The following is a 57,020-nucleotide window of genomic DNA, read 5'->3' on the forward strand; positions in this document are numbered from 1 at the left end:
CGTGCCGGGGTCCGGAACCGGCGAGTTGAAGGGCATCGCAGGCACTCTCGAGCTGGAGGTCGTCGACGGTCTGCACCGCTACGACCTCGAATACTCGCTCCACGATTGACAGAGAGCGGCTGTTGACAGGCACCCTCCTACCACCGAAACTCACATAAACGACAACAGAGGCGCCGTACCCGGGTGGGTGCGGCGCCTCTGTTCGAGTGCGGGTGAAACTAGTGCTTCTCGGGTCCGGTGTAGTACTCGAACACCAGGCCTGCGGCTGCGGCGAGCACACAGACAACTGCGACTGCGATGAGCCACGGCTGGAAGTACGCCAGCGACACTGCCGCGAGTGCAGCAGCAGCGGCAAGCAGGATCGGCCAGAAGCTACCCGGGCTGAAGAAGCCCAGTTCTCCTGCACCATCCGAGATTTCAGCGTCGTCGTAGTCCTCGGGACGGGTGTCCAGACGACGGGCGACGAAGCGGAAGTAGGTACCCACGATGAGCGTCAGACCTGCAGACAGGACGATGGCCGTCAGTCCGGCCCACTCGATACCTGTGCGTGACAGAGCGGTGAACACTCCGTAGATGATCGCGACGAGAATGAAGAACATCGTCAGGATCTCGAAGAGCTTGGCTTCGATCTTCATATCAGCACTTGTCCTTGTTCAGTGAAGAGGCTGGCCGGCTCAGTTGCCTGCAGTGGCGACGGTTGCCTGACGGTACTCGCGGTCGGTGTTGAACGGCGTGGTCGACGTAGCCACCGGCGACTGACCGATTGCCTGCAGAGCCTCAGCGGTCGTCAGACCACCCTTGCCCTCCGCGTCACCCTTGCGCAGTTCGATGTACTTGGCGAAGTCCTCGGGCGAAACCGCACGAACCTCGAAGTTCATCATCGCGTGGAACGTGCCACACATTTCTGCACAACGCCCGACGAACGCGCCTTCCTTCTCGATCTCACTGATCTGGAAGATGTTGTCCGAGTGGTTCTCCTTGGGGTTCGGGAGAACGTCGCGCTTGAACAGGAACTCAGGCACCCAGAAAGCGTGGATGACGTCCGAGGAAGCAAGTTCAAACTGGATCCGCTTGCCGGTGGGCAGAACGAGAATCGGGATCTCCTGGCTGGAGCCGACGGTCTCGATCTTGTCGTAGTGCAGGTAGCTCAGGTCCTCGGTGCTGTTGCCGTGGATCGGGCCGGGGACTTCTTCCCCGTGTTCGTTCACGGTGGAACCCTCGGTCTTTGCAGCCTCTTCGGCCTCGACGTCGATTCCGTTGTACTTGGCGGAGCCGTCACCGAACTCGATGGAGCGGTAGCCGAACTTCCAGTTCCACTGGAAGGCCGTGACGTCTACGACGACGTCAGGATTGTCCGTCTTGTCCAGAACGTGGTTCTGAACGATGACGGTGAAGTAGAAGAGAACCGCGATGATGACGAAGGGAACTGCCGTGTAACCGAGTTCGAGCGGCACGTTGTATGCCGTCTGACGCGGGAATTCCGGCGAGTCCTTCTTCTTGCGGTGGAAGATGACGGCCCAGAAGACCAGCCCCCACACCAGCACACCCATGACGAGGGCGGCTACAACCGACCACGTCCACAGCTCACGCATGCGCGTCGCCTCCGGGGTGATGCCCGAAGGCCACCCGAAACGAAGCACTTCGTTGTCGATGGAGCAACCCGACAGCAGCAAGGCAGCAATGCCCAGAGATACTGCCAGCCCCGCTCGCCGAAGGATCCGACCTTGCGCCACGTTCACGCCTTCCTGATCGCCACAAAATTCAACTAGGGCATGCCCGGAGGGAAGGCCCAATTACTACGCAGCGTAGACCAAAGCCGGGCGCTATCCATCCTCGGGTCCTCGCCCGTGTCGCGGCGGACGTCACACAGCTCTCTCAGGTGCTGCTCAGGAACGGCTCAGGTCGTTTCGGCGACGCACATCACGTCGATTCGTTCCGCCGCGATCGGCAGGGACGTCGATCTGCGGCATACTTTCGTCAAGAGTTCGTTGACCTCTCCCCGACACTCGTGTCCGGGAGCCTTCTGTACAAAAATTCTGAATCGAGGAACCGGACGCTGTGTGTGGACTGCTCGGGCTACTGACATCTGGCGGAACCAGCGAGGACGCCGTCTCGCGGGTCGACCAGGCGATGCATTGCCTTCGTCACCGCGGGCCGGACGAACACGGGACGTGGAACGACGATCACCTCGTCTTCGGGTTCAACCGCCTGGCGATCATCGACATCGCTCATTCCCACCAGCCGCTGCGTTGGGGCCCACCGGAGAACCCGGAGCGTTATGCGCTCACGTTCAACGGCGAGATCTACAACTACTTGGAGATCCGCGCCGAACTGGTCAAGGACCACGACGCCAAGTTCTTCACCGAGGGCGACTCCGAGGCCATCGTCGCTGCATTCCACTACTGGGGTGAGGACGCGGTCCGGCGCCTGCGCGGAATGTTCGCGTTCGCGATCTGGGACACCGACACACGCGAGCTGTTCATCGCGCGCGATCCATTCGGGATCAAGCCGCTGTTCATCGCGACCGGCGCCGGCGGCACCGCGTTCGGCAGCGAGAAGAAGAGCCTGCTCGAACTCACCGATCTGATCGGCATCGGTACCGAGCTGGATCCGCGTGCCATCGAGCACTACACCGTTCTGCAGTACGTACCGGAGCCGGAAACACTGCACAAGCAGATCCGACGCCTGGAGTCGGGCAGCTTCGCCCGGGTGCGTCCGGGCGAGGAGCCCACGTTCACGCGGTATTTCACGCCGAAGTTCCCGGCCAAGCCTTTTGCACCTGGCACCGAGAAGGCGCGCTACCAGGAAATCGCCGAGGCACTCGAGGATTCGGTCGCCAAGCACATGCGCGCCGACGTCACCGTCGGTTCGTTCCTGTCCGGTGGTATCGACTCCACGGCGATCGCGGCGCTGGCGATGCGCCACAACCCCAACCTGATCACCTTCACGACCGGTTTCGAACGTGAGGGCTATTCCGAGGTCGACGTCGCTGCAGAATCTGCCGCAGCGATCGGCGCGAAGCACGTCGTCAAGGTGGTCTCCCCCGCCGAGTTCGCCGCTGCCATTCCCGAGATCGTCTGGTACCTCGACGACCCGGTGGCCGATCCGGCATTGATTCCGCTGTGGTTCATCGCGAAGGAAGCTCGCAAGCACGTCAAGGTGGTGCTGTCCGGCGAGGGCGCCGACGAGCTGTTCGGCGGCTACACGATCTACCGTGAACCGTTGTCGCTCAAGCCTTTCGAGTACCTCCCCAAGGGACTGCGTCGGGCTGCGGGCAAGTTGTCCGAACGCATCCCGGACGGCACTCGCGGCAAGAGTCTGCTCAACCGCGGTTCCTTGACGCTCGAGGAGCGCTACTACGGAAATGCTCGTAGCTTCAACGACGCTCAGCTCCGCGCTGTCCTGCGCGACTTCCGCCCCGAGTGGACTCACCAGGACGTCACTGCGCCGATCTACGCGCAGTCACGGGACTGGGATCCGGTTGCGCGGATGCAGCATCTCGACCTGTTCACCTGGCTGCGCGGCGACATCCTCGTCAAGGCAGACAAGATGACGATGGCCAACTCGCTGGAACTGCGTGTGCCGTTCCTCGATCCCGAGGTCTTCGACGTCGCGTCACGCGTACCGCTCGATCAGAAGATCACGAAGGACACGACCAAATACGCACTGCGCCAGGCCCTGGAAGGCATTGTGCCGCACCATGTTCTGCACCGCGCGAAGCTCGGATTCCCGGTTCCCCTGCGCCATTGGCTGCGCGGCACCGAACTCTTCGACTGGGCTCATCTGCAGATCGAGGAGTCGGGTACCGACCACATCTTCGACAAGCAGGCCGTCGTGAAGATGCTCAACGATCACCGCGAGGGCGTGTCCGACCACAGCCGACGCCTGTGGACCGTCCTGACCTTCATGGTCTGGCACGGAATCTTCGTGGAGACGCGCATCGTGCCGCAGATCCAGGAGCCGGTGTACCCGGTCAATATCTAGGCCTTCGGCCCCGTGAGCGGTTAGGGAGTCTCCGGACTCCTCAACCACTCACGGGGCGGAGCCCTACTTCGGCAGGATCGTCGCGATCTCGTCCGCTGCCGCGCTGCCGTATGCGTCGGTAAGGCGCTTGAGTGCCTCGTCGCGATTGAACACCCACTCCTGCGTTCCCACGGTCTCGAGAATCAACACAGCGACCAAAGATCCCAACTGTGCAGCACGCTCGAAGCTCAGACCGGCGCCGTGTGCGAGCAGGAACCCGGCGCGGAAGCCGTCACCAACGCCCGTCGGATCCACCTTGCCGGTCTCGGGCACTACGTCGACGCGCACCCAATTACCTTCGGCGTCAACAATTTCCACACCCTTGGAGCCGAGGGTGGTGACACGGATGCCGACCTGCGCGCGGATCTCTTCCTCGCTCAGACCAGTCTTCTGCTGAAGCAGACCCCACTCGTACTCGTTGGTGAACAAGTACTTCGCGCCGTGAATGAGCGCCTTGGCCTCGTCACCGGACAGGCGGGCGAGCTGCTGCGACGGATCCGCTGCGAACGGAATCCCGAGCAGACGGCATTCGTCGGTATGGCGAACCATGGCCTCGGGGTCGTTGGCGCCGATCAGTACCAACTCGACTGCGCCCGCAGTCTTGGCCACTGCCGCGAGTTCGATCTCGCGAGCCTCGCTCATCGCACCGGGGTAGAACGACGCGATCTGCGCCATGTCCTCGTCGGTGGTGCACACGAAACGCGCCGTATGTGCCTTGTCCGAGATACGGACCGCGCTGCAGTCGACGCCGTTGTCCTCGAGCCACGTGCGGTACTCGGCGAAGTCGGCACCGACTGCGCCGACGAGTAGCGGGGACCCACCGAGCACGCCCATGGCGTAAGCGATGTTGCCGCCGACACCACCGCGGCGAATCACGAGATCGTCGACCAGGAAACTCAGCGAAACGTGGGCGAGCTGATCGGCGAGGAGCTGATCGGCGAAGCGGCCGGGGAAGCGCATCAAGTGGTCGGTGGCGATGGAACCGGTTACCGCAATAGTCACGGATCGTGGCCTTTCAGCGAAGTGAGTACAAGAATGAAAGAGGAGCAAAAGTTCACGTTACCGCCCGTAGCGCCGTCATCGGCGCCCGAGCTGTCGGATCGGAACGGTCTACGTACGAGTCACCACAAACAACTGACGCGAAACCGAATGTCGGTTCCGCGTCAGTTGTTCGTGAATTGAGTTGTGATCGACAGACTCAGTTGAACGAGTCACCGCAGGCGCAGGAGCCTGTTGCATTGGGGTTGTCGATCGAGAAGCCCTGCTGCTCGATGGTGTCTAGGAAGTCGATGGACGCACCTTCGACGTACGGCGCGCTCATCCGGTCGACAACCAGGTTGACGCCGTTGAAGTCGACAGTGAGGTCACCGTCGAGCGTGCGGTCGTCGAAGAACAGCTGGTACTTCAGTCCGGCACAGCCGCCGGGCTGCACTGCAATACGCAGCGCGAGGTCGTCGCGACCCTCCTGATCGAAGAGTGCCTTCGCCTTGGCGGACGCGGCCTCGGTCATCTTGACGCCGTGGGTGGCGGTCTCGTTCTGCACAGTCATGGGCTCTCCCTAATGTTCGTACCAACCCGTGAACGCTTCAACGGTACGCCGCTGCCGACTTATTCCCGCCAGTCCTTTACCGGGTGCGATTCGTCTTCATCCTATCCGGTCTTCCCGACACGGCAACGGCGCGTCGACGCTTGTGGATCCTCAGCTCCGGACGCCGCGCCAGAAGTTCCACTCGCGTGCCGTGTGTTCGGCGAGTCCCTCGAGACACGCCGACGCTTCCTCCATCGCACGTTCCACCGACCCGGCGAAATCCGTCACCGACTTCGCCGCGACTATCGAGGTCGACGCATAGTCCGCCTCGTCGAGCGTCACCTGGCCGGCAAAGACGAGCGTCGGAACGCCGTGCGCTGCCCCCGCCGAAGCGAGCGTTGTGACGAGTTTGCCGCGCAGAGATTGGTGGTCGAACTTGCCTTCGCCTGTGATCACCAGGTCAGCGGAAGCCAGTAGCGCGGCCTGTCCGGTGCGATCCGCGACGACGTCGGCCCCGGATCGCCGCTGTGCACCGAGCGCAAAGAGCGCGGCACCGATACCACCCGCGGCGCCGGCACCCGGAAAATTCGACACTCGTTTTCCGGTGACGGACTCCAACTGTTCGGCCCATCTCGCGTTGCTCGCTTCGAGGACTGCGACGGCTTCGGCGTCGGCGCCCTTTTGCGGGCCGAACACCGCTGCCGCACCGTGCTCGCCGAGAAGTACGTGTTCGACGTCGGTGGCGGCGACCAACTGAATGCCTGCCGTAGCCGCCGTTGCAGCCTCCAGGCCGCCCAGCGCCTCCACCAGTCCACGTCCCCCGTCGGTGCAGCAACTCCCACCGAGTCCGACGACAACCGTCTTCACGCCTGCCTCGAGCGCGACAGCGATCAGCTCTCCCACACCGAGACTGTGCGCGGCGAGTGCAGTGTCCCGCGTCGGCGGACCTCCGAGCAGGCCGAGCCCGACGGCCTCGGCGGACTCGATGTACGCCGTGTCCGAATCGAACAGCCACGTGGCGTCGACGGCGGCGGCCAAAGGCCCGGACACCCGTGCAGTCCGGATGTCGCCCCCGGCCGTGGCCAAGACGTCGACGAATCCCGGACCACCGTCGGATTGTGGCGCGGTGACGACGTCGTCGCCGGGTCGACCGCGCCGCCAGCCGGCAGAAATGGATTCGGCCGCCGCGACGGCAGTCAGGGTTTCGCCGAATGAATCCGGAGCAACTATTACCCGCATAGCCGAAGTCTAAGAGTCGCGAATGACCCCGATGTTTCACGATCTCGCGCGTTTCAGTGCCTCGGGCGATCGGGTTTTTCAGAAAGACCGAGGTCGGTTTCCCAGACCGTGCACTTATCCAATAGCCTGGAGGTGTGAAATTGCTACGCCGCGGTGACTCAGACAACTCCGACAAACGTGACGTCGAGGGCACTGAGGCATCCTCGGCCTCCGAAGAGGCGCCCATCGAGCAGGTGGGCAAGGGCCGCCCCACACCCAAGCGTCGTGACGCCGAGGCGAAGAGGCGTGGCCCCGTTGCCCCTGCCCCGCTGACCGCGAAGGAAGCCCGCGCCCGCCGCAAGGCGACCCGCGGCTCCAAGGAGGACCGCAAGGCCGAAGCCGCCGAGCGTCGCGCATCGTCGGCAGACCGCCGCGCCCGCATGCTCGCCGGCGAGGACAAGTACCTGCTCCCCCGCGACAAGGGACCGGTTCGCGCCTACGTCCGTGACTTCATCGACGCTCGCCGCAACCTCGTCGGGCTGTTCATGCCGCTCGCGTTGATCCTCATCATGACTATGTTCGTCACGCCCGCGCTCCAGCAGATCGTCACACTGGCAATGCTCGTGATGATGCTCTTCATGGTCGGTGAAGGCATCTGGCTCGGTCGCATGATCAACAACCGCGTCGCCGAGCGCTTCCCCGACAGCACCGACGGCGGATTCAAGCTCGGCTGGTACGCGTTCGTTCGCGCGTCGCAGATCCGCAAGCTGCGCGCACCGAAGCCTCGTGTGGGGCCGGGCGACGCAATCTGAGCGTGACGAACACGTATAGAACTTTGGTCCTCGGCGGCGCGCGGTCTGGTAAGTCCGCGCACGCCGAGGATTTGGTTTGTGCAGGCCACTTACCCGAAAGTTCGGCACCGATCCGGTACCTGGCGACAGCCAGACGTGATGTCTCCGACGCAGACTGGGAGAGCCGGATCGACCAGCACCGCAACAGACGGCCTTCTCATTGGTCGACTGTCGAAACCGCAGCTGCCGGTGACCTCGCGGCGCAGCTCGAAAGCGATTCACACACAGCGACGTTGGTCGACGATCTGGGAACGTGGCTGACCGCGGAACTCGATCGGCAAGGCGCCTGGGACGCACCGCGCGGCACCGTCACGCCAGCGGCGGACAGCCTGGTCGCCAGTGTCGAGAACTACCGCGGACACCTGGTGCTGGTCAGCCCCGAAGTGGGTTTGGCCGTCATCCCCGAGACGCGGTCCGGACGATTGTTCCGCGACGAGATCGGCACTCTCAACGCTCGTATCGCCGCGGTGTGCGATCGTGTCGTACTAGTGGTTGCAGGGTTACCGCTCATCTTGAAAGATACTGCTGCACAACCGGAAGGCACGATGTGAGTACCGAGGCCAATCCAGGGGCCATTTCAGGGGCGAATCCAGATGCCAACCCTGACGTCGCGCCAGTCAGTAGCGCCGACTTCGAACCCGTCACCCCGCCCGACCGCGAGGTGCGAGCGCAGGCCGATGCGCGTCAGCGTGATCTGACCAAGCCGGCCGGTTCGCTGGGCCGACTGGAGGCTCTCGCCGGCTGGGCATCAGCCTGCCAAGGAGTTTGTCCCCCACACGCTTTCGCTCGGCCTCGCGTCGTCGTGTTCGCGGGTGATCACGGAATCGCCCGCAACGGCGTCTCCGCCTATCCGCCGGAAGTGACCGCACAGATGGTCGCCAACTTCCTCGGGGGCGGCGCGGCGGTCAACGTCCTCGCCGAGGTTGCCGGCGCCACGGTACGCGTCGTCGACATCGCAGTGGACGGCGATACCGATCCGTCCGTCTCGAACCACAAGGTACGCAGGTCTTCCGGGTCCATCGACCGCGAAGACGCCATGTCGAACGAGGAAACCCTTCAGGCCATCGCCGCCGGCCGAGCGATCGCGGACGAGGAAATCGACGGGGGCGCAGATCTTCTCATCGCCGGCGACATGGGCATCGGCAATACGACGCCCGCAACCGTACTCATCGCCGCACTCACGGACAGTGAACCCGTCGCGGTCGTGGGTCGAGGTACCGGTATCGACGACGCCGGATGGATCCGCAAGACCGCAGCGATTCGCGACGCTCTCCGGCGTGCCCGTCCGCACGTTCGCGACACAGTCGCGCTGCTGCGCACGTCTTCGGGTGCCGACCTCGCCGCGATGGCCGGCTTTCTGGCCCAGGCAGCTTCGCGTCGTACGCCGGTGATCCTCGACGGCGTTGTGGTCACCGCAGCCGCCATGGTTGCCGACGAACTGGCTTTCGGCGCACGTGAATGGTGGGTCGCCGGACACCGCTCCACCGAACCCGCCCACACCATCGCATTGACCCGAATGGGTCTCGACCCGATCGTCGAGTTCGACATGCGTCTCGGTGAAGGTTCAGGTGCAGTCACAGCGCTCCCGATTCTTCAGGGCGCAGTGGCAATCCTGAGCAAGATGGCGACATTCTCCGAAGCCGGTGTCAGCACTCAGGGCAGCGCACCTGCCGACGAACCGGAGTCGATCGACCTGACCAAGACCGATACGGCGGAGTGAGCGTGGCGGGCCCGCTGTCCGGAGTGCCGCTGGCCTTCTCGTGGCTGACGGTCCTTCCGGTTCGTGGTCCCTCCGACATCGATCGAACTGCCGGCCGTCGCGCCATCGCCGCAGCTCCGCTCACCGGGATCGCTCTCGGCATTGCCGCGACGTTTCTGCTCTGGGGCACAACCAGTATCGGCCTGAATCCCTATCTCGCAGGCTTGCTGACGGTAGGTGCGCTCGCTCTCGGGACACGCGGGATGCACGTGGACGGACTGGCAGACTCCGTCGACGGACTGGGTTGTTACGGTCCACCGGAGCGCGCCCGCGAGGTCATGCACAGCGGCGGTGCCGGACCGTTCGGGGTCGCGGCACTGTTCATCTTCCTTGGGCTGCAATCGGTCTCCTTCGGCGTCCTCGCTGTTGCCGACTCCCCCACGCAGTGGATCGCCGTTCTCGTATCTGTCGCTGCGGGTCGTGTGGCCGTCGTTTTTGCCTGCCGCCGAGGTATTCTCGCGTCGAGCCCGAGCGGATTCGGTGCGCTCGTCGCCGATTCACAACCGCTGTGGGCCGCAATCGTGTGGTCGGTTCCGCTGATCGCCGCTTCCGGCTTTGCCACCGACCGGTGGTGGCTCGGCCCTCTCGTGACCGCGTCGGCGCTGGTGATCAGTGTGCTGTGCGTGCGTCACTGCGTCCGTAGATTCGGCGGACTCAACGGAGACGTTCTCGGATTCGCACTCGAACTCACTGTGACGCTGACGGCCGTCGGCCTCACTCTCGGACTGTGATCCGACGTCGTGCGAGTAGGTGTCCTTGCGTACGAAGGTTGCCTCGCGGCCGAGATCTTCGTTTTCACCGACCTTCTCCTGATCGCCAATCGCGTCGCTGATGGAGCGCCCGCCGACCCCTTCGAGGTATCGGTCATCGCAGCGTCCGGCACGCCCGTCGTTGCGGCAGGTGGATTTTCGCTCGGCGTGCAGGAGGGGCATCACGACATCGATCACCTGGTTGTGCCGGGGTTCGAACTCGTGCCGTCCGAAGACCCTGCGACGCGTTTGTCGCTGTGGGACAGAGAAATCGAGTTCATCCGTGCGTGCGAGGCGCGCGGCGTTCGGGTGTCGTCGGTCTGCGTCGGCGCGTATCTGCTGGGCGAGGCGGGACTGCTCGACGGACGCCGATGTACGACGTCGTGGCTGTACGGTGCGGACCTCGCAAGTCGTTACCCCGGTGCGACGGTTCGAACCGACTCGTTGATCGTCCAGGACGACGGCGTCACCACCACTGCTGCGTTCACCGCCGCGCTCGACCTCGCAACAGCACTCGTGCGCGAGCATCTCGGCGACAAGATTGCGCGTACAACCGCAAGAATTACGCTGGCGCCCGAAAACCGAACCAGTCAAGCTCCGTACATCCTCGACTCGATGCTGCCCGCCAAACACACACAGTTTGCCGACGACGTCGGAAGGTGCTGGTCGAACGGATGGCGGAACCTTACGACTTGGATCTGCTGTCGAGTGCTTTTCACCTCAGCACCCGAACCATGCTTCGGAAGTTCAAGGACGAGACCGGGGAATCGCCGCGCAGTTATCTGCAGCGTGCACGGATCCGAAAAGCGAAACGGTTGTTGGAATCGACCGACTGGTCTCTCGGAAAGATCCTGGGGCACATCGGCTATCAGGATCCTGGAACCTTCCGTCGCCTGTTCACCGACCGCGTCGGCATCAGCCCGGCCGACTACCGAAAGCGATTCCGCAACGGCGGCGCGGGATAGGTGCGTGGCGAGCCCGCCCGAAAACATGGCGAACCGCCCTCTTCTGTAGTCGATCCCGCGCCGAAAGACTGTGCAGAGGAATTGTTTCGACTACTTGGGAGGGCTCACCGTGCCGAACCGGAGCATGACCGAAGACGATCCGCTCGAAGACTTCGACCGTCGAACGATCACCATCGACGCAGTGGCGAAGTCCGTGTACGTGGCCGGCACCGGTCCCGCAGTAATCGTCATGCCGGAGATGCCGGGCATCAGCCCGCATGTAGCGCGATTCGCCCGCTGGGTGCGCGACGCCGGTTTCACGGTCTTCGTTCCGTCACTGTTCGGCCGCGACGGAGCGGTCCCCACAGTGAACGAGGGGCTGACGGTATTCAAGAGAGCCTGCGTCAGTGCAGAATTCCGCGCCCTCGCTGCCGACGAACCGAGTCCGGCGGTCCGTTGGCTGCGTTCACTCGCCGCTTCGGCGCATGAGGAGAGCGGCGGTCCTGGCGTCGGCGTGATCGGAATGTGCTTCACCGGTAACTTCGCGTTGTCGATGATGCTCGAACCCTCGGTCATCGCGCCGGTTCTCGCCCAACCGTCGTTACCGCTCGATCGACCGGACGAAACCGACAGCGGGCCCGAAGAACTCGAAGCCGTGCGCTCGAGACTCGAGGCCGAAGACCTCACGGTGCTTGCATACCGCTTTCGAGGTGACTCGTTCTGCCGCGCACAACGATTCGCCGCCTATTCGAAGGCCTTGGGCGAGCGCTTCGTCGGGAAGGTACTACCCGACGAAGCGGCCAACGCGACAACGTCGCCGTTCTTCGAACACGTCATTGCCAATCCACACAGCGTGGTGACGGCTCATCTCGTCGACGAGGCGGGATCGCCCACCACCGTCGCACGAGACGAGATTCTGCAGTTCTTCCGGGAGCGATTGCTCGCGGAACGAACCAGCGATCAGTGAAGTTTCGTCATCCAGCCGTGGGTGTCGGCGAAGGTTCCGCGCTGGATACCCGTGAGGGTGTCGCGCAGTGCCATCGTCACCTCACCCGGCTCGCCGTCGGCGATGGTGAACTCGCCCTCGGCGGACTTGACGCGTCCGACGGGGGTGATGACTGCTGCTGTGCCGCAAGCGAAGACCTCGGTGATTTCACCGCTCTTGCACTTGGTGCGCCATTCGTCGGTGCTGATCTTGCGCTCCTCGACGGCGAAACCGGAATCGGCGGCAAGGGCGAGCAACGAGTTGCGCGTGATGCCGGGCAGCAACGAACCGGACAGCGACGGCGTCACGAGGCGAGCGTCGGGGCCCGAGCCGAAGACGAAGAACAGGTTCATTCCACCCATTTCCTCGACGTACGTGCGCTCGATGGCGTCGAGCCAGACCACCTGGTCGCACCCCTCGTCGGCGGCTTGCGCCTGGGCGAGGAGTGAAGCGGCGTAGTTGCCGGCGAACTTGGCCGCGCCGGTACCGCCGGGGGCCGCGCGAACGTATTCGGTGGACAGCCACACACTGACCGGCTTGACGCCGCGCGGGAAGTACGCACCGGCGGGCGAGGCAATCAGCAGGTAGCGGTACTCGTCGGCGGGACGGACACCGAGTCCGGCTTCGGTGGAGAACATGAACGGACGGAGGTAGAGCGCGTCCTCGCCACCGGCTGCGGGAACCCAGTCGAGATCGACGTCGATCAGTTCGGTGATGGAATCGATGAACATCTGCGACGGGAGCTCCGGCATGGCCAGACGGCGCGCAGATGCCGCGAAACGCTCGGCGTTGGCCTCGACGCGGAACGAGCTGATCTCGCCACCCGGCTGACGGTATGCCTTGAGGCCCTCGAAGATGGCCTGTCCGTAGTGCAAAACCATTGCGGCCGGATCGAGCTCGATGTTTCCGTACGGCAACACCTGGGCGTCGTGCCAGCCCTTGCCCGCGGTGTAGTCGATCGAGACCATGTGGTCGGTGAAGTGCCGCCCGAAGCCGGGCGCCGCCAAAATGTCACGGCGCTCGGCGTCGGACTTCGGGGACGAGCTCTGAACACGAACGAAATCGGCGGCACCTGTCATGGGCGCAATCCTATCGAACGTGAAAAAGCTCTCTACTTGGTGTTGGTCTCCACGAACGGAGGAGACACCACGACGCACCGAAGAGCACGACCACGGACGTCGACTTCGATCTCGTCGCCGGCCGAGACATTGGCACCGGAATCGAGGAGCGCCAACGCAATTCCCACTTTGAGCGAGGGCGAAAACGTCCCCGAGGTGGTCTCGCCGATTGCCTCGCCGTCACGCAGAACACCGAGGCCCGCACGAAGCACGCCGCGATCGAGAGCCTTGATCCCCCAGAGTTTGCGAGCCGGGCCGGCAGCCTTCTCGTCGGTCAAGGTCTCTTTGCCCCAGAATGTCGGCTTCTTCCAACCGATCGCCCATCCGCAGCGCGCTTCGAGCGGAGAAATCTCGAGCGAAAGCTCATGCCCGTGCAGCGGATACCCCATCTCGGTACGAAGAGTGTCACGGGCGCCGAGTCCGGCGGCCTGCCCACCCTCGGCGCGCACTGCCTCGAGAAGCGCGCGGAACAACGGCTCGCTGTCCTCCCACCGCGGCAGGAGTTCGTAGCCGACCTCACCGGTGTAACCGCTGCGGCACACACGAACAGGCACGCCGTTCCATTCCGCATCTTCGTACGCCATGTACTCGATCTCGGTGGGAAGTCCCAGAGCGGTCAGAACCGCCACCGATTTCGGACCCTGCACAGCCAGCACACCGTAGGCACGATGCTGATCCTCGACGGTGATTCCGTCCGGTGCGAGGGCGACCAGAGCCGCAACGACGTCCGCGGTATTGGCTGCGTTCGGGACGAGGAAGATTTCGTCGTCGCTGACGTAGTACGCAATGAGGTCGTCGATGACACCACCGGACTCGTTGCAGCACAACGTGTACTGAGCCTTACCCGGCCCGATCTTGTTCAAATCGTTGGTCAGTGCGGAGTTCACGAATTCCGCGGCGCCCGCGCCACGCACGACGGCCTTGCCGAGGTGACTGACGTCGAAGAGTCCGACATTCTCACGCACAGAGGTGTGTTCGGCCACGACGCCGGCGTACGAAACCGGCATCTGCCACCCCCCGAACGGCGCGAACGTCGCGCCGAGTTCGACGTGGACGGGGTGGATCGGGCCCTGCAACAGTTGTTCGTCGGTCATGGCCCACAACCTATCGGACTTCGCCGATCGAAACATGTCCGCAGCGAGAGCTCACCCGGCCGTGACGATCGCCCGTCCGCAAACTGCAAAGGGCCTAACATCGACTCAGGCATCCGCCAGAACCGGACGCATCGCACACTCACCTCACAGGAGACACCTTGAGCACTCGCACAGCCCGATCGTTGGGACCCGACCTCGTTCTCGCCGGCACAGTCGCCAAGCGCGCAGAGATACTGGTCGTCGGTCTGACGTCGGGTCCGGACGGCCCCGAAATCGCACTCAGCGAAGGCATCGTCGCCGAAGACGTACTCGCCGAGATCCTCGACAGCCTCATCGCCGTCGGCGCCACGGGCAAGCCCGAGCAGCTCACTCGTGTCCCGGCACCGAGCGAACTGTCGGTCACCAGCGTTCTCGCCGTCGGACTCGGCTCTGCCGACAAGCTCGGCAGCGAGCAGATCCGTAAGTCCGCCGGCGCCGCAGCTCGCTCGTTGTCCGGCATCGACACCGTCGCAACCACGCTCTCGATCCTCGACCTCGGTGCAGCCGCCGAGGGATTTGCGTTGGGCGCGTACAGCTTCACCGAATTCAAGTCGTCCATGACGGCTCCCGGTCCCGATTCGCAGCCACTGGCCCGCGTCGAACTTCTGGTGCCGTCGCCGCGCACGAAGGAGACCAAAGCGACGCTGGCACGGTCGGCCGCCATCGCCGAGGCCGTCGCCACCGCACGCGAGTTCGTCAACACTCCCCCGAGCCACCTCTACCCAGCCGAGTTCGCCGCGCGCGCGAAGGCACTGGGCGTCGAGGCCGGGCTCACCGTCCAGGTTCTCGACGAGAAGGCACTCGAGAAGGGTGGCTACGGCGGAATCATCGGCGTCGGCAAGGGCTCGTCACGCCAGCCGCGTCTCGTCCGCCTCGAATACGCGTCGAAGAAGCGTGGCGCCCGCAAGGTCGCACTGGTGGGTAAGGGCATCACCTTCGACACCGGCGGAATCTCCATCAAGCCCGCCGCCGGCATGGAGAACATGACCTCGGACATGGGCGGCGCCGCAGCCGTCATCTCCACCGTCGTGCTTGCCGCCAAGCTCGGCCTGCCCGTCAACGTCGTCGCATACGTACCGATGGCCGAGAACATGCCGTCCGCGACCGCCCAGCGTCCCGGCGACGTGCTGACCCAGTACGGCGGAATCACCATCGAGGTCGTCAACACCGACGCCGAGGGCCGTTTGATTCTTGCCGACGCGATGGTTCGCGCGGGTGAGGACAACCCCGACTACATGATCGACACCGCCACCCTCACCGGTGCGCAGATGGTCGCGCTCGGCAACCGCACCCCCGGAGTCATGGGCACCGATGAGTTCCGTGACCGCGTCGCCTCCATCTCGCAGAGCGTCGGCGAGAACGGCTGGGCCATGCCGCTGCCGGAGGAATTGCGCGGAGATCTCGACTCCAAGGTCGCCGACATGGCCAATGTCACCCCGCACCGCTGGGGCGGCATGCTGGTCGCAGCTCACTACCTCAAGGAATTCGTTCCCGAGGGTGTCCAGTGGGCGCACATCGACGTCGCGGGTCCGGCCTACAACACGTCAGGGCCGTGGGGTTACACCGGCAAGGGCGGTACCGGCGTTCCCGTTCGCACGATGATCTCGGTCCTGGAGGACATCGCGGTCAACGGCTGACCCCTTGCTGTGCGCCTTTATTAACCCCCCGCGGTTAATAAAGGCGCACAGCAGTTCAGGCGCCGTCGCGCAATTCCTGCTCTCGGGCCCGCTTGCGTTCGATTCGCTTACGTTCGTCGTGATCGCGCATACGCTGCGGATATCCCGTTTTTCGGACGTCGTAGACCGGGATCTTCAGGTCTTGTCCCAATTTGCGGGCACCACGTTCGCCGCCGACACGACGACGAGTCCACTCCCCGTCCTTCGCAACCAGGACGACGGTCACCTCGGTCACCGTCGTCTGCGGTTCCACATAGGCCTCGACGCCTTCGTGCGAGTGCGCCCAATTCGCCAGATGATCCGCATCACTTTGCGCTGCGGCCTGAGCCGCACTTGGCGGACGCTTGAAACGATCGAACAGTCCCACGGTCGTACCCTCCTCGGTACCGACGCCGCGGATGCACCCCGGCGATATGTCAAGTTTGCCAGGCGATGTCCGTTGTGCCTGCGCACGACATACCGTTTGGTCCGCTTACGACGTTACAGCCGGACCCCCGACGCATACCTACTCGCCAGTAGCCGACACACCCGAAACGGACGGCATCCCCCTCATCGGACACGCCCGGCGTATCAATGGAAAGATGAACGACGGTGACGCCGCGCCCGCGCGTCGACATCGGCAAAATAGCTACAAGTAGCCGCACGTCGCGCGCCACTCGAGCACAATGCATTACGACCACAAGTCGACAAAATTCAACAACCCGAACACAACTGTCGAGGAGTCAAAAGACATGGCCTTCTCCGTCCAGATGCCAGCCCTAGGTGAGAGCGTCACCGAGGGAACTGTCACACGGTGGCTCAAGCAGGAAGGAGACACGGTCGAAGTCGACGAACCCTTGCTCGAAGTCTCCACGGACAAGGTCGACACCGAGATTCCGTCTCCCGTCGCCGGCGTCCTGACCAAGATCGTCGCGCAGGAAGACGACACCGTGGAAATCGGTGGCGAGCTCGCCCAGATCGGTGAAGCCGGCGAAGCCGCAGCACCCGCGGCAGAGGCACCCGCCCCCGCCGCCGAGGAAGCTCCCGCCGAGGAAGCGCCGGCTGCCGAAGCTCCCGCTGAAGAAGCTCCCGCTGCCGAGGCACCCGCCGCTTCGAGCGGTTCCGCTGAAGGTACCGCCGTGACGATGCCCGCCCTCGGCGAGTCCGTCACCGAAGGCACCGTCACCCGTTGGCTCAAGGCTGTCGGCGACGAGGTTGCCGTCGACGAGGCGCTGCTCGAAGTCTCGACCGACAAGGTCGACACAGAGATCCCGTCCCCCGTCGCCGGAATCCTGCTCGAGATCAATGCGCAGGAAGACGACACCGTCGAGATCGGTGGCCAGCTGGCCGTCGTCGGATCCGGCGCACCCGCCGCGGCTCCGGCACCCAAGGCCGCTCCTGCAGCACCGGCAGCACCCCCTGCCCCCAAGGCCGAAGCCCCGAAGGCCGAAGCACCCAAGGCTGAAGCACCCAAGCCTGCCGCCGCACCGGCCGCACCCGCTCCGAAGCCTGCTGCGGCTCCCGCACCGGCGGCTGCCCCCGCAGCGTCCGGTGACAGCAGCCCGTACGTCACCCCGCTCGTGCGCAAGCTCGCCACGGACAACGGCGTCGACCTCGCGACCGTCACCGGCACCGGCGTCGGCGGCCGCATCCGCAAGCAGGATGTGCTCGCCGCTGCGGAGGCCAAGAAGGCTCCCGCCGCCGCTGCTCCTGCTGCAGCACCCGCGGCCGCACCGGCCGCCACCGCAGCCGCAGGCGTCCGACCCGAACTGGCACACCTGCGTGGAACCACGCAGAAGGCCAACCGTATTCGGCAGATCACGGCCACCAAGACACGTGAGTCGCTGCAGAACACCGCTCAGCTCACGCAGACCTTCGAGGTGGACGTCACCAAGATCGTCGCCCTGCGGGCCCGTGCCAAGGCCGGCTTCATCGAGCGCGAAGGCGTCAACCTGACGTTCCTTCCGTTCTTCGCCAAGGCAGTCGTCGAGGCGCTGAAGTCGCACCCGAACATCAACGCAAGCTACGACGAGGCTGCCAAGCAGATCACCTACTACGACGCTGAGCACCTCGGCATCGCAGTGGACACCGATCAGGGCTTGCTCTCCCCCGTCATCCACAACGCCGGCGATCTCGGCCTGGCCGGCTTGGCCCGCGCCATCGCCGACATCGCCAAGCGTGCACGCTCGGGTGGCCTGAAGCCGGACGAGCTCTCGGGTGGCACCTTCACCATCACCAACATCGGCAGCCAGGGCGCGCTGTTCGACACCCCGATCCTGGTACCGCCGCAGGCGGCCATGCTCGGAACCGGCGCGATCGTCAAGCGCCCGATGGTGGTCACCGACGAGAACGGCAACGAGTCCATCGGCGTTCGCTCGATGATCTACTTGCCGCTGACCTACGATCACCGTCTGGTCGACGGCGCCGACGCCGGCCGATTCCTCACCACTGTGAAGCAGCGGTTGGAAGAAGCCTCGTTCGAAGCTGATCTGGGCCTGTAAGCAACTGCTCGGCCGGCCGGGGCGTCATCTCCATCAGGAGGTGGCGCCCCGGCTTTTTCAGTACGGTCGGAGATATACGTTCGGATATCGAAGCACGCTGAATCGAAGGAGGCTTTCCGAATGCGAGTAGTCATCGCCGGCTCGTCCGGTTTGATCGGAACGGCCTTGGTGTCATCGTTGCGCTCCGACAACCACGACGTGGTGCGTCTGGTGCGACGCTCGACCGCCGGCCCCGACGAATCGCGTTGGGACCCGGACCACGACCGTCTGGACCTCTCCGTCCTGCAGGGCGCCGACGCCGTCGTGAACCTCTGCGGCGTCGGCATCGGCGACAAACGGTGGTCGGGTTCCTACAAGCAAGCGATCCGTGACAGCCGCATCGTCGCGACCGACGTCTTGGCCGAAGCGGTCGCGAGTCAGAAGGTTCCCGTCCTCGCCAACGCGAGCGCCGTCGGCTATTACGGCGACACCGGCGACAAGATCGTCGACGAGGATTCGCCGGCAGGCACAGACTTTCTCGCCACGACGTGTCGCGATTGGGAACTTGCCACCGAACCGGCGCGCGCGGCGGGTGCCCGCGTCGTCAATCTGCGGTCCGGCGTCGTGATTTCACCTCATGGGGGCATGCTCGGTCGGCTTCGGCGCCTTTATTCGTTCGGCCTCGGCGGGCGACTGGGCAACGGTCGCCAGTACTTTCCGTGGATCTCACTCGAGGACGAGTGCGACGCGATCAAGTTCGCGCTCACGAATTCCGAACTCTCCGGTCCCGTCAACCTGACCGGTCCGGCCCCTGTCACCAATGCCCAGTTCAATGACGCCATGTCCCGTGCGGTCCACCGACCGGCTCCCTGGATCGTTCCCGGGTTCGCACTCGAAGCGTTGATCGGAGAATTCGCCAAGAGCGGCATCCTCGGTGGCCAGCGCGCCATTCCCGCAGCTTTGGAAAGGGCGGGATTCTCTTTCCGCCACAACACGATCGGCGAAGCGCTGGCGGCCGCACTCGGTTGATTCCGAAGTCGGGCGTAATCTCTACGTCCATGAGCAGCGCTGCCGTTTCCGCCCGGTTCTCGAAACTGCCGATCGCCGTCGAGCAACTCGGTTCGATCGACTACAACGCCGCGTGGGACCGCCAGCGTGAGCTCGCGGCTGCGCGGGCGGACGACATCGGACCGGACACGCTACTGCTCCTCGAACACCCGCCGGTGTACACGGCAGGACGACGCACGGAACCCGAAGATCGTCCCGTCGACGGCACGCCTGTCATCGACGTCGACCGCGGCGGGAAGATCACCTGGCACGGCCCCGGCCAGCTGGTGGGATATCCGATCGTGAAACTGGCCGAGCCCATCGACGTGGTGCGGTATGTCCGACGCATCGAGGAAGCACTGATCACGGTGTGCACGGACCTCGGCCTGAACTGCGGGCGCATCGACGGCCGCTCCGGCGTCTGGCTGCCTGCCGAACTCGCAAACGGGCAATGGAAGCCCGAGCGCAAGGTTTCTGCCATCGGCGTGCGCGTCCAACGGGGCGTGGCACTGCACGGCTTCTCCCTGAACTGCAATTCGGTCCTGACCGGATTCGACAACATCATTCCCTGCGGCATCCGTGACGCCGGGGTCACGACGCTGTCGCATGAACTCGGTCGCGACGTCACCGTAGACGAAGTCACTCCCGCTGTGACCGAGGCAGTAATCGCTGCTCTCGACGGAACCATGCCCGTCACCGAACGGAACGTCGAGCGCGTCACCTTCGAAAGCGCCTCGCCTACTCCGACTTTTACTACCGTTCAGTACAGCTGACGGGCTCGCCCGAACCCCGTTGCAGTAATCACCGGGCGTAGGATCACTGTCGTGACTATCGCCCCAGAAGGACGTAAGCTGCTCCGTCTCGAGATCCGAAACGCGGAGACGCCCATCGAACGCAAACCCAACTGGATCAAGACCCGAGCAAAGATGGGCCCCGAGTACACGGAGCTCAAGGGCCTGGTCAAGCGTGAAGGTTTGCACACCGTCTGCGAGGAAGCGGGCTGCCCCAACATCTACGAGTGCTGGGAAGACCGCGAAGCCACGTTCCTGATCGGCGGTGAGCAGTGCACACGCCGCTGCGACTTCTGCCAGATCGACACCGGCAAGCCCGAAGCCCTCGACCGCGACGAGCCCCGTCGCGTCGCGGAAAGCGTTCAGGCCATGGGCCTTCGGTACTCCACGATCACCGGCGTCGCCCGCGACGACCTCCCCGACGGCGGCGCCTGGCTCTACGCCGAGACCGTCCGCAAGATCCACGAACTCAACCCGGGCACCGGCGTCGAGAACCTGGTTCCGGACTTCAACGGCAAGCCCGAACTGCTCGACGAGGTCTTCGCCTCACGCCCCGAGGTCCTCGCACACAACCTCGAGACCGTCCCCCGCATCTTCAAGCGGATCCGTCCGGCATTCCGGTACCAGCGCAGCCTCGACGTCATCACCGCAGCACGCGACTACGGACTGGTCACCAAGTCCAACCTGATCCTCGGCATGGGCGAAACCCCTGAAGAGGTCACCGAGGCGATGGCAGATCTCCACGCCGCCGGTTGCGACATCCTCACCATCACCCAGTACCTGCGACCCTCGCCCCGGCACCACCCCGTCGAGCGGTGGGTCAAGCCCGAGGAGTTCGTCGCACACTCGAAGGCTGCAGAAGAGATGGGCTTCGCCGGCGTCATGGCCGGTCCGTTGGTTCGCTCGTCGTACCGCGCCGGCCGCCTGTATGCGCAGGCCATGGCACATCACGGCCGTGAACTTCCCGAGGCGCAGCGTCATCTGACCGAGGGCGGCGACGCTTCCCAGGAAGCCAGCTCACTCATGGCGCGCCTGAATCGCTGATCCACTTTTTGCTGTGCGCCTTTATTAACCGCGGGCGGTTAGTAAAGGCGCACAGCAATGGACGTATCCTGGGTACATGGCGAACGGCAGCAAATCCGGTAAGGGCAAACCCACCAAAGAGGCAAAGGCTGCAGCGAAGGCTGCCCGCAAGCAGGCTTCCAAGGAACGTAGAACTCAGCTCTGGCAGGCATTCCAGATGCAGCGCAAGGACGACAAGCTCCTCCTGCCGCTGATGATCGGCACCCTCGTCGGTGCGGCTCTGGTCTTCTTCCTGGTCGGCCTCATCTGGGGCCTTCAGTGGTTCCTGCTGCCGATCGGCATCGTTCTCGGTCTCCTCGGCGCCTTCATCATCTTCGGTCGTCGCGTCCAGAAATCGGTGTACAAGAAGGCTGAAGGTCAGGCCGGTGCCGCTGCGTGGGCGCTCGACAACATGCAGGGTGCGTGGCGCGTCACGAATGCCGTCGCCGGCACTACCCAACTCGATGCCGTTCACCGCGTCGTCGGACGGCCGGGTGTCATCCTCGTCGCCGAAGGTTCGCCGCAACGCGTCAAGGGCCTCCTCGCGCAGGAGAAGAAGAAGACTGCCCGCCTCATCGGCGACACCCCGATCTACGACATCATCATCGGAAACGACGAGGGCCAGGTTCCGCTCTCGCAGCTCCAGCGCTACTTGAACAAGTTGCCCCGCAACATCGACACCAAGCGCATGGACAACATCGAAGGTCGCCTCGCTGCGCTCAGCGCACGCGGCGGCGGAGCAGCGCTTCCCAAGGGCCCGATGCCCGGAGGCGCGAAGATGAAGGGAATGCAGCGAACCATTCGTCGTCGCTGACACTCCCCCACAGCAAACGAAAGACCCGGGCCCATACGGACCCGGGTCTTTCTTCGTTCGAGAAGTTTGTGTCAGCGCGATTTCACGAGCAAAGTGCCGGTCGCGCGGTCCTGCATACCGCGACCGTCGATGTCGGTGATGGTCGCGGGAATCACGAACACAAGCAGTGCCTGACGTCCAAGCGCGCGCACGAAGCCCACTCGGATCGGGCCTTCGATACGCGCAACCTGAAGTCCGAGGACGAACTGCCCAGGGGTGAAGTTGAACAGAGCCACGGTGACGACACCGACGGCGAACCACACCATCAGCGTGACAGTCGAGGTCATACCGTCGAAGAAGTCACCGGTGATGAGCGAGGCCACTCCCACAGCCATCACCCAATCCACCAACAGTGCCGCGATACGACGGCCCGAACCGACCAGCGAACCCGGACCCTCCTGAGGGAAACCGAGGAGCTCGCCACGGTACGACTGCTCACGGCCGTCCGCGCTCTTCGGCAAAGCTGCTTGCGGCCCAGAGAGCCAAGTTCCGGTGATACGTGCCATGCTGTCCAGGATAGGCGTCGCGGCACCGTAGTCCAGATTTGCCGGGTTTTAACTGTGTGGCCGGTCACATGGACTTCGGAAATCCCCAGGATGCTGCGACGCGTAACACTGCCGAAACAAAGGGTTGACGAGCGGGCAACACCAGCTCCCTACCGTCTGCCTCGACGGATTCAACCGACATCACTTGGCTGAAGCGACTTAAGGAGCACAAGCGTGGCGTTCACCACGGCCGAAGAGGTCATCAAGTACATCGCGGACGAGAACATCGAGTACGTCGACATTCGGTTCAGCGACCTGCCCGGCGTCCAGCAGCACTTCTCGATCCCGGCGTCTGCTTTCAACCAGGACGTGTTCGAGGACGGCCTCGCATTCGACGGATCTTCGGTCCGCGGATTCCAGTCGATCCACGAGTCCGACATGATGTTGCTTCCCGACGTCACCACGGCGCAGATCGACCCCTTCCGCAAGGCGAAGACCCTCAACATCAACTTCTTCGTGCACGACCCGTTCACCCGTGAGTCCTACAGCCGCGACCCGCGCAACGTTGCCCGCAAGGCCGAGGAGTACTTGGTCAGCACCGGCATCGCGGACACCGCATTCTTCGGCGCCGAGGCCGAGTTCTACATCTTCGACTCGGTTCGCTACGACTCCGGCATGAACTCCGCTTTCTACGAATTGGATTCCATCTCCGGTTCCTGGAACACCGGCGCAGAGACCAACGCCGACGGCTCCCCCAACCTCGGCTACAAGGTTCGCGCCAAGGGTGGCTACTTCCCCGTCGCTCCGTACGACCACTACGTGGACCTGCGCGACGAAATCTCCACCAACCTGACCAACGCAGGCTTCGAGCTCGAGCGCGGCCACCACGAGGTCGGCACCGGCGGACAGCAGGAGATCAACTACAAGTTCAACACGCTGCTCGCAGCTGCTGACGACCTGCAGCTGTTCAAGTACATCGTCAAGAACACCTGCTGGCAGCACGGCAAGTCCGCAACCTTCATGCCGAAGCCGCTCTTCGGTGACAACGGCTCGGGCATGCACGTCCACCAGTCCCTGTGGAAGGACGGCAAGCCCCTCTTCCACGACGAGTCCGGCTACGCAGGCCTCTCGGACATGGCGCGCCACTACATCGGCGGCATCCTGCACCACGCTCCGTCGCTGTTGGCCTTCACCAACCCGACGATCAACTCGTACCACCGTCTGGTGCCGGGCTACGAAGCCCCCATCAACCTCGTGTACAGCCAGCGCAACCGCTCGGCAGCTGTCCGTATCCCGATCACGGGCAACAACCCGAAGGCAAAGCGTCTCGAGTTCCGCGCACCCGACTCCTCGGGTAACCCGTACCTCAACTTCGCTGCACAGATGATGGCCGGCCTGGACGGCATCAAGAACAAGATCGAGCCGATGGCTCCGGTCGACAAGGACCTCTACGAGCTTCCCCCGGAGGAGGCTCGCAACATCCCGCAGGCTCCGACCAGCCTCGAGACGGTCATCAACCGCCTCGAAGCCGATCACGAGTACCTGACCGAGGGTGGCGTCTTCACCACCGACCTGATCGAGACCTGGATCTCGCTCAAGCGTGAGCAGGAAATCGCTCCGGTCAACCTGCGTCCGCACCCGTACGAGTTCGAGCTCTACTACGACGTGTGATCCGCATCCTGACGTAAGTCAGACCTGCGAGTACCGAGTCCACCCGTCCCGCTTCTGCGGGGCGGGTGGACTTGTTTCGGTCCGATCGAATGTGTCCGCCGCACATGTGCCCGTAAGTGCCGAGCATTGCCTTCGCACTCGGGAGCCGCATCCCGAGGCTGAACTGTCTTGATATCAGCTCCCGACGCGATGAGCAGCGAGGCGAGAAAGTGCCGCAAGTCGTGAAGCTGAACTCGTCCGGTAGGTCCACCTCCCCGTCACCGTCACCGTCCGCAGGGTCCGCTCGATCAACCCCGACGCCGCGTCCATTCCTGACCCGTTCGTCACCATCTGCTCATGCGGCCACTGCAGTTCCGACGAGGAGAGCATGAGCGTGAGTGTCTGCGGCACCGAAATCGACGCATCACTCCCCTGGTCTTTAACGGTTTGTCCGGCCACTGCTGTTTCCGGTGCACAGCCCCACGGGTGAAATCGACGTCAGCAACACGACGCCCCGACGTCTCTGCCATGCGAAGGCCCGCGAACGCGCCGAGCAGTATCGCCAATCTATAGTGCAAGCCAGAGGCAGATGGATAACCCCGATAACGCGCATACCCCCAGTGACGACAAAGCCATCAGTATCGCCAGGGCGGCCGTACCTCTGCCCGGTGGCAGTTTCGATGCGGATACCGAAACAATCTGCCGTCAAGTTCCCAACGGTGAAAGCGACGTCGCGCAAGAGCTTTCAGCCTTCCGAGCTCGGCTGCATGGTTAGCGCGCCCACAGCTCACACCAGGATGTGACCATCCGTCGTCGAAACCGCTACTTGCAGCCACTGACCTTGAGCAACTCTGCGGGAAGGTCATTCTGCATCACGACCTCGTTTCCGTCCCATACGAAGATGGCGGTGGCCAGACCTGACGGATTCGCATTCGAGTCCATCCCTCGCGGCCACTTGTACTGCACCGTCACGCTGTCGCTGGAGGAATCAATCACCGAAGTGAAGCCGAACGAACACGCCGTAGCTGTCCCCTGATACTCCCCACGGTGGAAGAACATCACGTGCTGCGGCGAACTACCGGTCCCGCCATTGGTTTCGGCGATCGCATAGCTCAGCTCGGCACACGGATCAAAGTTTGTCTCCCCCAAGAACGTCCACTCGATGCCAGGAATCTGGGTTGCGGCCGGCACCTGGTCGAGGCCGGCCGATATCGCCGCGACTTTCGGGGTCGTTCCACACTTGACCGTCGCAACCGCTGCGGGATCGACAGCGTTTGCCCCACACAGCCACGGCCATCCGGTCATCTGTCCGAGGTTTTGCGGTTCCGCGGAGAAACTCTGCTCGTCCCCGAACAGGGAACCGTCACCGAGCTGACCACCGTTCGCAGCGTCATAGCTGTACGAAGTCACCTTCATCGCCGGTTGCGAGGAACTTCCGCCGTACTGCGCGGTGAAATTCCAGACCTCGATCGGCCTGGACGGGTCGCCTGTACAACGAACCGCGGTCTCGGCCCCTTCGCCTCGATGCAGTTTCCACTCGACGGGATTGCCTTCGTACAACGAGGCGGGCGGTGACATGACGGCCAAATTCGCGTCCTCCCACGACAACACCTTGTATGAGGCAGAGCCGCCGAGCTCCTTCGTGGCGACGACAACCTCCGCACCCGGCACACCGTCAACGTCCCATGCTCCGGCAAACCCTGCCGCATCCTGGACCTTCGGATCGGTCAGCAACTTGGAGTCCGTACCGGCTACCGCAGCTTCGATGCCGGTAGCTGTCAGCACCACGATCTGACCACCTGCACGGCCGATCGAATCATCTTTGCCGTCGCCGTCGACATCCACGACAGTCAAAGACACACAGCCCTGTTTACCCGAACAGACATCAGGCGCGGACGGAGTCGTCGTGGTCGGTGACGAAGCCGCTGCGTTGTCCCCCGCTTGTGCAGCGCCTTCGACTGGATCGGCCCCACACCCAGCCAACAACAATGTGGCTGACGCGCAGATAGAAATCGCTAGTTTGGTTCTCACTATGTCCCCTGATTCGATACACAAACCACGATCGGATTGATGCAACTGTCGATGAGTATTGCAGTTGCACTTCGACATGCCACAGATTCCTGGATTAATAGGGTTCGAATTCACCTCCGGATAGGATCCAGTTTCGCTGACTCGACGGAGGCATTGTGTTGGACGTTGGCAGGTCAAGATTTCGGCTCTACTCCATAAGGTCCGTGATCGGAATCGGAGCGTTTATCCTGGTTGGTGGCCTATCGGTTGCACCGAGGAGGAAGAAGTTCAGTACACCGACCCCTCGACTACGAATACCCCGGAGCCTGGGATCTGCGCCACCGGTTTAACGGATGAGCTCTAAACATGGCTCGGAGAGATCTCTGTGAAGACCAAATGCACCACTGATCTGGAAATCGCAAACCAAATTGCGGCCCCACCAGCCAGCTCTGCGACCATTACTGTCGCAGTAACCGGAAGTCGATGTCCGAGGAGCTACTTGACGATGGCAAATGCTCAGACGATCCAGATCTTTCTACCTAAAGGTGATCCTTCGGGAATACGGGTGGCGAGTCTGACAACACGAACAGTGCGCGTATTCGAAGTGCCACGCTCACTGCTGAGGGACTTTCTGGAGATGTCGGAGTCCAACCAAGTAGGTGTCTACTATCTGTTCGGTTCCGAACCCGCAGACGTCCCCCAGTGCTATATCGGTCAGTCAGGCAGCGTCGGTGAACGGCTGAAGCAGCACACTGGACAGAAAGAGTTCTGGACCAAAGCCCTGGTGGCGGTCTCTTTGACGAACGAGTGGACATCGACCCATGTGGCGTATCTGGAGTGGCTGTCGATCAACCGCGCGAAACAGTATGGGCGCTTCGAACTCCAGAACGGCAACGCCGCATCGAACCCATTTACGCCGGCCCCGCTCGAAGCCGATTGCCGCGAATTCCTCGACACTATCGCGGTCCTACTTGCTACCCTAGGCGCTCCGATCCTGGAACCAGTCCTCAAGACATCGAATGCTGGCGACGGCAGAAACACGATCGGCGAGCCTGCATCCGAAGTGCTGTATTTCAAGGAGGGCGGTTGCAGAGCCACGGGGCATCAGACACCCGAAGGCCTGCTCGTCGCCGCAGGATCAAGAGGCCGTCCAGAGGTACGCGATTCTGCCTACCCGTCGATTAGCCGCCGCCGTGACGCACTCCAAGCGGAGGGCGTAGTCACGATCGACACTGAAGGACTGATCTTCGTCAAGGACTATCTCTTCAACAGTCCTTCCATGGCGGGAACTGTCCTCATCGGTGGCAACATCAACGGGCGAAACAGCTGGAAAGACTCTCTCGGCAATTCGATCAATGACCTTGAACGAGCAGCTCTCGACTCGGTTCCCAAGACATCAGTAGCGCAGCAAAACGAAGTTGAGTTCGAGAAGTAGATCTGCAGCCACCTCGCTGTTCACGGTTGGTCATACTCGCCGACGGACGATGGATATCGCCGCATCTGAGCGGAATTACATCGGGTATACATTCGACCGATACCGACTTGGGTGCAGGAGAAGCAACAGATGCCCGATCCGTTCGCAATCGAAGTGGACTCCTTCTACAACACGATCGTCCTGCGCTCACCGGATGACTGCGAACCACTTGCGCCGGGTTGGTTTCCCACCGAACCCCAATTCGTCACTGGCGGACCAGGCCGACTCGTCATCCACACCGGTGGACGCGGGCTCGTGCGCGTGACAGTCACCTCCACCGAAACACCTGCCCCTCCGCTCACGGATTCGCTACTCACAGTGTGGGAAGACATTGCGGAGGGTTCGTTCACCATCGAGAGCGACGCACTCTGCTTCGACGGATTCTCAGGTGAGGTATCGCATCCAATTCCCCATCCGAGGCCAGGCCCGTGCCGAGTGCGAGTGTTTGCTCGGGGACGGACTGAGTACTGGGACGCCTACCGGACACCGGAGACCCAACCGCAGATACGACTCCACATCCAACTCTGGCCGCAACAACTCGGTGACCCGCACCTCATCCAGTACCGAGACCGGATTACCGGAAATCGTAGCCGAACCGACGACACCCCCGAGGAAAAGCAGCCCACCACGTAGCCGGGAACATCTCTCTCCACTGCGCAGTTCTGCTCCGGGCACGGCTACCGGATCCAGTAGTTTTCTGTGCCGAGGCCGGTAGCGAAGTGCGAGTAGTCGACCTACCTGCCAGGGCTGCGGATACAGCGTTTCGCGGACCTGTACCCGGCAACGGAAAGACCGACGCGAAAGATGCTTTCATCATCGTCGATGCCGCCCGCACACTCTCCGATACGCTGTTGCCGATCGGAAAGGCCTGCGACCTTGTCGAGGGTCTACGCATGCTGTCCGAATTCGACGCCGATCTGGCGGTCGACGAAAACCGGTTGACGCCTGCGGTCGATGCTGTTGTCGGTGAATCCATGGGCGTACGGACCGGTGTGACTATGCTCGTCGAGATCACCGACATCGGTCGTTCCGCGACGCAGGGGCGCTCGCGGTTTACGCCGGGGTCGCACCTCGCACACATCACTCTGGAACGTCCGTCAAAGGTGAGCATCGACAACACAGCGGCAACGCCAGACTCAAACGCGCCAAGTATCTTTCAGCGTTCGCTGCTCTCAAGGATCCGGTCTCCCGTGCCAACTACGACCGAAAACGAGCTGAGGGCAGGCGTGGCTGGTGCGCGTCTCGAGGTCAGAGTTCGCGCGCCGGATATCGTATCGGAGAGAACCCCAATGTGGCTGCAGCGATAGCGAACACAACAACGACGCCGAGCAGGGTTAGGCGTTCACCGATCGCGCCGACCAGCAGACCTGCTATCACTGCGCCGAGCGCAGCCATGGTGCGGTTGACGGAGCGTCGGGCGGCATTCACACGCCCGAGAAGCTCATCGGGGGTGAGTGTTTGCCAATAGCCCATCTCGTTCGCGTTCTCCGCGCCCGCTGCCAACCCTTGCAGGCCCAGTGCTGCGAAGAGCAGTACATGGCCGACACCTGTGTCCGTCGCGAAGGCCACGAGAAGCCAGGTGACGGGGTATACCGTGCGGGCGAGGATGACTGCTCGTCCTGATCCGATGCGCGTGCCGAGCGCGTGAGCACTGGACGCTCCGAGGAGGCTTGCGACACCGAACGTCGTCAGCAGCAAACCGTATGTGTAGGCGCTGAACCCGAGCGAGCGGAGGGCGAACAGCGACAGCACAGTCAACGCAGCTCCGTTGGCAAGGAACCACACGTGTGTCGATATCGCGAGCGGGTTGAGAGTGCGGTGGCGATACGTGAATCTCAGACCCTCACGCACTTCGTTCATCAGGTTTCGGGAGCGAGTAACGGATCGAGGCTCGTCGACGTCGAGCCCGAAATTGAGTGCGGCATCAGCGAAATAGCTGATTGCGTCGACGGCAATCACCACTGGAGCGCCGAGCAGGCCAATGAGTCCGCCTCCGACCGTTGGCCCCAATGTCGTTGCCGCTGCGTCGGCTTGGTCGAGTCGAGCGTTTGCTTTCACCAGTTGACTGCGTGGAACCAGCCGGGGCAACAAGGACTGCATCGCAGCGAAGCCGAACACCGAGAAGGAGCCGAACAACAGCAACACGATGACCAGAACCCAGACGTGGAGAAGCCCGGCGAGCCACAGAAGCGGGACGGCACCGAGCACAACTGCCCGACCGACGCTGGCCCACACGAGAATTGGCTTGCGCCGCCACCGATCGACGTAGACCCCCGCGACCAACCCGAGCACCGCATACGGGATCAACTGAGCCGCGTTCACCACACCCACTTCGAACGGCGTCGCGTCCAAAAGCTGCACTACCAAAATGGGCATCGCCACAGCTGTCACCGACGAGCCGGCCGAACTGATCACCGCGGCCGTGAGAAAGCGTCGAAATGATGAACGGTGACCTGCCGGCGAAACGTCACTCATCGCTGACATCCACGACGCCACACAGCCGACTGCACCAGTCTGTCCCGCTCATGCACGGCACTGTAACCGAGCACGCCCGATATCGGTGCTGAGGACGAGGCGGCTGTTGGCATTGCCAAATTGATAGAAGCACTCAACCGTGACCAAGGACCAGAGCGGACACAGCCCCTCACCTCGTCCGCGTAGGTGGGGTTACCCGTCTCGACTTGCACTCCGCGATGCTCACCGAGTGGACATTGCACAGCGAACACGATTGGCTGTCACTCATTGTTGCGTTTCTTCGACCCAGTCGGGATGTTCGCGGCTGTCGTCGAGCACCCAGGTACGGGATTCGTCGCCGATGCGGTCGGGGTCAGTGAGCCAGCATGTTGCGTCGGGCGCCCACCCGGCGATGACGCTCGCCGTCTCGTCGTCGACTCCGATCGCGGTTCCCGCCGCGGCCAGGTATCCCATAACGGTGAGATGCACGCCCGTGTAGCTCTCAGCGACGAGCTGCCAGTTGGGGATGACCCAGCGCCCTGATCGTCCGGTGGTCCGGTACCAGTCGTGTCGTTTATCCGCGGTGACCTCGAGGGGGAACCGTCTGCAGAGTTCCGCCCACGCCTGCGCGCCGTCGATCTCGTATATGCGAGCGCCGGCGGGTGCGTCGACTTGTCGCACGGCGACGCGTTTCCAACCCATGCTGTCTTCGACGAACCACAATTCTGCCGGGGTCCCGTCGAACAGTGCCCGTGTCGAACACCGAACAGACGGATTCGACCACCAGTAACCGGACCAGTTCGCCTTCGGATCGGTCGGACGATCAGCGGCTCGCGCTTCCGCTGCGAGAGTGTGCTCATGCCAGTCGCTCAGGAGTTCTGCAGCCGTCGACTCAAAGGTATCGGGGCTGTCGTCGTCCCGACTCACTATCACCCATTGGTCGGGCTCGGCGAGCGCGGTCGTCCACCACTGCGAGTGTTGGGATCGTGCGATGTGCTCGGCGACTCGTCGAAGCTCATGCCGTACCGGCTCGGTTGTGACGAGGATGTCTTCACCGTCGGGGTCCTGCCAGTAGCGTGCTGTGTCCGTCGCTGCGGCGAGGGCAGAACGGAGTGCAACCTCGGTCACCTCGGGAAGCGGTACTTCGGACAGGCGGTGCGCTACATCGTCGGCAGTGACGACGGTCTGCCGCGCTTCGTCTGCGCCGGGGCCGAACAATACGCTCGAGTCTCGGTCGGGGTCGAGGTGATAGGAGGCCAGAAAAACCGCGGAACCAAACGAGTCGTCATGTGGCTCGGGTCGCCGGATCCGTTCGGCATCCATCACGTAGTCAAGCAGCATCCGTCGTCCGCGTGGCCCCGACAACAACGTATCCGCTGTACTCGTTGTGCTCACTGCCTCAGGCTCCTCGTTTTCCGTCATGACTGTGTGTACCAGTGTGACGACCTATCGGTGTTGTGCGCTTGGGCCACACACCCCGGCGGCCCCAGCGGATCGGGCATCACTCGTCGAACACGAAGGTGGCGCTGCCATCTTCTGGTAGTTCGTGAACGATCACCTCGTTGCCGATACCCGTGACAGCAGACACGAAAGTGGTCGTCTCCCTGTCGATCCCGACGAGCCAACTGATCCCGACACCCTGCTGACGGGGTACTCGACGGAAGACCGATTCACCCCCTTCTATAGCCGCTCCCGGGTGCAACGATCGGGCTGTGTCCAACACCGCTTGCCGCACGGCACCGAGGTCGATCAGGTCATCGTCAGGTCCGATGTGTGACGGCTGTAAATACGTCAGAGCGAACGGCAGACGGATCATCACCTTGGGCTCGGGCGCGGACCCCTGCACCGGAACAAAGTAGAAGCCCCACCCCCGTGGGGAGGGTGGGGCTTCCTTCGGTCCGGCGCTCACGCACAGCGGGAGGGTGGTGGACATGCCGGACCGACGACACGGCAGGGAGTCAAGCTGCCGCGCCCAAGCGCTGACCTGAAGGAATGCGCCTGAGATCGTGGTTACGAGAACCATCAAACCAGACAAACTGGACGCATGTTCAGTAATCGAGAGATTCGACCCCCGCACGTCAGAAAGATCTCACTGCACCCGATAGGTTTCACTGCGGACAGGATCCACCAACCGCCGCATGACCTCGTACGCGCGGTCCGGATCCGTGTACGGCGGAATCATCATCAAAACGAGTTGACGACCATAGATGTCGTCGAGATACATCAAATCGTGGGGCTGGCCAGGGTACGGACCCCGCACTTCCAGTCCGTCGACCTCGTCGATACGACGCTGCGCGCTGCTGATCGTGTTCCAGTCGAACGCAACCCGCGCGATCGGCCCCAACCTCAGCGAAAGTGCGGATATCAGATCGTGAAGCTCCGCCGTGACGTTCGTGGTCCACGGGAACCACGCGCCGTCAACCGATGCCTTGACGGCACCTTGCCCACGAAGCAGGAATCGCGGAGTCCGCGTCGGCGACGGGAAAGGTTGCCCGACATGGCGCTGCGGCGCTTCCATTGCGTAGTCGAGAGTGCTGATGTGCGCCATGACGAGGCTCCTTGACGGAGGATTCGTGGAACCGTCAGGCAGAGGTGCCCGGTCGTGGGTTCCATACCTTCAGACTACTCCGCTGCGCAATCCCGACTACGCATCGACGGAAATGATCACGCCGGTGTCGCCGTACGGGAACGGACCATTACCGATGTGACCGAGAGTGTTGAAGAATTTCGAAATAGGCACCATCACACCGTATTTCGCTTTGACTTTGCTGCGGATCTCGTCGAATTCTGCTCCACCGCTCACCAACTGAGCGGTCCCGGTGACCGGCGACGCACCGTCGGCAACCTTTCCGCGGTTGTTGCACGGCACCACGCTGACGCGTGGGTTGTTCCGCAGACGCTTGGCCTTACCCGACTTCGAGGAAGTCCAGAAGCCGATACGTCCGTCAGGCAGAGGCACGACCCACGTCGGCGTGGCTACGCCGTCACCGCTCTTACGGAATGTGGTGACCGAGATCGTCTTCTCTTCGCCCAGGGACATGAAACGAGCGTATGCCTCCACAACCTCCACGACCATGCACGCGAATGAATTTTCTCTACCCCAGGAGTTTCAAAACGGACAATTATCCGGACGAAGGTGAACAACAGGTGCCGAGTGGTGGAAATGTCGCGGAACGACCACGTCTGAGGTCGATTTGAGGCCCGGAGGTGTTGGAACATGACTTCTCGTGAATGCGGAACTCATCGTTCTCCTCGTCGTCGTCGTAACCGCTCTGGGGTTCGACTTCACCAACGGTTTTCATGACACTGGCAACGCTATGGCCACGTCGATTGCAACCGGCGCCCTCAAGCCCAAGGTGGCAGTCGCTCTGTCTGCTTCCTTGAACCTGGTCGGAGCTTTCCTCTCGGTAGAGGTTGCTGCCACCGTGGCCAAGGGCGTGGTGAACCTCGGAAATGTGGGTGGCCAAGCGCTGCTCACCATCGTCTTCGCCGGCCTTGTCGGCGGCATCATCTGGAACCTGGCAACGTGGTTGCTCGGCATCCCCTCGAGTTCCTCACACGCGCTGTTCGGCGGACTGATCGGCGCCGCCATCGCGTCCCTCGGAATGAGCGGTGTCGCCTGGAGCGGCGTCCTCAGCAAGGTTGTCATCCCCGCAGTTCTCGCGCCCGTCGTGGCCGGCTTGGTTGCCGCGGCCGGCACCTGGCTCATCTACCGCATCACCTCCAACGTCGGAGAAGAAACCAAGGACAAAGGTTTCCGACTCGGCCAGATCGGTTCGGCTTCACTCGTTTCCCTCGCACACGGCACCAACGACGCTCAGAAGACCATGGGCGTCATCTTCCTCGCCCTGGTCGCCCACGGAACCATTTCCGCCGACGCGGACATGCCGTTCTGGGTCAAGCTCACCTGTGCGCTCGCGATCGCTGCCGGAACCTACCTCGGCGGTTGGCGAGTCATCCGCACTCTCGGCAAGGGACTTGTCGAGATTGCCGCACCACAAGGCATGGCAGCCGAAGCATCCTCTGCTGCAATCATTCTCACCTCCAGCCACCTCGGCCTTCCGCTCTCCACCACCCATGTGGCGACGGGTTCCATCATGGGAACCGGTCTGGGACGCAAGGGCGCCGAAGTTCGTTGGGGCGTAGCCGGACGTATGGCGGTCGCCTGGTTGATCACTCTTCCGTCCGCTGCAATCGTCGGCGCTCTGTGCTGGGGACTGGCCGACATCGTCGGCGGCCTGCCCGGTGTCCTGGTCGTCTTCGCCGTGCTCATCGCGTTGGCCGGCTGGATGTACCTGCGCTCCCGCAAGGAGCCCATCGATCCGAGCAACGTCAACGCCGAGTGGGACGGCGGCCTGGTGCCTGCAGAGGTCCCCGGTCCGGACGCCCGCGTCACCACCGACGCCAAAGCCTGAAAGAGGGAATCGACATGGATATCTTGAAAAACACCGTCGACTCGCTCTGGCAGGTCGTACTGGTCGGCCTCCTGCTGGGCGCCGGACTACCGGCGATCTTCGCAATCGGCCTGAAGTCGCTCGACGCCGGACAACGTGGCAGTGGCGGCGGGAGCACTGCCGTCGCGGCTCGCAGTCCGTTGGCCGTGGCAGGCGCAGTGGTGTGCTTCGCGGTCGTGCTCATCGCGATCGTCACCGGAATCCTCTTCATCATGCAGGGCTTCCTCAGCCACACATTCGGCATCGAGATCTTCTGATCCCGTGCGCCCTCACGAGCGGAAAGACATCACCGTGACTGCACCGACTCCATCCCTTCCTCAATCCATTCTTGACTGGCTTCGCGCCGGCTACCCCGAAGGCATACCGCCCAAGGACCGCATTCCGCTTGTCGCATTGCTACGACGCAAACTCTCGGACGCGCAAATTCGAGACATTGCCATCGGCGCTGCACTCGCAGAACTGAGCGACGTCAACAGCGACCAGGTGATCTCGAGCGACGAGATCAGCGCTCAGATCGCCGATCTGACGAGCCAGACTCCCTCGGACGAGGACATCGCGCGCGTTGCCTCCGTCCTTGCTGCCGCCGGTTGGCCCCTCGCTGATCTCGACAACCACTGAAGCTCGATTCGTTGAGTCTTCCACCACTTCTGGCTTCGATACTCGGCTGGCTGCGTGCCGGGTATCCGAACGGTGTGCCGGAGCAGGACTACGTCCCTTTGATGGCCCTGCTCCGGCGACAACTGTCCGACGACGAGATCGCCGTTCTTGCTGACGATCTCGTCGCCGGCTTTCCGCTTCCGGTCGATCCGATCGACTTTCCCGGTTCGGTCGATCAGATCGACATCGGCGTCCTCATCACCAAGGTCACCGACGATATTCCGCACGAATCGGACGTCGCTCGGGTACGTGAACACCTGATTCGTGGAGGTTGGCAAATCGTGGCACAACCTCCGGTCGACGACGCCTGACGGCATTACGGTAAATCGGACCACTTTGATAACGAACCGGTAACGGTGCCGTCGAGGTCAATACAGACCACTTAGTGTCATAAGGAATTCCGCGCCTCGGGGGGCTCGGTCGGATTTCGGTGTGCAAGCACCTTTGGGGCGGGAGTGATACATGCACGAGGCTCACACAGATTTGGCGAAGAACCCAGATACTTCGAACCCGGATCTTTCGAGAAACCGTATTTCGAAACGAATCAAGCGTCGGATCCTGGGCCTCGCCGCGACAGCACTCGCACTCCCCCTGACCGCAGGCCTGATCAGCGGATCGGTAGCGACCGCAGCGCCCGCGCGTACCGCCCCGGCCGGTGGCTACGAGGAAGTGTTCGTAGACTCGTCGATGGGACCGATCAAGGTTCAGATCCAGTGGGCTTCGCGCGGCGGCAACGCGGCGCTCTATCTTCTCGACGGTCTACGAGCACGCGACGACCGAAACGCATGGAGTTTCGAGACCAACGCTCTCGAGCAGTATCGCGGCGACAACGTCACCCTGGTCATGCCGGTCGGCGGGCAGTCCAGCTTTTACTCCGACTGGTATGCGAACAGCAATTTGAATCGCCAGCCGGTCACGTACAAATGGGAAACCTTCCTCACCCAGGAACTTCCCGCCTATCTGGAATCGCGCGGCGTCTCCCGAACCAACAACGGTGTGCTCGGATTGTCCATGGGTGGCAGCGCGGCACTGACGCTCGCCGCCTATCACCGCGATCAGTTCAAGTTCGCCGGTTCGCTCTCGGGATACCTCAACATCTCAGCTCCAGGCATGCGTGAGGCGATCCGTGTGGCCATGGTCAGCGCCGGGTCCTTCAATGTCGATGCAATGTGGGGACCGCCGTGGAACCCCGCTTGGCTCCGCAACGATCCCTTCGTGTTTGCACCCGAACTGGCTGGGCTCTCGCTGTACATATCCGCTGCGAGCGGCCTACCCGGCCAGTTCGATCAACCGCGTCGGCCCGTCGACTTCGTGAATACCGGTAGTGCCATCGGGCTCGAGGCCCTTGCCTTGATGAACTCACGGGCATTCCAACTGCGCATGAACTCCCTGGGAATTCCGGCAACGTACAGCTTCCCGGCCAACGGCACTCATTCGTGGCCGTACTGGGGTGCAGAACTGTGGAAGGCCCGAGGCCAGATCCTCGACACCCTGAACGCTTGGTGAACTGACAACGACTCGATCACCGACAACCGCAGGCCCCGACCGATATTCGTTCGGGGCCTGCGTCGTTCGAATTCAGAGCGCGGCAAAGAGATCCACGGTATTGCCGTCGGGATCGAGAAGAACGGCGTAACGCTGCCCCCACACGGCATCGAACGGCGCCTTGTGTCCGGGGAAGTCGGCTGTGATGCGCTGATACGCCTCGTCGACTGCAGCGGGTGTCCCGAAATCGAAGGCCAAAGCGACGGGGTGTCGACCTTCCCCGACAGCGAAGTCCGGATCGAAGCTCGTGATGGTGGACAGCGCGTCCCAGGCCAGCCGAAGCCCACTGTCGAAAGTGAACTCCACGTGTGGAGCGTCAGCGGGTGTTTCCGGAATGTCGAGCCCGAGGGTTCGGTAGAACGCGAGGGAACGCGCGAGATCGTTGGTGACGATTCCGACGAGATCGAGTCTCGGAGAGACGGACACGGTATTTCTCCTGTTTCGGGTCGAGAAGTGATCGGCGAGTGTGTGACGATGATCTGATGACCGGCACTGACACCCTCGCTCTTGACGGTAGTCGGACGGTAGCGTCGAGTCTTGAACAAAACGGCCACACCTATGTCGAGACTTGGATCACCGGTTCGGCCGGCCTCTTCAGTTGCACGTGGAAAAGCACTACCGACCCCCATGCGCCCACGGAAGCAAAGCGGATTCTTCCCGATCTCTGCGCAGACTTCATCGTCGACAGCACCGGAAAGTCGTGGCTCGTCGGACCTGCCACCGGTGCCGATCTGGTTTCGGTCGCCGCCGGTACAACCATGTGGGGCATCCGGATCAATCCACCGGCTCTGCGGAGCCTGCTCGGCACAGCTGCCGATGCGGTGCAGGATTCGAAGATCGCCATCGACGACATCCTCACTTCCAGACAAGCGCGGGTACTTGCCGACGCCCTGCGCCACGAGGCAGTCGACGCACAACTACTGGGCCAGTTGTGGCGCGGACTGGAACCCGACCACGGAATCGAGCGTGGTTACTCCGCGCTCATCTCCTCCCCTTCCACGCCGATACGAGAGATTGCTGCAGACCTCGGTGTTTCCGAACGTCATTTCAGACGATCGATCACGTCAGCGGTCGGGCTGTCCCCCAAACTGATTCAGAAGGTGCAACGAATGCAGGACGTGTTGACTCTCAGCCGCGGCGCAAAACTCACGCTGTCGTCGCTGGCCGGTCGCGCCGGCTACGCCGACCAAGCCCACCTCGCACGCGATACGCGTGCACTGGCAGGTCTGACACCGACTCAGCTACTGCGCGAGCACCGGTAACGATGAGCGAAGATCTGTTCGCCGCCCTCGATCACCTGGCTGCCACGTCAGCTGTCGTGATCGATCGCCCCCGAGGGTCGGCACACCCGCGGTACCCCGATGCGATCTATCCGCTCGACTACGGCTATCTCGACGGCACGGTCAGCGCGGACGGCGACGGGATCGATCTGTTCCGAGGCTCGGCCGTCGGCAACGGTGTTGTCGCCGTGGCCGTTGTTGCCGACATCGTCAAGAAGGACGTGGAAGTCAAGATCCTTCTCGAATGTACTGCGTCTGAAATCGACACTGCCACAGCATTTCTCCGCGACGTTCTAGGTCTCGGTGCCACTGTCTTGCGGCGCGCCGTCAGCTGAGTTCGTCGAATCGCGGAACAAGATGCTCCGCAACCCACTTCGCTTCCTCGATCAGAGGCCAACCTGCCAGGATCAGTGCAGTCAAACCGGTTCGGCTGCGAAGCGTGCGTACCGAGTCCGTGATCGAATCCGGATCGCCGACGTAGTACACGGCCGATGACCCGGTGCCGAAGATGTCGAGGGGTGACCACGCCGTGATACCCGCGTACAGCCCGTCACCGACGTACAACTCCTCCGGTTCCGGAAGTCGGCCGGAGGCAATCTTGTCCGCCCAACCCTGTCGCTGAGCGTCGCGGGCGGTGAAGGTCTTGAGGTCTTGCTTCCCCTGAGTACGACGACGCACTGCGTTGTCCAAGACATGAGCGATCTGCTCGACGCCCGTCTTCTCGAACAACGAACGGAACCGGTCGTGCGCCTGCGCCTTGGTGGGGCGAACGATCACACCGGTGAGCGCACCGAAGTCGGTGAACTCGCGCCCGGCTGCCTCCGCCGCCGCCCGTGCGGCAGAGAATTTGTCTTCGATGAACGCAGTCTCGCGCAGCATCGCCAAGTAGGTGTCGAGCACCTTGCCTGAATTCGCCAGGCCTGCAGGCGAATCACCGGTACCCCACAGCGGAACCTGATGCCCAGCGGGCGCATCGATACGCAGTGGTGTGTTGGGAAAGTTCGACTCCGTGCCTTCGGCGTAGATGCGGCGGAAGTCCGCCCAGTACTGCTCCCCCAACTCGTAACGCTCGTCGTGGGGCACGTTCATGTCGTACTTGGTCAGGATGTTCTCGCGTCCGTTGACCGAGTTGATCAACAGTCGGCCGCCGCTGAAGGCGTCGAAAGTCAATGCCTTCTCCGCCAGCAGTCGCGCCGGCGTCATGTTCGCGTAGACGGCGACGAGGAACTTCATGCGCGTGGTGTGCGCTGCCGCCCACGTCGCCGAGATGAACGGATCGTTCGGCCAGGTGGCAACAAGCGCACCTTCGAATCCGCCGTCGTCGATGGTCTTCGCGAGCTCGATCTGCCTGGCCCCGTCCACGGGGAACAGCCCACCGGGGCTCCACGGGTAGTCCCCGTCTGCCTGGGTGAGATACCAGAATGTCTTGATGCCCATCAGTTCTGCACTCCAGCCGGCAGGTCGAACGATTCGATTCGGGCACGTGAGCGGATGGTGTCCGCATTCACGCTGTAGAGCGCGTCGAGGTATGCGACCGCGAAAGAACCGGGGCCCGAGGCATTTTCCTCGGCGATCTCCGATGCCACGGCAACATGCGTGTGCGCGGCAACCAATCCGTCCAGCGCGGTCGACGTGACGGCGAGGTAGGCGGCGACAAGACCGCCCAGAGAGCAACCGGTACTGGTCACGCGCGGCAACAGTGCGCTGCCACCGGAGACTCGGATGCCCCGGGTGTCACCGCCCGCATCGCGGCCGACGATGTAGTCGACCGGTCCGGATGCCGACACGGCATCCGCATGCTTCAAGAGTGACAGAGCGGCGGGCACTGCGTCGGCGGAGTCGGAGGCACTGTCGACGCCGCGGGTGTCACCGCCGAGTCCCGCAAGCGCGATGATCTCCGACGCATTCCCCCGGATTGCGCTGGGGTGAAAGCGCAGCAGATCCACAGCGATACCGCTCCGCCAGGGTAGTCCGCCGACACCGACGGGATCCAAAACCCATGGCGTACTGGCAGTTCGGGCCGCTTCTGCTGCTATCAGGAAGGCTTCGGCTGTCCCGTCGTCCGGCGTTCCGAGGTTGACGAGCACTCCCCCGGCGATGGCAGCGAACCCACCCGCTTCGTGGACGTTGTCGATGTGAGCGTTGCTTGCGCCGGCGGCGAGCAGAACATTGGTCAAGAAGTTCGCAGAAACGATGTTGGTCAGCGACTGGACGAGCGGTACCTGATCGCGGAGTGCGTCGATCGCCGACGCGACGGTTTCGACAGAGACAGTGTCAGACATGAGAATTCCTTCAGGACGGGAGGTAATTGAGGACTGCGGCGATTCAGGACCGCGGACATCGAACATCCGCAAGCGCGCCGCCGGGCTCACCGCCGACAACCATCGGCAAAGTCGGATCTGCAGTCCATTCCTCCAACGAGCCGTCATAGACCTTGACGTCCTCATAGCCGCCGCGGATCAGTGCGAGTGCTGTCAGGCACGCCGAAACTCCACCGCCGCAATAGATCACGACAGGTTCAGCGACGGCTGGTAGAACGTCAGCAGATTTCGACCGAACATCGTCCGCCGGAAGCATCCGGGCATCGGCGTCGAGAAGACCCTTCGCAGACAGATTCACACTTGACGGAATATGTCCGCGTCGCGAATATCGCGTCTTCTCCGTTCCCTCGTACTGCTCAGGCGCCAGCGCGCACACCAGCGTTCCGGCTCCTTCTCCTGAGGACAGTGAGGCAACGCGAGGTAGATCGACCCACAGGCCAAGGTCCGTCACACTCCAACGCTTCGACGCCGACGTGTGGGTGACGTCGTCGCCGCTCGCGAGGGCGAAGCCGCATCGAGTCCATTCGGCGAGGCCACCGTCGAGGACCCTTGCTTCGATGCCGGCGTTGCGAAACACCCACCAGAGCCGTGATGCCCAAGTGGTCGAACCCTGGTCGTAGATCACGATTGTCGCACCCGGTTCGATACCACTGGATTGGAGATCGGACATCAACTGCTCCGTTGACGGGCGTGTGAAATGCAGCGCCGCTTCCCTTTCGGAGAAGACGTCCATGAGGTCGACGTGTCGGGAACCCGGGATGTGCGAGGAAACCCAGCCGTCGTACCCGGACTCCGGGCGATAGTCGCCGTCAAATCGCGCGGGAGGAAAATGAACCGTCGCGTCGAGCACAGCGACGCCTCCCTCGCGCAGCATCGCGTCGAGTTCAGCAGCACTCACCAGCGGCGACGCGGTCTCTCCAGCCACTTCAGACCCTCTCCCTCGGAAACGAACAAGCACGAACCTAAATGAGTACTAGCGTATACGCAAGTACTCACTCGTCGCCGATGGCATAATCGAACGCGCTCTACTTGCATGCACAGGAATGAGGACACATGGATCTCGACGCCGATACGAGCACCACCGATCTGCTGGTGCCGGAGGCTGCGCTGGGCCGGTCCGATCAGACCTCGCGGCAGTACCTGCGCCTGCGAGCCGACATCCTGGCCGGCAAGTTCCCCCAGGGCTCTCCGCTGCACGAGACTCAATTGTGCGAATCGTACGGCGCATCGCGTACCCCGATCCGCGAGGCACTCAACTGGCTCGCGCACGACGGTCTACTCGAACGAGCCGCCCGCGGTTTTCGTGTCCGCTCCGGCACTCCCGAGGACGTCATCGAAATCTACGCAGCGCGGGTTGCCCTCGAATCGGAAGCCGCCGGCGCCGCCGCACTCCGCCACAGCGATCTCGACCTTGCCCGCCTGGACGGATTGCACGAGTTCTGCTGCACTGCAACAGAAGGCACCGAGGTTCGTGCCGGAAACTTCAAGTTTCACGAGGCCCTCTGGCAGGCCGCCCACAATTCCACGATCACCTCATTGCTGATCCGCCTCACCACCCAACTGCGAATCTACGACAGCGGCCCGCCGTCGAACTACGGCGAACCTGACCTGCTCAATTCGGAGCATCAAGAGATCCTGAACGCCATCCGCGCCCGGGACGAATCGTCCGCACGTGGTCACATGCGCAACCATCTCGAGCGCAGCCGCGACCAACGAATAAGGATGTTCGCCAGCCGCTGACTTCAGACAGCCCAGATTTCTGCACGCCGACGCCTGCGCCGCCGTCGCTCAGACGGGGAGCGTGCCGGTCTCGACGTCGTACACGCTCTCGGCCGGGCTCGACATCACTCGATCCGCCATCTCCTGCTTGAGCTCTGTCAGCCGTGACTCGTCTTCGGCCGTCCGGTCGGACTTACGGGACAGAGTGATGAACTCGTCGACGACGAACCCCTCCCGAACAGTCAGCGTGACGCTCGCGCCGCGATAGGTGATCCGAAATACGTACAGCGCGAGCTTGTTTCCACGTTCACGCCTGGCCAAGGAACTGTCAACGGTGTACCGCCCTTCGGTCACCGCGCGCGTGACCAACTCGAACGAATCGCGCACTCCTGGTCCGCCGTGTGCGGTGGTGACGACCAGCTCGCGACGCTCGACGGAGCCTTCCCCGCCGAGCACACCGAGAGCGCGCTCGAGAACCTTGTAGGCATGGGCCACGCCGCCCGGGGCCTGCGGACCGTGATAGCGGAGGGCGTCCTCGTACGTGAAGTCGAGCGTCGTCCCGTGATCGGTCACGGTGAGCGTGGTGGTCATGATGGGCGTCCTTGCCGGTCAGTGCTGGCGGTCGATCGGATTGATCCGCGAGACGATGAGCGGATCGATCGGGGTGAAAGGAAAGTGCGGCAGATCCCGTTCCGGAACACCGAACGAGGCCGAGAGAACGCCGCGTGAGAACGCGGAAGCCGTTGCACGGTAGCCTATGTCGCCCGGTGTCGGCTGGTCGAAGAAGATGAGGAAATTGATGTCCTCGTCACCTAGAACCTCGATATGATGGGGATAGGCACGCGGAACGAAATACACCTGACCGGGCTCCAGTAGGTAGGTGTCGAGCGAACCGTCCGGATCGAGGACCGTCATCCGCCCGTGACCACGATGCACGTATCCCATTTCGGCAGTGACGGGATGCCAGTGTGGCTCACGCATTCCACTCTCGCGAATAGTCAACGAGTACATCGAAAGATCCTCCAGCGCCGCCCAATACTGCTTTCGCGCCACTTTCGCCTGTCCGTACGGATATGCGAGAGGCGCGATCTGGCCTTCGAGATCGAAGAGATGCGCGTTGGGAAGGCCGGCGGTATCGGGAACGACGGCGGCGCCGTCCCGCCGAACTATCTGGGACGCATCGGCTCTACCGAAGACGTCGAAGGCCGATGCGGCGAGATCGTACGTATTGCCGAGCACCGCGTTCGACATTGCGCTGACGCTACTCTGCAACGAAAAGTGCTGCGGCAGAGAAGTACGCAGGGCGGCGATGATCTCCGCCTCCTCCTCTCCGACATTCTCGATGTGATAAATCGCGCCGGATTCGACGTGATACATCTGCCCCGCTCGCACCACGAAACTGGCGAACTCGTCAGCATTGCCCAACATCGAGACGAGCACGGTTCCGCTGGTGACGTAGGCGATCTGGTTCGCGTTGACGTTCCATTGTGGTTCACGGATCGCGCCGGGACCGAGAACAATTCGTTTGATCGACAGACCGGACAGGATCGGCAACGAACTCGTGTCGAGCTGCGAGATCGACCCGAGTTCGTTCTCGAAGACACTGGGGCCATTGCGTAGTGAGGCAACGTGTGTAGACATGGCAATTTTATCCTTCCCACTCTGGTCCTTTCGACTCCGCTCCCTTCCGCCTCGCTGACGTCAGTCCTCGATGAACGCGAGAATGTCCTGGTCCAGTGTCTTCTGATATGAGCCGTAGATACCGTGAGGTGCGCCCGGATACACCTTCAGCGTGCCCTTCTTCACCAGCTTGATCGCCTTCTCGGCCGCTGCGCCGATCGGCACGATCTGATCGTCGTCGCCCTGAGCGATGAGGAACGGAACGTCGATGGCTTCGAGATCGGAGGTCTGGTCCGTCTCCGAGAATGCCTTGACGCAGTCGTAGGCCGCGGCGAGGTTGACCAACATACCTTGCCGCCAGAAGTCGTCCTTCGCCCCTTGCGAGACGTCGGCACCTTCGCGGTTCGCGCCGTAAAAGCTCTCGCTGAGATCCTTGTAGAACTGCGATCGGTCTCGCAGAACTCCCTCACGGATGCCGTCGAAGACCTCGATCGGTGTGCCTTCGGGGTTGCCGTCCGACTTGACCATGATCGGCGGTACGGCGCCGGCGGTGATCACCTTCGCCACGCGCCCTTTGCCGTGCTGCGCCGCGTACCGGACCACTTCCCCGCCGCCGGTCGAATGGCCAACCAGGACCAGGTCTTTCAGGTCGAGTGTGTCGATCAGCTCAGCCAGGTCCTTGGCATATGTATCCATGTCGTTGCCGGTGTACGTCTTCGACGAGCGACCGTGTCCTCGACGATCGTGCGCGATGGTCCGGTATCCGGCGTCGGCGAACAACTTCATCTCGACCTGCCACGCGTCAGAACTCAGCGGCCACCCGTGGCTGAGGACGATCGGCCGGCCGACGCCGTGCTCGGTGTAGTAGATCTCGGTTCCGTCGGAGGTGGTGATGTAGGGCATGCTCTGCTCTTCTCTGTCGAGTCGTGGACTGAGATCCGGACACGGTGCCCGGTTTCCTCACTCTGCGAGTGCCCACTACGGGGGCAGTCGACTCATCGATCGACAGAAATGTGCGTGGGGGCAGAAGACTCCGGCCCGACACCACGAAGCGTGGTGCCGGGCCGGAGCCTTCAGTCAAAGGGAAACGATCAGTAATCGTCCTCCGTGTAGACGATCATCCCGCGCAGATTCTTTCCTTCGAGCATGTCGGCGTACCCCTCGTTGATCTCCTCGAGCTTGTAAGTCTTGGTCACCAACTCGTCGAGTTTGAGTGCGCCGCTTCGGTAGTGATCGAGCAACTTGGGAATCTGGGACCGTGGCCCTACCCCGCCGAAGATGGCTCCCTGCAAACGCTTCTGCAGAAGGGTCAGCTCGAAGAGGCTGAGCGTCACCTGCGAATCTGCGTAATGCCCCATTCCGACGACCACGACCTGGCCACCCTTGCCCGTCGCGCTGAGCGCGGGCTGAATGATGTCGCCGTGAATCTCGCCCACGGTGATCACGGTGACGTCGGCCATCTTGCCCCAGGTGATCTCGCCGATCACCGGTAGCGCTTCCTCGAGGGAGGCAAAAGTGTGTGTGGCGCCGAATTCCTTTGCCTTGTCGCGCTTGAACTCGACGGGATCGATCGCGATCACAAATCGTGCTCCGGCGGACGCCGCACCCTGCACCGAGTTGATTCCGACGCCGCCGACGCCGACGACCACCACCGTGTCGCCGACCTTGGCTCCACCGATTGCGGTGGCCGATCCCCAACCGGTGGCAACACCGCAGCCGAGCAAGGCCGCCTTGTCGAGCGGGATGTCCTTCTCGATCTTGATCACCGACGCCTCGTTGACGGTCACGTACGGCGAAAATGTTCCGAGCAGGCACATCTGGATGACCGGCTCGTCGTCGAGGGTGACGCGGTACGTCTTGTCGGAGATCGCCTGCCCGGTCAACAGGCCGGCTCCTTCGTCGCAGATGTTCTGCAGACCCTTCGCACAGGACGGACAACGTCCGCACGCCGGGATGAAGGCGAGAACCACGTGGTCGCCTTCTTCGACGCTCGCGACACCCGGTCCGACCTTCGTCACCACTCCGGCGCCTTCGTGCCCGCCCAGGGCCGGGTAGAAGGGCAGCGGGCTGGCGCCCGTACGCAAATGTTCGTCCGAATGGCACAGCCCCGATGCGGCGAGTCGGACCTGCACCTCACCCGAGACCGGGTCCCCCAGCTCGACCTCTTCGATCTCCCACGCCTGACCTGGCGCCTTGACTACCGCTGCCTTGACCTTCACCTGCACTCCTCGAAATTCTTCGTGATGCACGGACGACGAAAGAACGCGCCGGCATTTGTGTCGCCGATCACACTCCATGTACGAGTGTGCCTGAAGTAGCCCGAGAATACCGTCGGTCCGTGTGCCTTTTTGGTAGCCGCCTCTACCAGAAAGGCGCACGGCTAACATGGACACAGTGGCCAAGGGAACTCGCAAGACCAGAACTCGCAGCAGTACTCCCGAGCGAGGCGAGTCCGGTCCCGTCGCCGGCACTTTTCCGATCGATACCGGGACGTGCGAACTAGTCCGCGATCAGTACTCCGACGACAGCTGGATCATCCAGATCAACGGAGTGCCCAGTTCCCACGTGAACGTCGCGGATCCCACGGTGCTCGATTTCGAGTACATGCGGTGGATCGCGCATCTGGTCGATTCCGAACGTGACAAGGCCGAGCGCCTGCGGGTGCTTCATCTCGGCGGTGGCGCCTGCTCCATGGCCAGATACTTCGCCGCCACCTACCCTGACGCGCGTCAAGTGGTGGTCGAAATCGACGGTGCTCTGGCGGAACTCGTACGCGATTGGTTCGACCTCCCGCGCGCGCCTCTTCTGCGCATCCGCGTCGGAGAAGCCCGCGCCGTCACCGAAACTCTCACCGAGTCCACCCGGGACATCGTGATTCGAGATGTCTTCGCCGGCAGCACAACTCCGACACCACTGACGACGGCGCAATTCACCACCCACGTACGACGCGTGCTCGCACCGGGCGGCATCTACATCGTCAACTGCGGCGACACCCCGGATCTTCAGGGCGCGCGCAGCGAGGCCGCAACCATCGGTGCGCAGTTCGAACACATGGCGATCATCGCCGATCCCGCGATGCTCAAGGGCCGTCGCTACGGCAACATGATCATCGCGGGCAGCGACGTACCGATCGGCGGGCAACCCGCGCTCGCGCGCGAGCTACTCGGCGGAGGAGTTCCCGCCCACGTGTGGCAGGACGCCGAAGTCCGCAAGTTCGCCGCGAATGCGCCGGTTCGCCAAGACTGAGCAAAAACGCTACTCCCCGCCGAAGACCCTCTCCACCACTGCTTTTGCCCGACGCGTGATGCGCAGGTAATTGTCGAGGAACTCCCCTGCGTCGTCGCCGTATCCAGCGACCTGCGCCACCGCCGCGAGAACACGGCCCGGGCCGGGAAGCTGATCGGTCGGCTTCCCCCGCACCAGAACGAGGCAGTTGCGTGCCTTCGTCGCGGTGATCCAGGCGTCACGCAGCAGTTCGACGTCACCTTCGCTGAGCAGTTCCGCGGCGCCGATGGCGTCGAGAGTCTCGAGGGTCGACGTGTTGTGCAGCGACTCGATCTTGTCGGCATGGCGCAGCTGCAGCAGTTGCACAGTCCACTCGATGTCGGCCAGACCGCCGCGACCCAGTTTCGTGTGCGTCGCCGGATCGGCTCCGCGCGGGAGCCTTTCGGAATCGACTCGCGCCTTGATGCGCCGGATCTCGCGCACCGCCGCATCACTGACGCCGCCCTCGGGGTAGCGGGTCTTGTCGATCATGTGCAGGAACCGCAGTCCCAGTTCAGGATCACCGGCAACCGGGTGCGCACGAAGCAGCGCTTGAATCTCCCACGCCTGAGCCCACTTCGCGTAGTACGCGTCGTAGGACTCGAGAGTGCGCACCATCGGACCGTTACGGCCTTCCGGACGCAATCCGGTGTCGACTTCGAGCGGCGGATCGGTACTCGGTGCCCCGAGGAGCTTGCGGACCTTGTCGGCAATGCTGTTGGCCCACTTGACCGCAACGGTCTCGTCGACGCCCTCGCGGGGTTCGCACACGAACAGAACGTCCGCATCGGATCCGTAGCCGAGTTCCCCGCCGCCCAATCGGCCCATGCCGATGACGGAGAAACTGGCGGGAGCCTCGGTCCCGAGTTCGGTGACGCTGGCCTTGATCACCGCGGAGAGCGATGCATTGAGCACCGCGGCCCACACCGAGGACAGCGCCTTGCAGACTGCAGGAACATCGAGCATGCCGAGGATGTCGGCCGAAGCGATGCGCGCAAGCTCGTGTCGCCGCAGCGAGCGGGCCGCAGCAACAGCACGATTGGGATCACTGTGTCGGCCGGAGGCGGTGAGGATTCCGCGAGCCACATCCTCGGGCTTCGGCTCGACCAGGCGCGGCCCGCTCGGTGAATCCGCGAACAAACGGATCACGTCGGGAGCCTTGATGAGCAGGTCGGGTAGGTACGCCGACGAGCCCAGCACGGTCATCAGACGCTCGGCCACCGCAGCCTCGTCACGGAGCAGGCGCAGGAACCACGTCTGGTCGACGAGCGCGTCCGAGAGCCTGCGGTAAGCGAGCAGCCCGGCATCGGGATCCGGTGTGTCCGCGAGTGATTCGAGCAGAGTCGGCAACAGGAGCGCTTGAATGCGACCCTTGCGTGAAGCGCCACTCGTCAGTGCAGTCAGATGCCCGAGAGCATGCTCGGGTGCCGTGTAACCGAGAGCGGCCAACTGGCGAACCGCGGCTTCTGGCCCCAGGACCAGTGCTTCCTTGTCCATCCGCGCCACCGATTCGAGAAGCGGGCGGTAGAACAACTTGGCGTGCAGGCGGCGAATCCGATGCGAATTCCGCTTGATCTCGGCGCGCAGGACTCCCAGGGAATCCAGACGACCGTCGGGTCGCATGTGCGCGGCGCGGGCCAGCCAACGCAGCGCTTCCTCGTCGTCCGGCGGCGGCAGGGTGTGTGTGCGCTTGAGCTTCTGTAACTGCAGACGGTGCTCGAGCAGACGCAGGAATTCGTACGACGCAGTCAGGTTGGCGGCGTCGTCGCGGCCGACGTATCCACCCGCCGCCAATGCAGTCAGTGCATCGACGGTGCTCTGGACATGCAACGAACTGTCGGCGCGCCCGTGCACCAATTGCAGGAGTTGGACGGCGAATTCGACGTCGCGCAAACTTCCGCGGCCGAGTTTGAGTTCACGCTCACGCAGTTCGGGGGGAACCATTTCCTCGACGCGTCGACGCATGGCCTGGACTTCGGGGACGAAGTCCTCGCGCTCGGAGGCGATCCACACCATCGGGCTCATCGCCTCGGAGTACTGGCGACCGAGCTCCATGTCGCCGGTCATCGGACGAGCCTTGAGCAGTGCCTGGAACTCCCAGGTCTTGGCCCAGCGCTTGTAGTACGTGATGTGGGATTCGAGGGAGCGAACCAATTCTCCGCGCTTGCCTTCGGGCCGCAGCGCAGCATCGACCTCGAAGAATGCGGAGGTACCGATACGCATCATCTCACCGGCAACGCGACTGGCCGTCGCATCGGCCGGTTCGGCGACGAACACGACGTCGACGTCGGAGACGTAGTTCAGCTCGCGCGCACCACATTTGCCCATGGCGATCACGGCGAGCCGGATCGGACAGCTGCCCTCGGGACACACCGTTGCGATGGCCACCGCAAGTGCAGCGGTCAGCGCGGCGTCGGCCAGATCGGAAAGCTGGTGCCCCACAGTCTGATACGGCACCACCGGCTCGTTCTCGACGGTCGCCGCAAGATCAGCCGCAGCCAGCAGCATCAGCTGGTCCTTGTAGCTCTTACGCAGAGCAACAACAGCTTCCGGCCCGGTTACCGTGGCGCGGTAGGTCAATGAACCTTCGGTGGCACCCTCGTCGACAGTTGCACCCACGACCTCGAGCAACGCTGCAGTCGCCTCGTCCTTGGTCGGCAGAGCGGTGCCGTCGAGCAGTTTCCAGCCGATCGGATCCGCGGCCAGGTGGTCGCCGAAGGCCGACGACGCACCCACGAGTGCGAACAAACGGCCGCGCAGGCTCTTGTCCTTGCGCAGGGCCTGATCGAGTTCGCGCCACCCGTCGCCGAGCCCGTCCTTGATCCGCACAAGGGTGCGCAGAGCGAGGTCGGCGTTCGCGGCACGCGACAGCGACCACAAGAGTTCGATGCTCTCGGCGTCGACCCAACCGAGCTGACGCAACTCGTCGGCAGCGGTGGGCTCGACCAGCCCGAGTCGACCCGGTCCTGGAACTGCTGATCTCGCAGCGGGCGGTTTCACCGTCACAGACCGAGGTAGGTCTTGAGCTCGAACGGCGTCACGTGGCTGCGGTATTCCTCCCACTCACGACGCTTGTTGCGCAGGAAGAAATCGAAGACGTGCTCGCCGAGTGCTTCGGCCACGAGCTCCGACTTCTCCATCTCGCGCAGAGCGCTGTCCAAGTTGCTCGGCAGTTCCTTGTAACCCATGGCGCGGCGCTCGGCGGAGGTCAACGACCACACGTCGTCTTCTGCCTCGGGCGGCAAGGTGTAGCCCTTCTCGATGCCGCGAAGACCGGCAGCAAGCAGGACCGCGAAAGTCAGGTACGGGTTGCAAGCCGAGTCTGGGCTACGGATCTCGACGCGGCGCGAGGACGCCTTGTTGGGCGTGTACATCGGGACGCGAATGAGAGCCGATCGGTTGGACGGGCCCCACGACGCGGCAGTGGGTGCCTCTCCCCCGTGGACGAGTCGCTTGTACGAGTTGACCCACTGGTTCGTGACCGCACTGATCTCGTTAGCGTGCTCGAGGATGCCGGCGATGAACGCCTTGCCGGTCTCGGAGAGCTGCATCGGATCGTCCGGATTGTGGAAGGCGTTGGTGTCGCCCTCGAACAGGCTCATGTGGGTGTGCATCGCGGAGCCGGCCTGATCGCTGAACGGCTTGGGCATGAAGCTTGCCCGGACGCCTTCACCGATCGCGACCTCCTTGACGACGTACCGGAACGTCATCACGTTGTCGGCCATCGAGAGTGCGTCGGCGTAGCGCAGATCGATCTCCTGCTGACCCGGCGCGGCCTCGTGGTGGCTGAACTCGACCGAGATGCCCATCGACTCGAGTGCGTCGATGGCGTGGCGGCGGAAATTCGGAGCCGAATCGTGCACGGCCTGGTCGAAGTATCCGCCCGAGTCGGCCGGGATCGGCGGAGTGCCGTCGATCGGGCCGTTCTCCAGAAGGAAGAACTCGATCTCCGGGTGGACGTAGCAGCTGAAGCCCAAGTCGCTGGCCTTGCTCAGCTGGCGACGCAGTACGTGGCGCGGATCGGCCCACGACGGCGAACCGTCGGGCATCGTGATGTCGCAGAACATGCGAGCGGAATGCTGCGCACCGTCCTTGTGCGCCCACGGCAGGATCTGGAATGTCGAGGCGTCGGGCCGAGCGACGGTGTCGGCTTCGGAGACTCGAGAGAATCCCTCGATGGCGGAACCGTCGAATCCGATTCCCTCCTCGAAAGCGCCTTCGAGTTCGGCGGGGGCGATCGCCACCGATTTGAGGTACCCGAGAACATCGGTGAACCACAAGCGGACAAACCGAATGTCGCGCTCTTCCAGGGTACGAAGCACGAATTCTTTTTGGCGATCCATGCACGCGAGACTAAGCAAGCCACGTTAAATCTGTGTTACATCAGTGGTCCCGGTTAACAGAGTGATTGGTCACCATCGAATAGGCGCAGCGTACGGCGTCGCGCCGGTTAACATGTCAGACCCTCTTCCGGAGCCTTCAAGTAAACGAAGTAGTCGACGACGGCATCGTCGACGCAGGAGTTTCCGTCCAGAACCACCGTGTGTTGGGTTCCGTCGAACGTGATCAGAGCAGCGCCCAACTGCTTCGCGAGATCCACTCCGGCCTGATACGGGGTCGCCGGATCCTGCGTCGTGGACACGACGACCAGCTGCGGCAGACCGGCGTCAGCGAGCGCCTGGGGGTCGAGCGCGTGAGGGCTGCCGGTAGCCGGAACGGGCCAGAACGCGCACAGGTCGAGCGGCGCTTGACCCGTCCCGCGGCCGTCGTCGAGGAACGGCGCCGCCTCGCGGTACCGAGTGTCGGATTCGCCGGCCTCGGCGCGGTCGGTGGTTGCCGGATCGTCCACGCAGCGAATGGCGTTGAACGCGTCGTTGATGTTGGAGTAGCTGCCGTCATCCTCACGGCCTTCGTACATGTCGGCGAGATTGAGCAGCGAGTCGCCGCGTCCGTCGGCCAGACTCGACAGACCCCCACGCAGCGGCGTCCACAACTGTGGCGAGTACAGAGCTTGCTGCACGCCCGTGATCGCGTCGGAATAACTCAGCCCGCGCGGATCGGTGGTCTGTGCCGGCTTCTCGATCAACGGATCGACGAGTGCCTGAAAGCGTGCCTGCGCCTGCGCCGGATCATCACCCAGCGGGCAATCCGTTCGCGAGACACAGTCGGCGACAAAGGCGTCGAACGCGCCTTGGAAGCCCTGCCCCTGCAAGACCACTTCGTCGACCGGATCCTGCTCGGGGTCGAGCGCGCCGTCGAGGACCATCGCTCGGACGTTCTGCGGAAAGGTTTCCGCGTACGTGGATCCGAGCCGGGTCCCGTACGAGAACCCGAGGTAGTTCATCTTCGGATCGCCGAGAACGCCCCGAATGACGTCCATATCTCGCACCACCTCGTAGGTACCGACATGAGCGAGGAACTCCGTACCGGTCCGCTCAGCGCACTTGGCGGCGTAGTCCTTGCTGTCCGCCTCGGCGAGAGCGATGCCCTCCGGCGTCATGTCGACGTTGACCTCCGCACGCTCCGCGTCGGTCTCCTCCGGCGTCAAACACCGAACCTGCGGGGTCGACGCCCCGATCCCCCGCGGATCGAAGCCGATCATGTCGAAACGTTCCTGCAATTCGGTGCCCGAACCCGAGGTCGCCATCGACAGCCCGGACCCACCCGGCCCGCCGGGGTTCAGCAACAGTGAGCCGATGCGGTCGCCGGTTGCCTTCGAACGCGAGATCACCACCTTCGCGGTGTCGCCGTTCGGATTCGCGTAGTCGACGGGAACGCTCACCTCGGCGCAGTCGATCCCACGCCCCAGCGGCGCAGTTCCTTCTTCGACAAATTGGTCGCACGAACCCCAGTCGAGCGTCTGCTCGTAGAATTTCTCGAGGCCGGACGGCACCGCGGACGCGGCAGAACCAGCAGGTTCCACTGATTCGGGCGTGCCTTCCGAACTGGTGCAACCGACAACCAACACGAGCACTGCTGCGCTTCCGGCGAGGGCACCGGAGAGGCGAACGAACTTCGACATGCCATCGATGGTGCCAGGAAACCGCGATAGCCAGCGGTTCGCCTCGTCTCGGCACCTACCTGATACGCGCGCGGTGATGTGACCCATTGCACCCCGTCAACTATTCGTGTCGGCGATGTCCGGTGGCAGACTGAACACGTCATCACCCACACCCGGGGACCCGAAGGCGATCAACGCTCAGGGCCTCGAGGCCAGAAAGGGACAACGATGTCCGAAACACCTCTCTACGGTTCTGTACCCAGTGCAGTTTCTGTACCCACTGCAAGCTCTACCGATGCACCGAAGCGTAAGACGCGCATTCACCACCTCGCCGAGATGAAGCAGAACGGCGAACGCTGGTCGATGCTCACCGCTTACGACTACTCCACGGCACGCATCTTCGAAGACGCAGGCATCCCGGTGCTGCTCGTCGGCGACTCTGCCGCCAACGTCGTCTACGGCTACGACACCACCGTGCCGATCACCGTCGACGAACTGCTCCCGCTCGTGCGTGGCGTCGTTCGCGGCGCGCCGCACGCACTCGTCGTCGCCGACCTCCCCTTCGGCACCTACGAGGGTTCCGCCGAGCAGGCCCTGGCGACTGCCACACGGTTCATGAAGGAAGGCCTCGCGCACGCCGTCAAACTCGAGGGCGGTGAGCGGATGAGCAAGCAGATCGCGGCAATCACCTCGGCCGGCATCCCCGTCATGGCACACGTCGGATTCACCCCGCAGAGCGTGAACTCGCTCGGCGGATTCCGCGTCCAGGGTCGTGGCGACGCGGCCGAGCAACTTGTGGCGGACGCCATTGCAGTCCAGGAAGCCGGGGCGTTCTCCGTCGTCATGGAAATGGTTCCGGCCGAGATTGCGGGCCAGGTCAGCCGCAAACTCACCATCCCCACCGTCGGCATCGGGGCCGGTTCCGAATGCGACGCTCAGGTACTCGTCTGGCAGGACATGGCGGGTTACACGAGCGGTAAGACAGCCAAGTTCGTCAAGCGTTTCGGTAACGTCGGTGACGAACTGCGTTCCGCAGCCGCAGCCTATGCATCAGAAGTTCGCACTGGCGCTTTCCCGGCCGCAGAACACAGTTTCTGATCCGAGACCGGCGAACGCCGCCTGTCTCTCAACCAGCCAGGGGTGCGTTCAATGATCGGTAACCGTCGAAGTTTTACTGCCGCAGCTGTAGTCGGTGCGGCAGCTCTCGTCACGGTGCTGAGCGGATGCGCGGGAGGGTCCACCAACTCTCCCGCGCCCAGCAGCACTACGCCCGCGAGTTCCACCACGACGGCGCCGGCAACAACCGCGTCCGGTTCGACGTTCACCGACGCTCAAGTCCAGCAGTTGTGCTCGGATATGGAAGGGCAGCTGCAGAACTGGCGGACCGTCACCCCGACGCTCGGCAAGGGCGGACTGAACACGATCGTCATCACGTGGGCGACGCAGAACGGCATCAACCTGCTCGATCTCGCCCAGAACCGCGAAAGCATCGACGCGGCAACCTCAGCCGCGTGCCCCGACGTCCGGAGCGGCGCGATTTCCGCACTCGAGATCCCCGATCTCGCCTCCGGGCTGGTGGGCTTCTGATGAGCGAAACGTCAGCACCGCCGTCGGCTCTGCGGAGTCTCTATCCCCCGATCGAGCCTTTCGTCACCGGCTTCCTCGATGTCGGTGACGGCCAGAGCATGTACTGGGAAGTCAGCGGAAATCCGGACGGCAAGCCGGTGGTGTTCCTGCACGGTGGCCCCGGCGGTGGTGCGCAACCGGCGGTACGCCAGTTCTTCGATCCGGCCGCATACCGCATCGTTCTACTCGACCAGCGCGGCTGCGGGCGGTCCACCCCTCACGTTGCCGACGGCGCCGACCTGTCAGTGAACACGACGGACAAGCTGCTGGCCGACATCGAAGCCCTGCGTGAACATCTTTCGATCGACAAGTGGATGGTTTTCGGCGGGTCCTGGGGTTCCACGCTGTCCATCGCCTACGCCGAAACGTTTCCCACGCGCGTCACTGAGCTGGTCCTGCGCGGGATCTTCCTCCTGCGTCGTAGCGAGATCGACTGGTACTACAACGGCGGCGCGGGAAACATCTTCCCGGAGCGCTGGGACAAATTCCTCGAACCGGTACCCGAGGCGCAGCGCGGCGAAGACCTCGTCGCGGTCTATCACCAACTGCTCCATTCCGAAGACCCCGACGTCGCAGCCCGGGCAGCGATCGCCTGGTCGGCCTGGGAAGGATCGACGAGCTACCTGTACCCACAGGCGGACAAGATCGAACAGAACTCCGAGACCCGGTTCGCCTTGGCTTTCGCCCGTATCGAGAACCACTACTTCGTCAACGGCGGGTTCTTCGACGAGAACCAACTCCTACGCAAAAGCTCCGCACTGCACGGCATTCCGGGGACGATCGTCCAGGGCCGCTACGACGTCGTCTGCCCGGCCACCAGCGCCTGGGCGCTGCACAAGGCGTGGCCCGAATCCAAGCTCGTGATCGTCGACGACGCCGGACACTCCGCCATGGAGCCCGGCATCATGCATCATCTGGTGGAAGCCACCGATTCTTACCGGTAACTCCCTACGCCGGGAACGTGAATTCCACCGTCCGTTTGACGGTGTCGACGGCGGTGAGTCGCACCTTTGCGCGCTCACCGTCGTCGGGCGTTCCGACGCATTTCGCAATCACGGCGACCGACGGGACAAACACTTCCGCCGAGCGCTTTCCGTCCTTGGCGCGCATCACCACTGCGTCGAAGACCTCGCCGACCCGGCCGTCGAGCAGCGTGGACTCGGTCAGATCGATGCACGCACGGTCGACCTTGTTCGCCAGCGAGTCGGACCCACTCATGATGTCGGGCAGCTCGGGAAGGGCAGTGCGCGCCCATTCCGGTACCGGCGTACCAGCTGTGATCGCCAGACACACCTCGGTGCTGAAGCGGTCGGACAGCCGGCGCAGCGGAGCAGTCACGTGAGCGTAGGGCGCTCCGATCCCCGCATGCACCGTCAACTCCGGTAGTCGGCCGTCGAAGGCTGCGTAGTCTGCGCCGCGCAGCAACGACGGCGCAACCGACATCAGCGCCATCGTCGACGGCTCGTTGGAATCGAGTCCGGCAAGAATCTGCCCGACGCTTTGCCCCTCCGGCCACGTGATACCCAGCGCCACTGCAGTTCTCCGCAAGGTCCGAACCGCGGACTCCTCGGCCGGCGGCAGCGTGCGAAGCAACCCGATACCTGCGTCGATCATCATGCGGCCAGCACACATCCCGGTCAGCAGCGACACTTCTGCGTTCCAGTCGTCCGCTTCGGTGCGTGGCTCCAGTTCGATCCGCCAGCGAGCCGAGGACTCGTCCTCCGGCTGATCCCGAACCACTGACTGCTCGGGCAGTTTCAGCTCGATGGCACCCCTGGCAACCGCCGAGACACTGCGCAATCGTCCGAACTCCGGTAGTGCGGCGATGGACGGATGCAAGGTTCCCGCGTCGGCATCGCGCTGCACGGTCGAATAGTCCAGACGTGCCACCGATTTCACCAGAGCGCGTCTCACCTGCCACGACGTCGGCTCGGCCTGCGCGTCGAGTTCGATCCGCCACAGCGCGGCGGGACGAACCACGTCCGGCAGCAGACTCGCCGATCCCTCCGACAACGCTCGGGGATGCAGCGGGACGGAACCGTCCGGGAGATAGAAGGTTTGGCCCCGCTTGCGGGTTTCGATGTCGAGAGCGCCACCCGGCGTCACCACCGCCGCGACGTCGGCGATCGCGTAGTGCACGACGTACCCGGTCGAGGTCTTCTCGATGTGCACTGCCTGGTCGAGGTCCATCGATCCGGGAGGGTCGATGGTCACGAAGGCGATACCCGTTTCGTCGACACGCCCGGCACCGAAACGATCCACGG

The 57,020-nt window shown here is 63.2% G+C and carries 57 protein-coding genes and 3 pseudogenes (2 of these 60 only partly in view); 32 read left to right on the forward strand and 28 right to left on the reverse strand.

Annotated features, from left to right (window positions below; genetic code table 11):
- Positions 1–109, forward strand: partial view of a DUF3224 domain-containing protein gene (locus tag ABH939_RS14195; protein ID WP_404649730.1) — the end only. Its footprint begins 281 nt before the window's first position; the window shows 109 of its 390 coding nt (coding positions 282–390); the start codon falls outside the window, past its left edge; its stop codon occupies positions 107–109.
- 109 nt (positions 110–218) lie between these two features.
- On the opposite strand, the gene ABH939_RS14200 is transcribed toward ABH939_RS14195, so the two are convergent.
- Positions 219–635 carry a cytochrome c oxidase subunit 4 gene (locus tag ABH939_RS14200; protein WP_003941723.1) on the reverse strand — a complete coding sequence of 139 codons (417 nt, stop codon included), beginning with the start codon at positions 633–635 and terminating at the stop codon, positions 219–221.
- A gap of 39 nt (positions 636–674) precedes the next feature.
- On the reverse strand, positions 675–1,739 hold the full coding sequence (locus tag ABH939_RS14205) for a cytochrome c oxidase subunit II (RefSeq protein ID WP_030537048.1): 1,065 nt from the start codon (positions 1,737–1,739) through the stop codon (positions 675–677).
- A 319-nt stretch (positions 1,740–2,058) separates the two neighbouring features.
- Between ABH939_RS14205 and asnB the strand changes: the two genes are divergently transcribed.
- Positions 2,059–3,984, forward strand: a complete 1,926-nt coding sequence (asnB, locus tag ABH939_RS14210; protein ID WP_404649731.1) for an asparagine synthase (glutamine-hydrolyzing) — start codon at positions 2,059–2,061, stop codon at positions 3,982–3,984.
- Between the two features lie 63 nt (positions 3,985–4,047).
- Here the strand turns inward: asnB and ABH939_RS14215 are convergent, their stop codons facing one another.
- The 3 genes from ABH939_RS14215 to ABH939_RS14225 form a co-directional block, all read right to left on the reverse strand.
- Entirely contained in the window at positions 4,048–5,025 is a 978-nt protein-coding gene (locus ABH939_RS14215) for a carbohydrate kinase family protein (RefSeq protein ID WP_003941700.1), read from the reverse strand.
- 196 nt (positions 5,026–5,221) lie between these two features.
- On the reverse strand, positions 5,222–5,572 hold the full coding sequence (locus ABH939_RS14220; RefSeq protein WP_007730053.1) for an iron-sulfur cluster assembly accessory protein: 351 nt from the start codon (positions 5,570–5,572) through the stop codon (positions 5,222–5,224).
- Positions 5,573–5,722: 150 nt separating this feature from the next.
- Positions 5,723–6,790 carry a glycerate kinase gene (locus ABH939_RS14225; RefSeq protein ID WP_404649732.1) on the reverse strand — a complete coding sequence of 356 codons (1,068 nt, stop codon included), beginning with the start codon at positions 6,788–6,790 and terminating at the stop codon, positions 5,723–5,725.
- Positions 6,791–6,924: 134 nt separating this feature from the next.
- Here ABH939_RS14225 and ABH939_RS14230 point away from each other — a divergent pair, with 134 nt between their 5' ends.
- The 7 genes and pseudogenes from ABH939_RS14230 to ABH939_RS14260 all read left to right on the forward strand — a co-directional run bounded on the left by ABH939_RS14230 (position 6,925) and on the right by ABH939_RS14260 (position 12,039).
- The gene (locus tag ABH939_RS14230) at positions 6,925–7,581 is read left to right on the forward strand and encodes a DUF3043 domain-containing protein (RefSeq protein WP_007730051.1); all 657 of its coding nucleotides are present in this window, start codon (positions 6,925–6,927) and stop codon (positions 7,579–7,581) included.
- Between the two features lie 2 nt (positions 7,582–7,583).
- Positions 7,584–8,171, forward strand: a complete 588-nt coding sequence (gene cobU, locus ABH939_RS14235) for a bifunctional adenosylcobinamide kinase/adenosylcobinamide-phosphate guanylyltransferase (protein WP_019748913.1) — start codon at positions 7,584–7,586, stop codon at positions 8,169–8,171.
- Between the two features lie 23 nt (positions 8,172–8,194).
- Entirely contained in the window at positions 8,195–9,340 is a 1,146-nt protein-coding gene (cobT, locus tag ABH939_RS14240; protein WP_054187294.1) for a nicotinate-nucleotide--dimethylbenzimidazole phosphoribosyltransferase, read from the forward strand.
- Positions 9,341–9,342: 2 nt separating this feature from the next.
- Positions 9,343–10,110: an adenosylcobinamide-GDP ribazoletransferase gene (locus tag ABH939_RS14245; RefSeq protein WP_080961137.1), complete on the forward strand. Its 768-nt coding sequence runs from the start codon at positions 9,343–9,345 to the stop codon at positions 10,108–10,110.
- A gap of 9 nt (positions 10,111–10,119) precedes the next feature.
- Positions 10,120–10,590: pseudogene (locus tag ABH939_RS14250) on the forward strand (DJ-1/PfpI family protein); the annotation flags it as partial.
- Between the two features lie 212 nt (positions 10,591–10,802).
- A complete protein-coding gene (locus ABH939_RS14255; protein ID WP_404649733.1) occupies positions 10,803–11,093 on the forward strand; it encodes a helix-turn-helix domain-containing protein in 291 nt (96 codons plus the stop codon).
- A gap of 124 nt (positions 11,094–11,217) precedes the next feature.
- Positions 11,218–12,039 (forward strand): dienelactone hydrolase family protein, encoded by an 822-nt coding sequence (locus tag ABH939_RS14260; protein WP_030537052.1) that lies wholly within the window; start codon positions 11,218–11,220, stop codon positions 12,037–12,039.
- Here the strand turns inward: ABH939_RS14260 and ABH939_RS14265 are convergent.
- Positions 12,033–13,136, reverse strand: a complete 1,104-nt coding sequence (locus ABH939_RS14265) for a branched-chain amino acid aminotransferase (protein WP_003941766.1) — start codon at positions 13,134–13,136, stop codon at positions 12,033–12,035. The genes ABH939_RS14260 and ABH939_RS14265 overlap by 7 nt on opposite strands.
- Positions 13,137–13,168: 32 nt before the next feature.
- Positions 13,169–14,269: a glycine cleavage system aminomethyltransferase GcvT gene (gcvT, locus tag ABH939_RS14270; RefSeq protein ID WP_003941726.1), complete on the reverse strand. Its 1,101-nt coding sequence runs from the start codon at positions 14,267–14,269 to the stop codon at positions 13,169–13,171.
- 158 nt (positions 14,270–14,427) lie between these two features.
- Between gcvT and ABH939_RS14275 the strand changes: the two genes are divergently transcribed.
- Entirely contained in the window at positions 14,428–15,945 is a 1,518-nt protein-coding gene (locus ABH939_RS14275) for a leucyl aminopeptidase (RefSeq protein ID WP_007730044.1), read from the forward strand.
- A 55-nt stretch (positions 15,946–16,000) separates the two neighbouring features.
- On the opposite strand, the gene ABH939_RS14280 is transcribed toward ABH939_RS14275, so the two are convergent.
- The gene (locus ABH939_RS14280) at positions 16,001–16,351 is read right to left on the reverse strand and encodes a hypothetical protein (protein ID WP_003941713.1); all 351 of its coding nucleotides are present in this window, start codon (positions 16,349–16,351) and stop codon (positions 16,001–16,003) included.
- A 364-nt stretch (positions 16,352–16,715) separates the two neighbouring features.
- Here ABH939_RS14280 and sucB point away from each other — a divergent pair, with 364 nt between their 5' ends.
- The 5 genes from sucB (at position 16,716) to ABH939_RS14305 (ending at position 22,157) form a co-directional block, all read left to right on the forward strand.
- A complete protein-coding gene (sucB, locus tag ABH939_RS14285; RefSeq protein WP_058039509.1) occupies positions 16,716–18,464 on the forward strand; it encodes a 2-oxoglutarate dehydrogenase, E2 component, dihydrolipoamide succinyltransferase in 1,749 nt (582 codons plus the stop codon).
- A gap of 120 nt (positions 18,465–18,584) precedes the next feature.
- Entirely contained in the window at positions 18,585–19,472 is an 888-nt protein-coding gene (locus ABH939_RS14290) for a TIGR01777 family oxidoreductase (RefSeq protein WP_030537054.1), read from the forward strand.
- Between the two features lie 29 nt (positions 19,473–19,501).
- Positions 19,502–20,263 (forward strand): lipoyl(octanoyl) transferase LipB, encoded by a 762-nt coding sequence (gene lipB, locus ABH939_RS14295; RefSeq protein WP_003941602.1) that lies wholly within the window; start codon positions 19,502–19,504, stop codon positions 20,261–20,263.
- A 51-nt stretch (positions 20,264–20,314) separates the two neighbouring features.
- Positions 20,315–21,325 (forward strand): lipoyl synthase, encoded by a 1,011-nt coding sequence (lipA, locus tag ABH939_RS14300; protein ID WP_003941610.1) that lies wholly within the window; start codon positions 20,315–20,317, stop codon positions 21,323–21,325.
- Positions 21,326–21,401: 76 nt separating this feature from the next.
- A complete protein-coding gene (locus ABH939_RS14305) occupies positions 21,402–22,157 on the forward strand; it encodes a DUF4191 domain-containing protein (protein WP_003941625.1) in 756 nt (251 codons plus the stop codon).
- Between the two features lie 71 nt (positions 22,158–22,228).
- On the opposite strand, the gene ABH939_RS14310 is transcribed toward ABH939_RS14305, so the two are convergent.
- Positions 22,229–22,702, reverse strand: a complete 474-nt coding sequence (locus ABH939_RS14310; protein ID WP_003941579.1) for an RDD family protein — start codon at positions 22,700–22,702, stop codon at positions 22,229–22,231.
- Between the two features lie 213 nt (positions 22,703–22,915).
- Between ABH939_RS14310 and glnA the strand changes: the two genes are divergently transcribed.
- On the forward strand, positions 22,916–24,352 hold the full coding sequence (gene glnA, locus ABH939_RS14315) for a type I glutamate--ammonia ligase (protein ID WP_003941609.1): 1,437 nt from the start codon (positions 22,916–22,918) through the stop codon (positions 24,350–24,352).
- A gap of 174 nt (positions 24,353–24,526) precedes the next feature.
- On the opposite strand, the gene ABH939_RS14320 is transcribed toward glnA, so the two are convergent.
- Together ABH939_RS14320 and ABH939_RS14325 are read right to left on the reverse strand one after the other, a co-directional pair.
- A complete protein-coding gene (locus ABH939_RS14320) occupies positions 24,527–24,790 on the reverse strand; it encodes a hypothetical protein (RefSeq protein WP_125051366.1) in 264 nt (87 codons plus the stop codon).
- Positions 24,791–25,153: 363 nt separating this feature from the next.
- The gene (locus ABH939_RS14325) at positions 25,154–26,191 is read right to left on the reverse strand and encodes an LppP/LprE family lipoprotein (RefSeq protein ID WP_270008484.1); all 1,038 of its coding nucleotides are present in this window, start codon (positions 26,189–26,191) and stop codon (positions 25,154–25,156) included.
- A 655-nt stretch (positions 26,192–26,846) separates the two neighbouring features.
- Between ABH939_RS14325 and ABH939_RS14330 the strand changes: the two genes are divergently transcribed.
- The 4 genes and pseudogenes from ABH939_RS14330 to ABH939_RS14345 form a co-directional block, all read left to right on the forward strand.
- Positions 26,847–27,776: a GIY-YIG nuclease family protein gene (locus ABH939_RS14330; protein WP_270008483.1), complete on the forward strand. Its 930-nt coding sequence runs from the start codon at positions 26,847–26,849 to the stop codon at positions 27,774–27,776.
- Between the two features lie 129 nt (positions 27,777–27,905).
- Entirely contained in the window at positions 27,906–28,448 is a 543-nt protein-coding gene (locus ABH939_RS14335) for a hypothetical protein (protein ID WP_125051370.1), read from the forward strand.
- A gap of 102 nt (positions 28,449–28,550) precedes the next feature.
- Positions 28,551–28,711: pseudogene (locus ABH939_RS14340) on the forward strand (transposase); the annotation flags it as partial.
- A gap of 74 nt (positions 28,712–28,785) precedes the next feature.
- Positions 28,786–29,004: pseudogene (locus tag ABH939_RS14345) on the forward strand (transposase); the annotation flags it as partial.
- A gap of 59 nt (positions 29,005–29,063) precedes the next feature.
- On the opposite strand, the gene ABH939_RS14350 reads toward ABH939_RS14345, so the two are convergent.
- From ABH939_RS14350 to ABH939_RS14370, 5 genes are all read right to left on the reverse strand, one after another.
- Positions 29,064–30,290 carry an MFS transporter gene (locus ABH939_RS14350; RefSeq protein WP_404649734.1) on the reverse strand — a complete coding sequence of 409 codons (1,227 nt, stop codon included), beginning with the start codon at positions 30,288–30,290 and terminating at the stop codon, positions 29,064–29,066.
- Between the two features lie 264 nt (positions 30,291–30,554).
- The gene (locus ABH939_RS14355; RefSeq protein ID WP_404649757.1) at positions 30,555–31,610 is read right to left on the reverse strand and encodes a hypothetical protein; all 1,056 of its coding nucleotides are present in this window, start codon (positions 31,608–31,610) and stop codon (positions 30,555–30,557) included.
- Between the two features lie 160 nt (positions 31,611–31,770).
- The gene (locus ABH939_RS14360; RefSeq protein WP_404649735.1) at positions 31,771–32,202 is read right to left on the reverse strand and encodes a hypothetical protein; all 432 of its coding nucleotides are present in this window, start codon (positions 32,200–32,202) and stop codon (positions 31,771–31,773) included.
- Between the two features lie 156 nt (positions 32,203–32,358).
- On the reverse strand, positions 32,359–32,817 hold the full coding sequence (locus tag ABH939_RS14365; protein ID WP_042921868.1) for a DUF5994 family protein: 459 nt from the start codon (positions 32,815–32,817) through the stop codon (positions 32,359–32,361).
- Positions 32,818–32,913: 96 nt separating this feature from the next.
- Positions 32,914–33,309: a PPOX class F420-dependent oxidoreductase gene (locus ABH939_RS14370; protein ID WP_037129725.1), complete on the reverse strand. Its 396-nt coding sequence runs from the start codon at positions 33,307–33,309 to the stop codon at positions 32,914–32,916.
- Positions 33,310–33,496: 187 nt separating this feature from the next.
- On the opposite strand from ABH939_RS14370, the gene ABH939_RS14375 reads away from it, so the two are divergent.
- The 5 genes from ABH939_RS14375 (at position 33,497) to ABH939_RS14395 (ending at position 36,886) form a co-directional block, all read left to right on the forward strand.
- Positions 33,497–34,684 (forward strand): inorganic phosphate transporter, encoded by a 1,188-nt coding sequence (locus tag ABH939_RS14375; RefSeq protein WP_007735433.1) that lies wholly within the window; start codon positions 33,497–33,499, stop codon positions 34,682–34,684.
- Between the two features lie 14 nt (positions 34,685–34,698).
- Positions 34,699–34,980: a hypothetical protein gene (locus tag ABH939_RS14380; protein WP_003941641.1), complete on the forward strand. Its 282-nt coding sequence runs from the start codon at positions 34,699–34,701 to the stop codon at positions 34,978–34,980.
- A 34-nt stretch (positions 34,981–35,014) separates the two neighbouring features.
- Positions 35,015–35,341: a DUF3349 domain-containing protein gene (locus ABH939_RS14385; RefSeq protein WP_003941653.1), complete on the forward strand. Its 327-nt coding sequence runs from the start codon at positions 35,015–35,017 to the stop codon at positions 35,339–35,341.
- Positions 35,342–35,352: 11 nt separating this feature from the next.
- The gene (locus ABH939_RS14390) at positions 35,353–35,691 is read left to right on the forward strand and encodes a DUF3349 domain-containing protein (RefSeq protein ID WP_404649736.1); all 339 of its coding nucleotides are present in this window, start codon (positions 35,353–35,355) and stop codon (positions 35,689–35,691) included.
- Positions 35,692–35,842: 151 nt separating this feature from the next.
- Positions 35,843–36,886, forward strand: a complete 1,044-nt coding sequence (locus tag ABH939_RS14395; protein ID WP_404649737.1) for an alpha/beta hydrolase — start codon at positions 35,843–35,845, stop codon at positions 36,884–36,886.
- A 72-nt stretch (positions 36,887–36,958) separates the two neighbouring features.
- Here ABH939_RS14395 and ABH939_RS14400 read toward each other — a convergent pair whose 3' ends face one another.
- The gene (locus ABH939_RS14400) at positions 36,959–37,351 is read right to left on the reverse strand and encodes a VOC family protein (protein ID WP_042921874.1); all 393 of its coding nucleotides are present in this window, start codon (positions 37,349–37,351) and stop codon (positions 36,959–36,961) included.
- Positions 37,352–37,407: 56 nt separating this feature from the next.
- Between ABH939_RS14400 and ABH939_RS14405 the strand changes: the two genes are divergently transcribed.
- The gene (locus ABH939_RS14405) at positions 37,408–38,187 is read left to right on the forward strand and encodes an AraC family transcriptional regulator (protein ID WP_252194467.1); all 780 of its coding nucleotides are present in this window, start codon (positions 37,408–37,410) and stop codon (positions 38,185–38,187) included.
- 2 nt (positions 38,188–38,189) lie between these two features.
- Complete coding sequence (locus ABH939_RS14410) at positions 38,190–38,540, forward strand: inorganic pyrophosphatase (protein WP_042921879.1); 351 nt, start codon at positions 38,190–38,192, stop codon at positions 38,538–38,540.
- Here ABH939_RS14410 and ABH939_RS14415 read toward each other — a convergent pair.
- From ABH939_RS14415 to ABH939_RS14425, 3 genes are read right to left on the reverse strand one after another with little or no spacing between them, the layout of a single operon-like run.
- Positions 38,533–39,642, reverse strand: coding sequence for an LLM class flavin-dependent oxidoreductase (locus ABH939_RS14415; protein ID WP_042921881.1), 1,110 nt, complete (start codon positions 39,640–39,642; stop codon positions 38,533–38,535). The genes ABH939_RS14410 and ABH939_RS14415 overlap by 8 nt on opposite strands.
- Positions 39,642–40,487 (reverse strand): hydroxyethylthiazole kinase, encoded by an 846-nt coding sequence (thiM, locus tag ABH939_RS14420; RefSeq protein ID WP_042921939.1) that lies wholly within the window; start codon positions 40,485–40,487, stop codon positions 39,642–39,644. Before thiM ends, ABH939_RS14415 begins: the two co-directional genes overlap by 1 nt.
- 43 nt (positions 40,488–40,530) lie before the next feature.
- Positions 40,531–41,451: a sulfurtransferase gene (locus ABH939_RS14425; RefSeq protein WP_338925164.1), complete on the reverse strand. Its 921-nt coding sequence runs from the start codon at positions 41,449–41,451 to the stop codon at positions 40,531–40,533.
- Positions 41,452–41,579: 128 nt separating this feature from the next.
- Between ABH939_RS14425 and ABH939_RS14430 the strand changes: the two genes are divergently transcribed.
- Positions 41,580–42,266 carry a GntR family transcriptional regulator gene (locus ABH939_RS14430; RefSeq protein WP_003941581.1) on the forward strand — a complete coding sequence of 229 codons (687 nt, stop codon included), beginning with the start codon at positions 41,580–41,582 and terminating at the stop codon, positions 42,264–42,266.
- A 48-nt stretch (positions 42,267–42,314) separates the two neighbouring features.
- Here ABH939_RS14430 and ABH939_RS14435 read toward each other — a convergent pair whose 3' ends face one another.
- From ABH939_RS14435 to ABH939_RS14450, 4 genes are all read right to left on the reverse strand, one after another.
- Entirely contained in the window at positions 42,315–42,836 is a 522-nt protein-coding gene (locus tag ABH939_RS14435; RefSeq protein WP_042921885.1) for a hypothetical protein, read from the reverse strand.
- 18 nt (positions 42,837–42,854) lie between these two features.
- On the reverse strand, positions 42,855–43,886 hold the full coding sequence (locus ABH939_RS14440; protein ID WP_075833459.1) for a cupin domain-containing protein: 1,032 nt from the start codon (positions 43,884–43,886) through the stop codon (positions 42,855–42,857).
- Positions 43,887–43,946: 60 nt separating this feature from the next.
- The gene (locus ABH939_RS14445; protein ID WP_003941629.1) at positions 43,947–44,768 is read right to left on the reverse strand and encodes an alpha/beta fold hydrolase; all 822 of its coding nucleotides are present in this window, start codon (positions 44,766–44,768) and stop codon (positions 43,947–43,949) included.
- Between the two features lie 188 nt (positions 44,769–44,956).
- Positions 44,957–46,084, reverse strand: a complete 1,128-nt coding sequence (locus ABH939_RS14450; protein WP_003941634.1) for an NDMA-dependent alcohol dehydrogenase — start codon at positions 46,082–46,084, stop codon at positions 44,957–44,959.
- A gap of 166 nt (positions 46,085–46,250) precedes the next feature.
- Between ABH939_RS14450 and ABH939_RS14455 the strand changes: the two genes are divergently transcribed.
- Positions 46,251–47,111: a spermidine synthase gene (locus ABH939_RS14455; protein ID WP_007735449.1), complete on the forward strand. Its 861-nt coding sequence runs from the start codon at positions 46,251–46,253 to the stop codon at positions 47,109–47,111.
- A 9-nt stretch (positions 47,112–47,120) separates the two neighbouring features.
- On the opposite strand, the gene ABH939_RS14460 is transcribed toward ABH939_RS14455, so the two are convergent.
- The 3 genes from ABH939_RS14460 to ABH939_RS14470 form a co-directional block, all read right to left on the reverse strand.
- Positions 47,121–50,135 carry a bifunctional [glutamine synthetase] adenylyltransferase/[glutamine synthetase]-adenylyl-L-tyrosine phosphorylase gene (locus ABH939_RS14460; RefSeq protein WP_042921890.1) on the reverse strand — a complete coding sequence of 1,005 codons (3,015 nt, stop codon included), beginning with the start codon at positions 50,133–50,135 and terminating at the stop codon, positions 47,121–47,123.
- Entirely contained in the window at positions 50,132–51,472 is a 1,341-nt protein-coding gene (locus tag ABH939_RS14465) for a glutamine synthetase family protein (RefSeq protein ID WP_003941637.1), read from the reverse strand. The genes ABH939_RS14460 and ABH939_RS14465 overlap by 4 nt, the downstream gene beginning before the upstream one ends.
- A 107-nt stretch (positions 51,473–51,579) precedes the next feature.
- Positions 51,580–53,151 (reverse strand): alpha/beta hydrolase, encoded by a 1,572-nt coding sequence (locus tag ABH939_RS14470; protein ID WP_007735453.1) that lies wholly within the window; start codon positions 53,149–53,151, stop codon positions 51,580–51,582.
- A gap of 207 nt (positions 53,152–53,358) precedes the next feature.
- Between ABH939_RS14470 and panB the strand changes: the two genes are divergently transcribed.
- From panB to pip, 3 genes are read left to right on the forward strand one after another with little or no spacing between them, the layout of a single operon-like run.
- On the forward strand, positions 53,359–54,228 hold the full coding sequence (gene panB, locus ABH939_RS14475) for a 3-methyl-2-oxobutanoate hydroxymethyltransferase (protein WP_007735454.1): 870 nt from the start codon (positions 53,359–53,361) through the stop codon (positions 54,226–54,228).
- A 51-nt stretch (positions 54,229–54,279) separates the two neighbouring features.
- Positions 54,280–54,717, forward strand: a complete 438-nt coding sequence (locus ABH939_RS14480; protein ID WP_225320065.1) for a hypothetical protein — start codon at positions 54,280–54,282, stop codon at positions 54,715–54,717.
- Positions 54,717–55,700, forward strand: coding sequence for a prolyl aminopeptidase (gene pip / locus ABH939_RS14485; RefSeq protein ID WP_404649738.1), 984 nt, complete (start codon positions 54,717–54,719; stop codon positions 55,698–55,700). Before ABH939_RS14480 ends, pip begins: the two co-directional genes overlap by 1 nt.
- 4 nt (positions 55,701–55,704) lie before the next feature.
- Here pip and ABH939_RS14490 read toward each other — a convergent pair whose 3' ends face one another.
- Positions 55,705–57,020: the 3' portion of an RNB domain-containing ribonuclease gene (locus tag ABH939_RS14490; RefSeq protein WP_064113243.1), read on the reverse strand. It continues 94 nt past the right edge of the window; only the last 1,316 of its 1,410 coding nucleotides appear in the window; its start codon lies off the right edge, out of view; its stop codon occupies positions 55,705–55,707.

The organism is Rhodococcus sp. 27YEA6 (assembly GCF_044908235.1).
Classification (GTDB): Bacteria; Actinomycetota; Actinomycetes; order Mycobacteriales; family Mycobacteriaceae; genus Rhodococcus_F; species Rhodococcus_F qingshengii.

Excerpts from the sequence above, each read along its gene's own strand:
- ABH939_RS14200 (WP_003941723.1), bottom strand. The coding sequence starts at position 635 with ATGAAGATCGAAGCCAAGCTCTTCGAGATCCTGACGATGTTCTTCATT.
- ABH939_RS14220 (WP_007730053.1), bottom strand. The coding sequence starts at position 5,572 with ATGACTGTGCAGAACGAGACCGCCACCCACGGCGTCAAGATGACCGAG.
- ABH939_RS14225 (WP_404649732.1), bottom strand. The coding sequence starts at position 6,790 with ATGCGGGTAATAGTTGCTCCGGATTCATTCGGCGAAACCCTGACTGCC.
- ABH939_RS14255 (WP_404649733.1), top strand. The coding sequence starts at position 10,803 with ATGGCGGAACCTTACGACTTGGATCTGCTGTCGAGTGCTTTTCACCTC.
- ABH939_RS14260 (WP_030537052.1), top strand. The coding sequence starts at position 11,218 with ATGACCGAAGACGATCCGCTCGAAGACTTCGACCGTCGAACGATCACC.
- ABH939_RS14265 (WP_003941766.1), bottom strand. The coding sequence starts at position 13,136 with ATGACAGGTGCCGCCGATTTCGTTCGTGTTCAGAGCTCGTCCCCGAAG.
- gcvT (WP_003941726.1), bottom strand. The coding sequence starts at position 14,269 with ATGACCGACGAACAACTGTTGCAGGGCCCGATCCACCCCGTCCACGTC.
- sucB (WP_058039509.1), top strand. The coding sequence starts at position 16,716 with ATGGCCTTCTCCGTCCAGATGCCAGCCCTAGGTGAGAGCGTCACCGAG.
- ABH939_RS14290 (WP_030537054.1), top strand. The coding sequence starts at position 18,585 with ATGCGAGTAGTCATCGCCGGCTCGTCCGGTTTGATCGGAACGGCCTTG.
- lipB (WP_003941602.1), top strand. The coding sequence starts at position 19,502 with ATGAGCAGCGCTGCCGTTTCCGCCCGGTTCTCGAAACTGCCGATCGCC.
- ABH939_RS14305 (WP_003941625.1), top strand. The coding sequence starts at position 21,402 with ATGGCGAACGGCAGCAAATCCGGTAAGGGCAAACCCACCAAAGAGGCA.
- ABH939_RS14310 (WP_003941579.1), bottom strand. The coding sequence starts at position 22,702 with ATGGCACGTATCACCGGAACTTGGCTCTCTGGGCCGCAAGCAGCTTTG.
- ABH939_RS14330 (WP_270008483.1), top strand. The coding sequence starts at position 26,847 with ATGGCAAATGCTCAGACGATCCAGATCTTTCTACCTAAAGGTGATCCT.
- ABH939_RS14335 (WP_125051370.1), top strand. The coding sequence starts at position 27,906 with ATGCCCGATCCGTTCGCAATCGAAGTGGACTCCTTCTACAACACGATC.
- ABH939_RS14350 (WP_404649734.1), bottom strand. The coding sequence starts at position 30,290 with ATGAGTGACGTTTCGCCGGCAGGTCACCGTTCATCATTTCGACGCTTT.
- ABH939_RS14355 (WP_404649757.1), bottom strand. The coding sequence starts at position 31,610 with ATGCTGCTTGACTACGTGATGGATGCCGAACGGATCCGGCGACCCGAG.
- ABH939_RS14360 (WP_404649735.1), bottom strand. The coding sequence starts at position 32,202 with ATGTCCACCACCCTCCCGCTGTGCGTGAGCGCCGGACCGAAGGAAGCC.
- ABH939_RS14365 (WP_042921868.1), bottom strand. The coding sequence starts at position 32,817 with ATGGCGCACATCAGCACTCTCGACTACGCAATGGAAGCGCCGCAGCGC.
- ABH939_RS14370 (WP_037129725.1), bottom strand. The coding sequence starts at position 33,309 with ATGTCCCTGGGCGAAGAGAAGACGATCTCGGTCACCACATTCCGTAAG.
- ABH939_RS14380 (WP_003941641.1), top strand. The coding sequence starts at position 34,699 with ATGGATATCTTGAAAAACACCGTCGACTCGCTCTGGCAGGTCGTACTG.
- ABH939_RS14395 (WP_404649737.1), top strand. The coding sequence starts at position 35,843 with ATGCACGAGGCTCACACAGATTTGGCGAAGAACCCAGATACTTCGAAC.
- ABH939_RS14405 (WP_252194467.1), top strand. The coding sequence starts at position 37,408 with ATGACCGGCACTGACACCCTCGCTCTTGACGGTAGTCGGACGGTAGCG.
- ABH939_RS14410 (WP_042921879.1), top strand. The coding sequence starts at position 38,190 with ATGAGCGAAGATCTGTTCGCCGCCCTCGATCACCTGGCTGCCACGTCA.
- ABH939_RS14415 (WP_042921881.1), bottom strand. The coding sequence starts at position 39,642 with ATGGGCATCAAGACATTCTGGTATCTCACCCAGGCAGACGGGGACTAC.
- thiM (WP_042921939.1), bottom strand. The coding sequence starts at position 40,487 with ATGTCTGACACTGTCTCTGTCGAAACCGTCGCGTCGGCGATCGACGCA.
- ABH939_RS14430 (WP_003941581.1), top strand. The coding sequence starts at position 41,580 with ATGGATCTCGACGCCGATACGAGCACCACCGATCTGCTGGTGCCGGAG.
- ABH939_RS14435 (WP_042921885.1), bottom strand. The coding sequence starts at position 42,836 with ATGACCACCACGCTCACCGTGACCGATCACGGGACGACGCTCGACTTC.
- ABH939_RS14440 (WP_075833459.1), bottom strand. The coding sequence starts at position 43,886 with ATGTCTACACACGTTGCCTCACTACGCAATGGCCCCAGTGTCTTCGAG.
- ABH939_RS14445 (WP_003941629.1), bottom strand. The coding sequence starts at position 44,768 with ATGCCCTACATCACCACCTCCGACGGAACCGAGATCTACTACACCGAG.
- ABH939_RS14455 (WP_007735449.1), top strand. The coding sequence starts at position 46,251 with ATGGACACAGTGGCCAAGGGAACTCGCAAGACCAGAACTCGCAGCAGT.
- ABH939_RS14465 (WP_003941637.1), bottom strand. The coding sequence starts at position 51,472 with ATGGATCGCCAAAAAGAATTCGTGCTTCGTACCCTGGAAGAGCGCGAC.
- ABH939_RS14470 (WP_007735453.1), bottom strand. The coding sequence starts at position 53,151 with ATGTCGAAGTTCGTTCGCCTCTCCGGTGCCCTCGCCGGAAGCGCAGCA.
- panB (WP_007735454.1), top strand. The coding sequence starts at position 53,359 with ATGTCCGAAACACCTCTCTACGGTTCTGTACCCAGTGCAGTTTCTGTA.
- ABH939_RS14480 (WP_225320065.1), top strand. The coding sequence starts at position 54,280 with ATGATCGGTAACCGTCGAAGTTTTACTGCCGCAGCTGTAGTCGGTGCG.
- pip (WP_404649738.1), top strand. The coding sequence starts at position 54,717 with ATGAGCGAAACGTCAGCACCGCCGTCGGCTCTGCGGAGTCTCTATCCC.